The sequence below is a fragment of the Acinetobacter sp. AM genome (assembly GCF_003105055.1).
Classification (GTDB): Bacteria; Pseudomonadota; Gammaproteobacteria; order Pseudomonadales; family Moraxellaceae; genus Acinetobacter; species Acinetobacter tibetensis.
Genome location: NZ_QETG01000005.1, coordinates 57,672 through 115,342 on the forward strand (window position 1 = coordinate 57,672; position 57,671 = coordinate 115,342).

Consider the following 57,671-nt stretch of genomic DNA (forward strand, 5'->3'; position numbering starts at 1 on the left):
TTGCGACATTTAATATGGAGGTAGGCAACTGATCTGTATTAAATAATAACGATGAATAAATACCTGCCGATGTGGTACTTGTTGTCTCATTATTTCGAATAACGCTATTGAGAATTTTATAGGCAGGATGCTGGGTAAATAAAACTGCACCTTCATTCGCATAGTTCTTCTCCAACAAACTATTCTGAATGACAACTAAACTGTCCGTCGTATTCTCTATTGTTGAATTACCCACATTATAAATTGCCCCACCTTGAGCAGCATATCCCCCAGATAATACTGCATAACTTAATTGTAGATATTCATTGTTGTAAATCAGTCCACCTTGTTGAGCACATTGAACCTGACCACAACCTTGTAGACTGATTTCATACAGCACGACACTCAGTAGCTTCTCTTGTGAACCATCATCAATGCGCAAAATATTATCTTTCGCCTGCATTTGTAGCACAGCATTATTTTTACCTAAAACAGGCGTCTCATTAAAATCAGCCTCATAATTGGTTTTAATGGTTAATTCACGCTGAATGTTTAAGTGTGAATTGAGTTTATAAACTTTCTGCTTTTCTAATAAAATGACAGGACTTGCATCTTCCCCACCACAGCCAAAATATCCTTCTTTAGGCATATCTTGATTGATATAGTTCACCGCCTCTCGCAATGAACATTCTTTATCATCTTTAACAACATCTTCAGTGGTGGTGACACTAATATTTGCACTATAAGCATGCCCAGCTAGACATAACATTCCCACACCAATGCTCTGCTTGAGCATACATCTCTCCTTAATTTTTTAATTATCTTGTTTTTCTAGATTGCATCTTCTAAACAATTTCAATGCAATCTGATTGCAGTCCTTTTGCTGTACAGCCTAAAAGATGCCAATACAAATAAAATTGACTAAATTGCCAAATTCTTTGGGCATTAAAGCAACTACAGCACGATTGCACTGCATGTTTTCTGGGTTAAGATAAGATTTGAATGGTATTGGACACACTGAGGGTTCATGCTGATTTGCAGCATCCTGTTCTCCTTAACGTACATTTCTATTATTTTTCTATGCTCGCAAATCCCTGCGATGCAAATTTATCAGTACTTTGTCACAGCTTTTTAAATTACTCAAGTGCTTTTATCTGTTATTGATATTCATCGATTAAGGCATAAATTTGTCTTAAAGTGGCATGACTGAGTTTAGTTTTTTCGCCTTTAAGCAATTGAATTAACTGCTCTAAAGTTTGCAAAAGTATCGAAGCCTGCTGTGGACCATGTAACAGAAGATAATCAATAATTTGCTGATCAATATGAATGCCACGTCGGGCAAGCACAGAACTGACTAAAATTTGTCGATCTGCATATAAACTGCCAGTCGGAACTTTGACACTCACTGCTTGGGTTAATCGGGACTGCAAATCCGGTAATTCTAATTTCAATTCAATTGGTGCAAAGCGAGAGGAAAAAACCAGTTGTCCGCCAACTTCATTATTATAATTGATCAGGTGAAATACTGCTTTTTGCCAATGCGGGACACCACAAATCGCTTCGATATCATCAAGCGCAACCAAATCATAGCGCTCTAAAGAAGTAATCGCCTCCGTAGGCGCATCTAGTAGCTCTAATAACGAAACTTTAATCGCAGATTTACCCACATCCAAATAAGAATCACAAATCGCAGAGAGTAAATGGCTTTTGCCTGTTCCGGCACCACCATATACATAGAATCGATTCATTAAACCTGCATGTAGCTGACGAATTGCATCAATGACGTGACCCCAACCTGGACCAGAGAAATCACTGATTCGGGCATCAAGTTGGGGTTCAATATCTAATTGCAGTTGACGCATATTCGTGATTAAGCCTTATACGCTTTATGTTTTGGGTTCAATGTTACTCGATTTCTCAACAGTGTGCTGATCTTTCGAAGTTTGCTCTTTAATTTCAACATCAATATCCATTTGCGAAGTTTCTATACTAATAGAATTTGTTTCAGCAAAGGAAGTCACAACTGCTTGCGTACCATACAACTGACTCTGCTCATAACATTCTCGTGCGTGTTTAAGCAGCACAACAATCACCGCAGCCACAGGCAATGCAATTAACATTCCTAGGAATCCTGCCAATTGAGCACCTGCCAATACCGCAAAAACCACAGCGACGGGTGACAGACCAATCTTATCCCCCAACAAAAATGGTTGCAGAATGTAACCCTCTACGGCTTGACCAATCATAAATACTACACCAACCAAAGCCAACTGCATCCAATCAAGACCAAACTGGAAAAATGTCGCAATCACAGCCGCAATAATTCCAACGCCAAAGCCTAGATAAGGAATAATACTGGCCAAACCTGCCACCATACCAATAATCAGTCCAACTTCTAATCCAATTAATTGCAAACCAACTGCATAGACAATGCCGAGCAACAACATCACCAAAAACTGACCCTTCACAAATGCGCCCAGTACGCTATGACATTCACCCACAATTTTTAAAGTAGATTTTTCGTAAGGACGTGGAATAAGTCGACGCATACTATCGAGCATACGATCCCAATCTAAAAGGAAATAGAAAGCGATAATTGGAATAAGAACAACTGTACCCCCCACCTGAATAAAGCTCAGTCCAGACTGGGCAATTTTCAATACCATGGTTTGCAAGCTATCCGCACTATAATTGGTCTGAATATAATCCATGACGACCGTAGACAATTGATGTGTATCAATTTCCATCTGCACTAAATTAAAAGTATGCGACAACCAAGGTAAAAAGGTATCATTTAGCCAATGAATTCCTGCCGGAATACTACTTTTAGCATACATTAACTGCTGCCAAATCAAAGGCACCAAATAAGAAATTGCTAAAGTTAAAACAACACCAATTCCAATAAATACAATGCTAATAGACAACCAACGTGGCAATCCAATATGATGAAATTTTTCCACCAACGGATTAAACAAATAAGCGACTAAAAAGGCGACAATAAATGGGAGTACAACTGGCTTTAATAAATACAATACCCATAAAATAAGTACGATACCCGTAAGAATAAAAATGCGCCGTAAGGTTCGATCGACCATATTAGACCCGCCTTTTTCGATTTAATCGTTATAAAAAGTAAAATATTTAAGTAAAGATAGCATTTTAGAGCATAAATAACATAAGAGTTTCATTGATTCAGGTTATAATCCCCGCGCAAATGCGGAGACTTCACTATGAGCAACTCAACTTCTACCCCAAACACTGGTTTAAGCTATAAAGATGCAGGTGTCGATATTGAAGCGGGCGACGCACTTGTCGATCGAATCAAATCTGTCGCTAAGCGTACAACTCGCCCTGAAGTGATGGGCGGATTAGGTGGCTTTGGCGCACTATGTAAAATTCCTAAAGGCTATGAAGAGCCTGTTCTTGTATCTGGCACAGATGGTGTGGGTACAAAATTACGTTTAGCTTTGAACTTAAACCGTCATGACACAATTGGTCAAGACTTAGTTGCAATGTGCGTAAACGACCTTTTAGTGTGTGGTGCAGAACCATTATTCTTCCTCGACTACTATGCAACAGGTCACTTAAATGTTGATGTTGCTGCTGATGTCGTAACAGGTATTGGTAAAGGCTGTGAGCTTGCTGGCTGTGCATTGGTTGGTGGTGAAACTGCTGAAATGCCTGGCATGTATGAAGGCGAAGATTATGACCTTGCAGGTTTCTGTGTAGGTGTCGTTGAGCAAAGCAAAATCATTGATGGCTCTAAAGTAAAAGCTGGCGATATCTTAATTGGTGTTGCATCAAGCGGTGCTCATTCAAATGGCTACTCTCTGCTTCGCAAAATCTTAGACGTGAAAAACGTCGATCTTACTCAAATTGTAGATGGTCGCCCACTTGCTGATACAGCAATGGAACCCACTCGTATTTATGTAAAACCGCTTCTGGAACTTTGCAAACAAGTTGACGTACATGCTATGGCGCACATCACTGGTGGTGGTTTACCGGGTAATTTACCTCGCGTACTGCCAAATGGTGCTCAAGCGATTATTAATGAATCTTCTTGGGAATGGCCAGAATTGTTCAAACTTCTTCAAAAAGAAGGTGGTGTTGAACAGTTCGAGATGTACCGTACTTTCAACTGTGGCGTAGGTATGGTTATTGCTGTTGACGCAAATGATGCAGATAAAACCATTGCGCTTTTAACTGAACAAGGTGAAAAAGCTTGGGCTATGGGTCACATCGTAGACAACGCAGAATCTGTTGAAGGTGCTGACGAGAAAGTCCGCGTAATCTTTGCATAATGAAAATTGCTGTCCTTGTTTCAGGAAGTGGTAGTAACTTACAAGCCCTCATAGACGCCCGTCTATCAGGGCAAATTGTAGGTGTTATTTGCAACAAGCCTGAAGCGTACGCGCTAAAACGTGCTCAGCAAGCAGGCATTCAGACTGCTGTCATCCAACACAAACAATATCCAACTCGAGAAACATTTGATGATGTAATGCATCAACAGTTATTAGCTTGGAATGTTGATTTAGTGGTATTGGCAGGTTTCATGCGCATCCTAAGTGCTAAGTTTGTCCATGCATGGGAAGGGAAAATGCTCAACATTCACCCTTCTCTTTTGCCACACTATAAAGGTATGCATACCCACCAACGTGTATTAAATACTGGTGATGTGTATCATGGTTGTACCGTGCACTACGTCACCGCAGAGTTAGATGCTGGACAATCTTTGGCACAAGGTGTATTAAAAGTTGCTTGTCATGATGATGTCGAACAACTGGCGCAACGCGTGCATGAACTTGAGCACTTAATCTATCCTCAAGTAGTAGAATGGATCTGTACAGGTACGCTGCAATATCACAATGCCAATACCGTGATGTATCGCAATCAAGTTTTGAATAACCCTATTCAGTTTTGTAAACTGTAAAGAATAATATTCAAATAAAAAATGCATCCGAGGATGCATTTTTTATTTTCTGTTATTGCTGAATCAACTGCTTAATCAATTCTACCGTCGCTTCAGGGCGTTCCAGAGGGAACATATGCCCTCCTTCAACCACACTAAATGGGATACCCACTTTTTTCTTAGCAACTTGCGGAAAACCGTGTTTTAAAAACTCACTTTGATCCCCAACCACCAAATGCATCGGAACTTTAGGTTTCGACATAGGTAACCACCACCAAGATGGTGTATTACGAAATATTGCAACTTCAGCAGCTTTAGGAATGGTCAAGGTTACACCACCGCGCTCCGCATCTTCGGTTAAGGCATGATCTAAATAAGCCTGAAAGCACTCATCATCAAATTTTTGATATAGGCTTTTCGGTCGCAACATTTCACCTGCCTGTTCACGAGACTCCCAATGATCACGGCGGCGATTACTCAGACCTGCTGGTGTCATACGATCCACCAGTTTCGGTTGAAATAACTTCGCAGTGTGGAACAGTAAAGAGGCTTTACCCATAATCAGTGGTGGATCCAGCATAATCACTTGCTGAAATAATTCAGGACGCTTATATGCTGTCATCATGGTCAAAACAGAACCTAAAGAGTGCCCCAATCCAATGACTGGACGCCCATGGGCCTGACGTACAATACTGTCGGTCAACTGATCCACCAAGTGCGGCCAATGATTGGTCACAGGGTAACGTTGGTCAGTTCCGATAAGTGGAACATAGACAATATCGTAATCATCTCTAAGTAAATGAAAAAGCTTTTCATAAACTTTGGATGGCACACCATTGGCATGCGCAAAGTGGATCAGTGGTTTCATTGTAGTTTTGTCGTTTGCTCAGCTTGAACCTGTTGAGAAAGTGAAGTCGCAAAACCTTGCCCGATTGAGCTTCCCATACGCCCCAAAACAGAATCGAATGGATTATATTGAACGGTATAATCCACTGTTTTATCGATTTTCAAGTCACGTTTCAAGCTATTTAGACTACCTGTACGGTCAGCAATACCTAGCTTCACCGCTTGTTCGCCCGTCCAGAATAGTCCAGAGAAAATTACAGGATCTTGCGATTTCAATTTATTACCGCGACCTTTTTTGACCGCCTCAATAAAGTGATCATGTACATTGTCTAATACGGCTTGCACATGTGCCTTCTGTGCAGCATCAACAGGTTGCGTCATCGATAAAATTGCTTTGTTTTCACCTGAAGTCATCGTGCGGTCTTCCACACCCAACTTTTGCATCAACCCATTCACGCCATAATTTGGCATGATTACCCCAATAGAGCCGACTAAACTCGATGGATTAACAATAATTTCATCTGCCGCAGAGGCAATATAGTAAGCGCCTGATGCACCTGTATCACCAATAAGCGCATACAGTTTTTTATCTTTATGCTGTTGTTTTAAATATTGGATTTCTTGCCAAATTTCATCTGACTGGACTGGAGAGCCACCAGGTGAATTGATATTTAAGACAACGGCTTTACTATTGTTGTTCTCGAATGCTTTCTTCAAAGATTTGATGGTGTCTTCGCTATTCACACTTTGTTTATCAGCAGCAATTGTGCCAATAATATCAACCACTGCGATATGTGAACCTGTAGTCGAACTGACATCTGTAGGGGCAGTGCTACAGCTTTTACCTAAAATTACCAAGATAAAGAGAAGATAAGCAAAGGTCAGTAGCTTGAAGAATATGCTCCAACGACGTGCGCGGCGTTGCTCTTCAACTGAAGCCAATACGGCTTTCTCAAGAATTTGCCATTCTTTTCCTGACTGCTTTTCTAAATTTTGTTGTGTAGTATGACTTTCGTTTTGTGGTTTAGGTGGCCAATCGGACATTTAAGATGATCCAATAATGAATAAAATTACTCCCATTATATACATGCAGGCGCAATAAACTATTTAAACCCTGTATTTTCGCCTATAATAATTACTGTTTTATATTTCTTATCCCCATAATGTTTAGGCAATGACTGATAAAACTTCAAAAACAATGACAGATCGCGTACTCCAATTTGTAAGTCGACAGCCTATTCAAATTTCTCGAATGATTGCCCGTTCACTCGCAGGTTTAGTGAACGTATTAAAAATTTCTAAAACATCACAAACCATTCGTCTCAATCTTGAAATTGCCTTGCCTGAACTGACTGGCCAGCAACGTGAATTGATTATTAAACATGCCATTCGAAATGAACTCATATCCTATTTTGAGTTCTTTAGTATTTGGGGCTCAGAAAATCAGAAAAACATCTCGCGGATTCACTCAATTACTGGTGAACAGTATTTACACAATGCGCTGGCTGAGAAAAAAGGGGTGGTATTAATTGTCCCACATTTTGGAACTTGGGAAGTGATGAATGCTTGGGTCGCTCAATTTACCGAAATGACAATTCTCTATAAACCTGTAAAAAATCCAGCAGCCGATAATTTCGTACGAAGTGCGCGCAGCCGTGAACAAGCGAATCTGGTTCCGACTGATGAAACAGGTGTACGACAAATTTTTAAAGCATTAAAACAAGGTGGAACGACCGTTATTTTGCCCGACCACACTCCCAATGTTGGTGGGGAACTTATCCCTTTGTTTGGCTTACCCTTAGAGTCTAGTAACTTAAGTGCAAAACTGATTCAAAAAACCAAAGCTAAAGCATTGTTACTATATGCTATTCGTAATGATACGCATGGCTTTGACATGCATATAGAACCAATCTCTGATGAAATTTATCAGGGTACGGCAAATGATGGTACACGAATCATTCATCATGAAATTGAAAACCTGATTCAACGTTTTCCAGAACATTATCATTGGAGCTATAAGCGCTTTAAAGCCAATCCAGCGCTACGCAATCTCTATAACTTACCTCATGAACAAGCCATGCAGTTGGTTACCGACATTAGACAACAGCAGACTAACGACTCAGCCAACGCTGCTGATCACGATAAAAATGCAATTGCATTGTTTGATCCTGAGTCTGAATAAATTGAATACTGCCCTTATTGGCTGTGTTATAGAGTGGAATGTTGAGCTCCTTTAATCGCTGTTGTGTCAGTTGACTCGGATGCCCATAACGGTTATTAAATCCCGCAGAGGCAATCGCAACTTTGGGTTTAAATTGTTTTAAAAAATCATAAGCCGAACTGTTTTTACTGCCATGATGACCTAACACCAGAACATCTACTTTTAGATCTGGATAGTCCTTTAAAATCTGATACTCTGCTTCCCACCCTGCATCTCCCATAAGTAAAAAATTGGCATACGGTTGGGCATTTTGCACTTGAATATAGAGTACACAAGAAAGTTCATTTTGATTATTGGGTACTTCAGTTAATTGCTGTTGTTGTGGTGATAACACCTGAATCTTAACACCATCTAATTGCCATACTTGCCCTGAATGACAATAATTGAATTGAGACTCAGGCATTACTTGAACCTGCTCATTACTGTAAATCGTTTGAATAGGCAAAGTTGAACGTAAAGAAAAGTATGAGCCGCTATGATCTTGGTCTAAGTGAGTCAATACCAACTGATCTAAATTAGATATTCCCCTGCTATTTAAAAAAGGACGGATGAGTTGCTGTCCTACACTAAATTTCTGCTCATCATAATGACCACCCATATCAATCATCATCTGCTGATCGTGGTTTTGTAAGAAAACAGCTTGCCCTTGCCCAACGTCTAGAATTTGTAATTCAAAAGGATGTTGTGATTCATCCAGTATAAAAATTGGTAAAAAGCAGACAATACTCCAACTTTTGGGCACGACTCCTCGAGGTAGAAATAAAATAATCAACCCGAGAGCCAGACCAGACATCACTGTCCAGTTCATGGCAATATTTTGTACCGTTGAACCGAATATCTGATCGCCAGTATTTAAGATTGAAAGTAAAAAAGACAGACCAAGATCATTCAATTTAAATAACAGAATTCCTAAAGGAGGAATAACCCACAAACACAAGGTTGCAATAATGCTCAATGGAACAACAAGGAGACTCAACCACGGTAACGCCAGCAGATTGCTGAAAGGTGCAATCCAGACCACCTGTTGAAAAAAGATCAACATTAATGGCAAGAGCGCTAAAAATATTTTCCATTGCGATTCAAACAATATGCCGATGTATAATTTAAGCTGTGCATAGCGCGTTAGCGTTAATTGCTCAGGTTGCTGTTGTAGGGTCTGATAAATTCTTAACAATACTAAACAGGCGCAATAGGACAACCAAAAGGCAGCGGACAGAATACTAAATGGATCGAGAAATAGCAGAATTGCAGCGCTAAGAAGCAGTACTTGCAAGGCTTGTAATTTGAATTTCGATAAAATCAATACAGCAAGAATACAACTGGTTAACAGCGTTCGTAATGCAGGGATTTCAAACCCAACAAAAGCGCTATACAGCAATACCCCTATACAAAATGGAATGACCAATAAATAGGGTTTGGGATAACGCAAATACCAACTCGGTGCAAAACGGATAATCAACCGATGAATCGCCCAACATAACAATGCCGCAAAGATCAAAACATGGGGACCAGAAATTGCCAATAAATGACTCAGTCCCATACGTTTAAACAGCTCTTCAACTTCAGGACTCAACAGACTTTGGTCGCCCGTTAACAAAGCCAAAAGTAACCCTGAATGATGTAGTGATTGCTTTTGCAATGTATTTCGCAAAGTTAATCTTTGCTGCTCAATAGCCAATAATATTTTTGCAACCATACGCTGCTGCTGCCTTACATAGGACATCAACCCCATAGCATAAAGCTGTTGCTCGGTTAGCTTTTCTGCACTTTGCACCTGAAATGCAGACATGATGTTCTGCTGTAAAAACCATTTTTCCTGATCAAATGCACCTGTAATCGCATAACTATGTGCAGGTAACACTTTTCCTTGCAATCGGTAATATTGCCCCAATTCAAGCGAAGTGTCCGATGATGGACGGATATAAGCTAACCATTTTACAGGTTGCTTTCGATTATTCAGTACAACAATCTGTTGTTGAACATGATTGGATTGAAGCTGATTCAATGATTTTACGTGCACAACTACTTCGGCAGGTCTTGCAGTCAGTTCACGTAAAGATAGACGCTGTGTTAACGCACTGTCCGCATATAAATAAGCCAAATTAAAACTAAACAAGCACAACAAACTCCGCTGTATGAATCGAATCAATTGCAGATTGAGTTGTGGAAATTTAAAGAGAAGACCTTGAACAATCAGCCAAACGATTGCCAATAAAACACAAGTTTGACCTGTCAGCGCCCAAACTTTCCCCATTCCTGCTATACCCAGAATCCAAGCGATCAGTACGTAATACATCATTATTTTTCATATTGTTTTTATAAGTGCCGCACATCATAAAGCCCACCGAGGTGGGCTTCAAGTACAACAGAATAATTTAAATTTTATTGAGGGTCGGCCCAAAGCCCATCTTGCATATGCAAAATAGAATCTGCCGTTTGTGCCAATTGTTCATCATGGGTCACAATTAACATTGCCATATTAAATTCTTGCCGTAAATCGCTGAGTAATTCAAAAATTTTAACTGCAGTTTTCCGATCCAAATTACCTGTAGGCTCATCTGCCATCATTAAAGCTGGTTTTGCCACCAATGCACGTGCAAGCGCGACACGTTGGCGTTCTCCACCAGACAATTCGCCCGGCTTATGCGTTAAACGATGCGATAGCCCAACACGGTTTAATAAATATTCTGCCTGTGCTTTGACGTCTTTATAATTCGTCCCTTCACGCAACATTAAAGGCATCGCAACATTTTCTAAAGCAGAAAATTCAGGCAATAAATGATGGAACTGATACACAAAACCAAGATGCTGATTCCGTAAATAACCCCGTTCGGCTTCACCCATATGGTCAAAACGTTGACCATTGAGCCAGACTTGCCCTTCTGTAGGACGATCTAATCCACCCAACACATGCAGTAAGGTACTTTTACCCGAACCACTTGACCCCACAATTGAAATAAACTCACCTGCATGGACTGTTAAAGATAAGCCTTTAATCACTTCAACCGTTGATTTGCCATCCGTAAAATGTTTGACCACATTCTTGGCTTCTAATACCACGTTACTCATAACGTAAAGCCTCCGCAGGTTGAATTTTAGCAGCACGTAACGCTGGGTAAATCGTCGCTAAGAAACTCAAAATTAAAGAGAGGCTGACAATAACCACCACATCTTGCCATCTTAAATAGGATGGTAAGTAGTTAATGAAATAGGCATCAAATAAATGTAAACCGAGTGTAGTATTCACCCAATCAATAAAACCACTGATTCCTGTTGCCAAAATAATACCCAAAACTGCACCAGCTACAGTACCAATAACCCCAATAACGGTCCCCTGCACCATAAAAATCTTAGTAATGGTGGCAGGTGAAGCGCCGAGAGTTCGCAAAATTGCAATATCTGCCTTCTTGTCAGTCACCACCATCACCAGTGAAGAAACAATATTAAATGCTGCAACCAATACAATCAGGAACAACAATAGGCTGACCATTGCCTTTTCCATCTGAATCGCACTGAACAAATTACCATGCGTATACGTCCAATCAGAAGCATAATAGTTACCAGGCAATTCGCGTACAATATCATTACTCACTTGTGGGGCAGCAAAAATATCATCCAGCTTTAAGCGAATCCCTTGTGCACCATCGGGTAGGCGAAGAAGCGTTGAAGCATCATTTAGTGCGATGTAACCCATCATCGAGTCGACTTCCGCACCAATACTAAAAATACCGACAATTTTAAACCGCTTGAAGCGTGGCACCACACCTGCTGGTGAAGGTGTCGCTTCTGGCAAGACCAAGGTAACACTATCATTCAAACCCAAGCCCAACGCATCCGTTAACTGCTTGCCTAAAACGATACCGAACTCACCTTTTTTTAATTGATCGATATTACCTTCGACCATGTGGTCTTGAATAATAGAGACTTTTTTCTCGTATTTTGGCTCAATACCTGTCACCATAAGACCAGAAACCTGACCATGGGCAGTGATCATACCCTGCAACTGCGTAAAGGGTGCAACACCTTTAACATGCTCATGCTGTTCAACTTTTTTTGCAAGTTCGGGCCAATCTGTTAAAATTTGTGTTGATGAAACAGTGGCTTGAGGTATCATGCCTAGTACACGGTTTTTCAATTCTCGGTCAAACCCATTCATCACAGATAAAACTGTAATGAGGACAGCCACACCTAATGTGAGACCGATCATTGAAACCAGAGCAATAAAAGAAATAAAGTGGTTGCTACGCCGTGCGCGAGTATATCTTAGCCCGATGTACAGCGAGATTGGTTTAAACATACCATCTAGTCCGAGGTAATACATTATGGAAAATTTACAGCATCAAAGCGCCTCAGCGGAACGTCGCGTTATGTCACGTATCGATGCTGCCTTGCGAATTAATTATCAGATTATTTCTGATGACGTTGCTCTTAATGATCCTTACGATCCAAATTTTGTCTTGCCCCGCTATTTTCTACTACTCGCAGAATTAGATCAATTTGATCTGGCATTAAACTACGAATTAGAACAATTAACTGAAAAAGATCAACAAATTGCTCGAATATTATCCTTATTCAATCAAAAATTAAACCTGATTACAGGGTCTTTATACGATGCAATTGTACAGTCCATGTTACCTGTACCCGAACATGTCAATTTTTCAGAGAGCGGGTTTAGTTTCCATAGTGATCGTGAAATTCAGGAAGGTACTTATATCCATGTCACTTTAAGTCATCCAGAAAACTTCTTTCATATTGCTGCGACTGCGCAAGTGGTATATAGCCGTGATGAAGGGAAAGGAAAATACCGTACAGGCGCATATTTCATTACCCTACATCCGCAAGATCGGGTCAAACTGGCTGAATGTGTCAGCTTTGAACAATCTCCCGACTAGACTCATGGACTATCTGGATCGCTTTAATTTAAGAGCGAGTTCTTTGCTCGCTTTTAAATCTCGATAAAAATAGATAAATAAACCGAACAATAAAATGCCCGCCCCCACAAAAACCATGAATGACAACATTTCCTGATTCAGTATTGCCCCAATCAACATCGCCAAAATTGGCGTCATGACGGTGGTTAATGAAATTGTGGTCGGTTGTAAGTTTTGTACCAATTTAAAATAACAAAACATTGCAATCAGGGATGCCATGATCACGGTATACAACAATGCCAACACCGATTTCATTTGTGGCATATGGGTGGGTACATACTGCCAAATGAAAGGAATTAAACACGCTGCCGCAATAGTTGAAATCAGAATCGATCCTGCTGCTTGTGCAATTGGATTAATGGGTGCATTAACTTTTTTAACCCAGAACATCGATAAAGCATAAATAAATACGCTCATCAGCATCAATAGAATGCCAATCGGATGTACATGCTGCTGGCTGCCTGTAAAGCAAATAATCGCTAAACCTGACACCGAAATGGTCATGCCCATCCATTGCAGACGATGTAAATGCTGCTGAAAAGCAAAGCGACCTATCAGCCCTGCCATAATGGGAGCTAGGCCAAACATTAAGGCAATCATCCCCGATGATAAATATTGGGTCGCCATATAGGTAAAAATTTGCGAACCAATAAAACTCGCGGCACCTGCGAAATAGCTTTGTAAGCTCACGCGATCAAATGGCAGACGAACTTTAAGAACATAAACTAGTCCCAAAGCCAACGGCAATGCAATAAAAAAGCGCAACACCAAAGCCCACATTAAATGTAAATCAGAAACACTCCATACAATGGCTAAAGGCGTTGTGGCCCAAATGAATACCAATAATGCATAAGTAGACGCCAAATTGGCTTTGGATGGCATAGTCAATTCCACTTAAACGCTGGTTTTGCGCTTTTGCTTTTGAATAGTTTGATCAAGACTGCTCGAAAATTCGCGTTTATCACGTTCTGAAATTGGCGGTGGCCCACCAGTTTGTACGCCCGCCCCACGCAAGGTGTCCATAAAATCACGTAAATGTAAGCGTGCTTTGACATTGGCCGTCGTATAAATTTCACCCCGAGGATGAATCGCAATTCCCCCGTTCTCAATCACCTGAGCCGCCAAAGGAATATCTTGTGTCACCACAATGTCATTGGCTTGCATACGCGACACAATTTCTTGATCGGCTGCATCTGCACCACTCATCACTTGTATGGAGTTAATACGTACCGAAGGCGTAATCCCCACGTTTTGATTGGCGACAAAGGTCACTTCTAACTGATAGCGATCTGAAGCACGTAAAATGACTTCACGTAAAATTTTTGGTAATGCATCAGCATCAACCCAAAGTTTAAAAGGCAGCACAGGCATCTACGATATTAAAAAATTCCACTCAGTGTAGCAAAAAGACAAGCATTACTCTGCTGTTCATTTTAAATATACTTGAAAAGTATAATATTATTAAAAAAGTAAATGAAAACAACTCGTTTATTTAAAATCTGGATAGTCACAAATATACAACATGCTTTCCCTTCTCAGTCCAGATTCATCACTTAGTTTATATTTTTATCCTTATTTTCATTCAGATAGACTTGAAATCTTCAAATCACCCTCGATTAATAGATTAAAGCCACTGAACATTCAAAATTGTGCTTATGAAAAATCAAAACAGACCAGAAATGATCAGCATCGAAGATCAAAACTTCGGTAGCCATGTAGAGCATTGGAATCTGCTGACAGAAAATCCAACCACTGAAGTTCCCAAATGGTTAGGTCTGGCACTTGATGCACCCATTATGCCGATGGGACTTTGCCGTGAAGAATGTGATATGGATGCATCTGTATGGCTCATTCAAGGTCCGAGCAAAGAAAAAGTACAACTATGCCAAGTCATTGCGGTGGAAAACAACAAACCTAAAGCGGTTAAAACTGCTTTTCCAAGTTTTGAAAGCCCCTACAAAGTCAAAGCCTCAATTGAGCGTATTATTACTTGTGAATCCAATACTCAAGCCGTACTGCGTTTAAATTTAGGCGACAACAGCATTGTCTATGCCTTTGATAGCCTCTATAGCGTGAATCATGATCAATACCAAAAAGATCAAACCTACTTAGTCCAATTAAATGCATGGGCCTATGAATTAGAAGCCGTTTCTGAGCATGAGCAACTGGTTGTAGATGATCCAGCTTCAATTAAGCACCATCGTGCTTTGAACGATATTCTTGCAGCCAATGACGGCATTGCACCTGCTAACCTACAAGAACAAATCGATGCTTGGGAACCTAAGTGTGAGGATGACAAAGCACCTGTCACAGTAGATTTCTCCAAAATGGTTGCTTATTTGTATGGCGAAAAAATGGGGCAGGAAGATGAAGCTTGGTTCCAAGGTAATATTGTTGGCAAAACCAGCCTACAATTTATGGGACAAGAATATACACTCTACGATGTCACGCTCATTCATGATGAAAATCAAGAAGCCACGCTGATTCGTATTGCGACCAAAGATGATCAATATAAACATTTTAATATTGGTCAATACATTCGTGGCAATATTTGGGTTCAAGTGAGTATTCACTCAAAAAATTAGTTTTTTCATTAAGATAGCGTTAAAAGAACGGAATACAGATCATCATTACTTAATCATGATCTGTATTCCGTTCTTTCGTATTTATTCTCATCAAAAGCATAGTCTCATATTTCTACTTATATTTTATCCACATTTTTTATTTTAAGATTCTTTTTTAAATTCAAATAAAGTAAAGTTATCCACAGTTTTAAATTTATTTACCCATTCATTCAAATTAAAATAAAAAAATAAATTAAAACATAGAGTTATTATAATATTAATTAAATATACGATTTATCTAATATGGATGATTTATTTAAATTAAAAATAGAACTGATGTGCGAATTAACGCCAATTAGTACTTTATTTAGTCAAATTTTTGTGCTTATAATATGAACAAGCAATTGGATTTAACGATAATATAGATCGGAACGAAATATCTATGAAAATCGTACAAGAAGAAAATTTACAGCGCGTTGAAACACAACTTGAACAACGCTACCCACTTGATATGATGTCATGCATTTTTTTTATTTTTGGCATGATGTCATCGGCTTATATTCTGCACCAGTTTATTCTTTAATTTTACGCTTAAAATAAAAAACCCATCTTATTCAGATGGGTTTTTGCATATTGGGATTAACCATTACGTTTTACGAAGTCATCCATAAAGTTAACCAATGCTTGTACCCCTTCTAAAGGAACAGCATTATAAATACTTGCACGCATGCCTCCGACAGAGCGGTGACCTGCCAAATTCAACAAGTGGTTTTCTTCAGCTTCTTTCAGGAATAACTTTTCTAAGTCAGGATTTGCCAAAGTAAAGGGTACATTCATGATTGAACGGTTAGCTTCTACAATTGGGTTTGCATAGAAGTCGCTAGAATCAATATAGCCATAAAGTAATTGTGCTTTTTGTAGATTCACTTGATGCATGGCATCTACACCACCATTTTCAAGTAACCATTCAAACACTAAACCAGACAAATACCATGCATAAGTCGATGGGGTATTTACCATAGAATCGTTTTTAGCTTGAGCAGAATATTTCAACAAACTTGGAATTTCTGGTTTCGCCTGATCCAATAAATCTTCACGAATAATGACCAGTGTTAAACCTGCTGGACCAATATTTTTTTGTGCACCGGCATAAATCAAACCGAATTTAGACACATCTAACGGTGCAGATAATATGCTTGATGAAAAATCAGAGACCAATGGTTTATCTGTTTCTGGAATACCAGCAAATTGCAAACCGCCAATCGTTTCATTATCTGCATAATGCACATAAGCAGCATCGGCTGATAAATTCCATTGACTTTGTGGCGTAATTGCAAGTTTGCCGTCAATTTTTGTTCCAGCTTCTACAACATGAATATCGCCATAACGTTGTGCTTCTTGCAGTGCTTTTTCAGACCAAATACCCGTATGGATATAGTCAGCTTTATTATTTTTACCCAACAGGTTTAATGGAATGGCAGAAAACTGTAATGATGCCCCACCCTGTAAAAACAAAACTTTGTAATTTTCAGGAATGTTCATGAGCTTGCGTAAGTCTGCTTCTGCTTTTTCTGCAACCGCAACATAATCTTTACTACGGTGGCTCATTTCCATAATGGACAGCCCTTTGCCATGCCAATCCAACATCTCTTGTTGAGCTTTTTCTAAAACGGCAGTAGGTAATGCAGCAGGACCAGCACAGAAATTGTACGCGCGCATGATTTTTCCTTTCAGAGGTGAAACACAATAAAATGATGGCATTTAATCATATCTTGCTCAGGCTTGCAGTAAATTATCCTGAAAATATTTCAATGCTATCGGGTATTTAAAGTCAAAACTTCAATAAAGATGGATTATTTTTTAGGTGGAATGGCTTTGATAAATGATTCAACATTCACTAAGTAACTGACTATACGTACAATTAATACTGAAATCACCACCATTGCATGAATCAACATTGCAGTTATTAAATAACAGCCAAATTAAAAATAACGCTAAACATGAATTTTTTCTTTTTAGGCTCAGCAAGATGTTGTTCTTTTAAATCTTTCAATAATTTTTCATCATGTATATCAATCCAGTGAAGTGTAGATTGAGCATACAAATTTTGGCTAAACACCCCACGCTGAAATGCCAACCACATTTGTTTTGGTTTTAAGAAAAAACCCGTCAAAAGTGCTATTCAATTCTTGATGCCAAGTATGGGATGATTCAACATAGAACCCGTTCCCAACGCACAAGCACTGACCTCACCCTCACCAATTCTGCCAAGACGATAACCTGTTAAAATATGGTATAAGTCACGATATTTTAGACATTTAGGTCTTACTGCAATATTCAGAAGTGGTGCAAGCAACCATGATAAACATGAACCGTACAAAGCTCTCGTTCCGCTTGGATCGGAGCAAAACCATTATTTTGATAAAATAAATCTAATACTTGATAAATACTCATCTGGTCTAATTGTCTTGATGCTAGGCACTTGCAAATTGGGAACATATTCAGTTATTAGTATTTTTATCTATGTAATTTTTTAAAAGTTTAAATTTATCGTATTATCTATTTACTGGAAAATGAGTCTAGCATCTGCAACACTCAAAATGTAAACGCGCTCGTTTACACCGATAAAATAAAGATCTGTATAATTCATTACAACAACAATGCGAGTTTGATTAATGCCACAGCGTTTTCAATTAAAATCAAGAAAATTAACGCTTAGGATGAATCCTATTTTTCCTGGTTTTATTTGCTTATGCACGAGTGTGTTATTTCTTCACCCAAGTTATGCAAAATCCATCAGCTATATAGAAGCTGAACAAAGCATACTGACTCAATCCTATAGCACTCAAGCTGCTCAAGCCTTACAACAATCTGCTCAACTGCAAGCCGAAGCAGTGAAAGGACTCGGGCTCCCGCGTATAGATTTAAATGTACGTGCTTATGCCTTCCATAATGAAGTGGATGTACCGCTAAACTCCTTAAAAAACAATCTAGATAATACGCTTACTCAAGGCGTGAATAATCAAATTGATCAATGGCAAAATAATAGTGGGATACCCAGTGAATATACGGATGCTTTATCGACTCTAAAAGATGGTGTCGGCAACGTCATTGATCGTGGCGTTGGATTAATTCCCAATGAGACGACGATCAATTTGGATGACCAAGTTATACGCCCGACCGTTTCAGTATTTATGCCTTTATATACTGGCGGACTGACCACTAGCGCCAAACAAATGGCAAAAATTCAGTCCGAACGCAGTGTCATCAATAATAAACAGCAACAAGACCTTCAGCGTTTCGAAATTATTCAGGCTTATTTTAACTCGCAGCTACAAACACAATTATTAGCGGCAAGCCGTTTTAATACTCAAGCGATGCAAAGCCATTATCGAAATGCACTGAAATTAGAACAACAAGGCTTTATTAGCAAAGGACAACGGATGCAATTTGAAGTTGCTAAAAACAATGCTGAACGTTTAGCACAAAATGCCCAAGCCAACCTACAAGCCAGCTTGTTTCAGTTGAATAATCTCCTGCAAAGCAGTGAAATAACAGAATTAAGTACGCCTCTTTTTGTCAATACAACCCAAAATCATTCGATTAATCAATTATTAAAGAGTTACCCTGAACAATCCTCTCTGGTTCAAAAGCTGCAAAAGGACACCGAGCTTGCTGGGGTAAAAGTAAAAGCGGAATCGGCAGCCAAAAAACCGACTGTATTTGCCTTTGGTGAATACAGCTTAGATGAACATCAAAACTGGATTGTTGGTGTTGCCGCTCAGTACAATTTATTTTCAGGCATCGACAAACAAAAAAATATACAAGCTGCTGAATTACAAAGATACGCTTTACAGTTAACCACCCAGCGTACTAAACAAGAAATCGAAAATATGATTTATAAATCATATAGCGAGCTTGAAACCGCTCAACAAAGCCATGCTCTACTGCAACAGAACATGCAAGCTGCTCAAGAAAATTTACGCATTCAAACACTTTCCTTCAAAGAAGATATGGGCACAGCCACACAAGTAATTGATGCTCAAAATGCCATGACCGCTCTTAAATCTGAAATGGCACTAAATGCGTATAAATACGTCATGTCATTAGCCACTTTATTACAAAGCCACGGTTCTATCGCTGAGTTTCAAAGCTATGTAAATCAAAAAAATACGCAATATATTCGTTAACTTTAATGGGGAAACCACATGAATCAAGATCAATCAACACCTGATCAAGAACCTAATGCTTCCTCATTGGAGGAAAAAAATACAAGGAAAGCTGAAACTGATCTATCAGAGCAACTGACCGAAAATAACACTGGGACAGAAAATTCAGCAGAACACTTAAATGATGTCTCTGAAAAAGTGACTGATCCAACATCTAAAACTAAACTTCTGAAAAGCGTGGGTATTATCCTAGCCATCTTACTGCTTGGGTTAATTGCATTTGGTTTGTGGAAAAGCTACCAACCCAAGATGGTTGAAATACAAGGGAGAGTTGAAGCGGAAACCCTGCATATCAGTACCAAAATACCAAGCCGAATTGAAGAACTCTATGTACATGATGGTGAAAAAGTTCAAAAAAATCAGCCTCTCGTACGTTTGTATAGCCCAGAAATTGATGCTAAAAAGCAACAGACACTCGCTGCTTTGCAATCGGCTCTAGCACTGCAATCGACAGCTGATCGAGGCTCACAACAAGAGAATATTGATACCCTTTTTGCCAACTGGCAAGCAGTGAAAGCTCAACAAGACTTGGCACAAACAACCTACCAACGTGGAGCCAAACTCTTTCAGGAGGGTGTTATTTCGCGTCAGCGTCGTGATGAAATGCAGGCTGCTGCACAATCCGCTGCTCAGTTGACTGAAGCTGCCTACCAACAATATGCTCGGGCAAAACGCGGAAGTACAACCGAACAAAAATCCACAGCAGACGCACAGGTTGAAATCGCCAAAGCTGCTGTTGCGGAGGCGAATGCGCTAGATGCTGAAACAAAATTATTTTCACCCGTAAATGGTACAATTTCTAAAACCTACGGCAAAGTCTCTGAATTAGTCACGATAGGTGTGCCTGTCATGAGTATTATTTTAGATGATGAGCTGTGGGTGAGTTTAAATGTCCGTGAAGATCAGTATGCTCAGATCTATCAAGCCAAAACATTGGAAGGTTTTATTCCCGCTTTAAATAAAACTGCGCAATTTAAAATTGAGAATATTGATGCAGAGGGCGAGTTTGCGACTATAAAAACGACTCGACAAACGGGGGGTTACGACATACGTAGCTTTAAGCTCCACTTAACACCAAGCACACCCATTGCAGATCTTAAGGTTGGCATGAGTGTGATATTTAAAGTCAAAGAGCAATCCTGATGTGGGCTGGTCTCTGGCGTGAACTTCGCTATTTAGCCACACATAAATGGGACTTGTGTTTAGTTACACTCGCCCCGCTATGTGTGATTGTGCTATTTAGCTGCATGTTTGCGCAGGGAAAGCCTGAACATTTACCGATTGCGATTATTGATCAAGACCAGAGTAGTCTGAGTCGAAATATCAAAAAATATTTATCCAACAATCAAAGCTTGGCTATTTATACCGTAACGCCTGATTCCAATGAGGCTGAACGCCTACTGAATGAAACAAAAATTTGGGGCTATGTACTTATTCCAGAAGGTGCCGAACAACGGCTAGTTCAAGCGAAAGATGCAGAAATTGCACTCGCATTTAATCAAAGTTACTTCAGTATAGGAAATTCTATTTCTTCAGCCATGCTCAGCAGTACTGTGCAAGCCATGGCAAATTACATGGGACAAAATTATTTAGAAAATAATATTCCCTATTTAGACTTCCCTACCCCTAATGTGAAAATCTCGCCACTCTATAATCCGAGTCTCAGTTACGAATTTTATTTAGAACCTTTTGTCATTCCTGCTGTTCTACATTTATTGCTCTGTTGTTGTGTGGCTTTTTCCGTAGGTCAGGAATTTCAATTTAAGTCTGCAAAAAATTGGCTGAAATCTTCAACTATATGGACAGCATTACTCAGTAAAGTGCTTATTTATGTTCTTATTTTCAGTATTTGGACATGGTTGTGGATGTTCTGGCTCATAGAAATTCGAGGGTGGTTTGTGGCTGGTCAACTCTGGCTATTACTTCTAGCTCAGTTTTTATTTTATTTTGCCTATGCTTTAATTAGTGCAACTGTAGTATTAGCTACCCATAATTTGGCCAAAACTTTTGGCTTTATTGCGGTATATGGCGGTTCATCCTTAAGTTTTGCAGGTGTGACACTCCCCTTAAATAATGCCCCTGCATTTACCAAATTTTGGGCGAATATTATTCCATATACCCCTTATGCCAAGCTACAGACTGAACAATGGGTCATTGGTAGTCCTGTACAACTTTCATTCATCCCTTTAGCAATTCTGAGTTTTTATTGTCTCTTCTATTCGATAACTTCTTTCCTGTTATTAAAAAAGCGTAGTGTAGAGGTGCAGGAATGAAACAAAAATTGAAGTCATTTATTTTTTACTTTGTAAAAACATTCAAAGATATTGCAAAGAATAGCTCTATTCTCACGACGATGGTGCTTTCTATCTTCTTTTATAGTTTTTTCTACCCAACAGCCTACAAAGCACAACATGCTCAAGCTTTACCTATCATTATTGTGGACGAAGAACAAAGTACATTAACCGCCAGTATCATTAATGCAGCGAGTAACAGCCCAAATATTCAGGTTCGTGCTGTGACAGGAAATTTTGCTGAAGCGGAAACTTGGGTAAAGCAACAACGTGCCGATGGCATTTTACTATTACCTGATAATTTATCTAATAGTATTCATCGGGGTGAAGTTGGTGGGGTTGGATTATATTTAAGTGCTGCTTATTTTTTAAGAACTAAACAAATTGGTTTGGGATTGGCTACAGCCATTGAAAACACCTTAGCAGAACGCGCAGAAAAGTTTGGACAGATTTCACATTTTTCTCCCGTCCTTTCAATTCACCAAATTCCATTATTTAATACACTTTCAGGCTATGGCAGTTATATTTTTCCAGCGATTGCCCCATTAATTATTCATCAAACCATTGTATTGGGCTTATGTATGCTGGTTGCAGGTTATCGCAACTTAAATTGGCGGAGCAAAACAACTGAGTTTTGGGGATTATTTGCTGCTGCGCTAAGCATAGGTTGTTTGGGCTGCTTTTATTTATTTGGTTTTACCTTCTGGCTCTATGACTATCCACGTGGCGGAAATTTTTGGGGCATGCTGATTGCTGTCCCAATTTTTATAAGCAGTGTGATTGGGCTGAGTCTTGTCTTGGCTTCTTATCTTGATATTCCCGAACGTGCAGGCCATGTTATTGTCTTCACCTCTATCCCCCTATTTTTACTTTCGGGTACAGCATGGCCACATGCCGCTATGCCGCAATGGATGCAATACTTGGGTTCAGCCTTACCATCCACTCAAGCCATTCAAATGTTTATTCAATTGAATCAGATGGGTGTACCTACGCAAATGGTTATACCTAAGCTCATTTATCTGAGCGTTTTTGCGGGTGTCTGTTTAAGCTGGGCATATTATCGTTTATGTAACACACGCAACTAGTCACTTATTCATCATTTTTATTCTACAAACTAATGATGAATTTAAATACAATCGTATTATTAAATAAAACAGTCCAAACAATCACCAATCAACAATAATAAATTAAAAAAAGATCGCTCATTCTTCACAATAACTTCACAATAGCCACCTTCCATCTGCCAGCATTCTTCTTTTTTCATGCCACCGCATCTTGATGCAGCATAAGAGTTCTTGCAGATATTTTTTTGCCCCTAATTTTTTTTCTGAGCTAAGTATGAAAAAAATTAAGATAAGCCTTGCATGGCAAATTGTAATTGCACTCATTTTAGGTATACTTTTAGGCTCTTTTCTGCACTATTCTCCTGAATATCGTGATGCCTTTGTAACTAATTTATTGAGCCCACTCGGTTCAATATTTATTAGCCTCATCAAAATGATTGTAATCCCACTTGTGGTTTCAATGCTTATTCTAGGCATTGCAAATACAAGTCATGGGACCAATGTCGGTCGACTTGGTTTCAGAACTATTCTATATTTTGAAATCATTACAACCATTGCCATTATTGTTGGCTTGGTTGCTGCAAATGTATTCCAGCCAGGTGCTGGTATTGATATGTCGACGCTAACTCAAGTCGATATTTCTAAATATCAAGAAACCAGTCATGAAGTTAGCCAACATTCTCATGGTCTAGTACAAACCATTTTGTCGCTAATTCCACCGAACTTCTTTGCTGCATTAACTAGCGGTCAAATGCTACCGATTATTTTCTTCTCGGTATTGTTTGGTATTGGTTTAGGTTCTTTATCTAAAGAAACGAAACAACCGCTGATTCAGGTATTGCATGGTGTTTCTGAGACAATGTTCAAAGTTACACACATGATCATGAAGTTTGCGCCTTTAGGTGTATTCGGCTTAATCGCTGCGACCGTTGCAAACTTTGGTTTTAGCTCGTTACTTCCATTGGTAAAACTTGCAGTATTGGTTTATGCAGCTATTTTCTTCTTCACTTTTATTGTACTAGGGCTGGTTGCCAAAATTTGCGGATTCAGCATTTGGACCATCATCAAAATCTTAAAAGATGAATTGATTTTAGCTTACTCAACTGCCAGTTCAGAAACCGTACTTCCACGTATTATGGAAAAAATGGAAGCTTATGGCGCGCCAAAAACAATTACCAGTTTTGTTATTCCAATTGGCTATTCATTCAATTTGGATGGTTCAACACTGTATCAAAGTATTGCCGCGATTTTCATTGCTCAGCTCTATGGCATTGACTTAAGCTTGGGTCAGCAAATTATTTTAGTACTTACTTTAATGATTACCTCTAAAGGCATTGCAGGTGTACCTGGTGTTTCTTTCGTGGTGCTATTGGCGACTTTAGGCAGTGTTGGGATTCCACTTGAAGGTCTAGCATTTATTGCTGGTATTGACCGTATTTTAGATATGGCGCGTACTGCATTGAATGTCGTTGGTAACGCATTAGCTGTTCTTGTCATCAGTAAATGGGAAGGCCAATTCGATACGGAAAAGCAAAAGAACTACAATGTACAACTGAATGATACTTTGTAATTTAAATTGCATATAAAAAAGGACGCTGCGGCGTCCTTTTTTATTTAACATCGCTTTTGATTATTCAATTTTCTCGCCAAATACTGACACGCTAATGTCTCGAATTTTACTACTGCCATTGGGTTTATCAAAACTCACGTCATACTGTACTAAGTTTTTATCATAGGCATATTCATAGGTCACGGTATATTTACTTGGCTGATTGCTTTCATTCAGTAATTTTTTTGACACGATTTTCTTGGTTTTATAATTCTCTTGAGGCAAGCCACGTGCAAATTTTTGCATGTTTTTCTGATCACCTTGATAACGTGCTTGCAACTCAGATTCAAAATGCGTCATCAATTGGTCAAAATTCTGCGCACGTAAATCATCATAGGCCTCTTGTGCAACCTGTACTTGCTGTGGACTAGGATCTGGAATATTGGCCTGCTGTCCCAGTTTATCGCATCCACTGAACACCAATACCGATGCTAAAATCGCATATTTCATCTTCATCATCGTTCTTTTCCCATTATTTATGCAACAAATCATATAGAAAAAGGACGCCTAAGCGTCCTTTTTCTTTAGATCATGACTTATTCTTCTTCAGATTCATTCAAATCTGATTCATTTTCAGTTTCATCTACAATCATTTCTTCATCAACTAACTTTTCATTAGCCAATACTGATTCTATAGTTTCGATTTCATCTTCTTCTACAGCATCAATCGCTTCTACACCCACCAATGTTTCATCTTCACCTAAACGAATCAAACGAACACCTTGTGCATTACGGCCTGTTTGTGCAACTTCTGAAGCGCGAGTACGCACTAAGGTACCCCCATCTGAAATCAGCATCAATTCTTTGGTTTCATCAATAGAAACTGCACCGACCAATTCGCCATTACGCGCTGAGGTCTTAATGGCAATTACCCCTTTCCCACCGCGTTTTTTGGTTGGGAAATCACCGACTGGTGTACGTTTACCATAACCGTTAGCAGAAGCACACAGCACTTCACCTGTTTCAGGAACGACCACTAAAGATACGATACGGCTAATGAAGTTTGCATCTATTGCATCATCTTCATCCGATTCAACTTCTTCTGACTCCTCTGCTTGAGCCGAACCAATCGTGACACGCATACCGCGTACACCTTTGGCAGAACGACCCATCGCACGTACATCAGTTTCAGCAAAACGAATTGCTTTACCTTCATTTGAGAACAACATAATTTGCTGTTCGCCATCCGTAATCGCGACACCAATTAAGGTATCTTCTTCATTCAGTTCAATTGCACGTAAACCATTTGAACGTACATTACTGAATTGTTCCAGCTCTACACGTTTCACGGTGCCTGACGCAGTTGCCATAAATACAAAGAAGTTTTTACGTAACTTTTCAGTCAATTCTGCAAATTCAGCAACAATTTCATCATCCAGATCTGTTGCAGAAAGCTCGACACCCAACTCTTTTAAGTGTTTACGCAATGCATCTGATAATTCATCCGCATCTTCAGCCAATCCATCAAATGATGCTTTTAACGCGTCATAATGCGCTTCGATGATACTGTTTTCACGTAGTTTCACCACATGAGCACGAACGAAAGCTTTAAAGTCGGCTAAACGATCTTTAAATTTCTTCGGTGCATCAATTACAGGTAAAATTGCCGTAATCGTTTCATCTGCCTCTAACGGAAGTAAGTTCACCATTGGGCGACCTTTTGCACCGCGAGAAGCTTGTGGCACTTCAAACACTTTCAGACGATACACTTTGCCCACATTGGTAAAGCATAAAACCGTCGCATGGTTTGAGGTGACAATCAGATGTTGGATGTAGTCATCTTCTTTCATAGATGTTGCAGACTTACCACGTCCGCCACGGCGTTGCGCAGCATAATCAGACAATGGTTGAGTTTTCGCATAACCTGTTTTCGAAACAGTTAATACGACTTGTTCTTCTGGAATTAAATCTTCACGAGAGAAGTCAATACGCGATTCTACAATTGCCGTACGACGTGCATCGCCATATTGCTGAAGAATCAAAGCCAATTCTTCTTTAATCACAGCCATCAACAAATTAAAATCGTTCAAAATTGCTGTTAATTCAGCAATTTGCCCCAAAATCTCGGTGTATTCGGCATGAAGTTTATCTTGCTCTAAACCTGTTAAACGGTGCAAGCGTAGCTCTAAAATCGCACTGACTTGGGTCGGTGACAAACGATACATATCGCCATCTAAACCAAATGGACGGCTTGGATCTTCACCTTCAATTTCTGCTGGACGGACAGAAACTGAGCCTGCTTTCTCCAATAATGCAACTACACCACCCGCTGACCATTCGCCCGCTTGTAAACGCTCACGTGCTTCGGCAGGGTTAGCAGAAGTTTTAATGGTTTCGATAATGGCATCGATGTTCGCCAAGGCAACCGTTAAACCTTCTAAGATATGACCACGTTCACGTGCTTTACGTAATTCGAACATGGTACGGCGAGTTACCACTTCTTGACGGTGGCGAATAAATGCCGCAATGATATCTTTAAGATTCATTAATTTTGGCTGTCCGTTGTCCAGACACACCATGTTAATGCTGAAAGAATTTTCGAGTTGCGTATTCAAGAATAAGTTGTTCACCACAACTTCAGCATTCTCACCACGTTTTAAATCAATGGCGATACGCATCCCGTCTTTATCAGATTCGTCGCGTAGTTCTGAAATACCTTCGAGTTTCTTCTCTTTTACCAACTCAGCAATACGCTCGATAGTTCTCGCTTTATTGACTTGATATGGAATTTCAGTGAAGATAATGGTCGTACGACCTGTTTTTTGATCTTCCTCAAAGTGGTATTTACCACGGATATGCAAACGACCTTTACCTGTACGGTAAGCATCTACAATACCCGATTTACCATAAATAATGCCGCCAGTCGGGAAATCTGGACCCGAAATATGCTGCATTAAACCTTCGATACTGATATTTGGGTTTTCAGCATAAGCCAGACATGCATTCACGACTTCAGTCATGTTATGTGGCGCCATATTGGTCGCCATACCTACTGCAATACCTGTCGCACCGTTAATCAACAAATTCGGAATACGCGTTGGCATCACTTGTGGGATACGTTCTGAACCGTCGTAGTTGTCTTCCCAGTCTACGGTATCTTTTTCAAGATCCGCCAGAATTTCATGGGTAAGCTTTTGCATACGAACTTCGGTATAACGCATTGCTGCTGCACTATCACCATCGACAGAACCGAAGTTACCTTGACCATCCACAAGCATATAACGCAAACTAAAATCTTGCGCCATACGAACAATAGTTTCATAAACAGCAGAATCACCATGTGGGTGATATTTACCAATTACGTCACCGACAACACGGGCAGACTTTTTGTATGCTTTGTTGTAGTCATTACCCAATTCGTGCATTGCAAAAAGCACACGACGATGAACAGGTTTTAGACCATCTCGTACATCAGGTAAAGCGCGTGATACAATCACGCTCATTGCATAATCCAAATACGAGTGCTTGAGTTCATCCTCAATGGCAATCGGTCTAATTTCCGATACGCTCATGCATACTCCTTGTTATACAAGCAGGAATTCTGCCCGCATTTATATCTTAAATCTTGCAAAAATTTAACTCAGGGGATTGAGCTAAAAAACTAAAATACAGCCGTAAATTATAGCATAAAAGGCTCACTAACAGGGAGTTTAGTAATCTGAAAAATAGCATTTTTTTACAATAAAAAGTTTATTAGAATTAATAAGTTAAAAATCTAATTTTCTACTTTTTGACGAACAGAATAAACGCTTATTTTTTAATCTAAAATAACGTTATTTCTAATAAAAAAAGTCAGCGTAAATTAAAAACCATCATTTATAGAAATGGGCATTTTCTCTTTGGAAAAAAATTAAATCCAACTCTAACGATTTACCGGTCAGTTGAAAAACCATGCTATGCATCTGTCCTCGATGATGAGTTTGATGATTAAATAGATGCGCTAATATCTCGATTAACGGTTCAGTATAAGCCTGACCACGACGAATGTAGGTAATAAGCCTGTTAAATGCAGCTTCATCATATTCATTGAGAAAGCCAATTAAACGCTGATCATGCTCAAACCTCGCAGGGATCAACGCACTGATCTGAGGGTAAAGGATCTCATCTAAGGCGTAATTGGAGGCCACTCCCCCCTTAATACGTTCAAACCAAAGTAAATCACCTACCAGTAGATGATTTGCCGTTTGCATAAGCGATTTGAAATAGGCTGTGCAATCTTGATTTAACTGTTCTTCTGTTAGCGTAGTTAAAATAGAAAATAACTTCTGGTTTGCCCACTGATTATAATGAGCTAACATTAGAAAATAGGTTTTAAAGCTATAATTCATCTACAATCCTCTGTTTATTTGTTGTTATTTTTTAACACAAAAAAACGCTCCTTTCGGAGCGTTTTTTATTCAAACACAAGTTCAGAAATTAGATTTTAGATACTAATTCAGGAACAACAGTGTTCAAGTCACCCACTAACCAGTAGTCAGCAACGGCATTGATTGGCGCTTCTTCATCTTTGTTGATCGCAACGATCACTTTAGAGTCTTTCATACCCGCCAAGTGCTGAATCGCACCAGAAATACCTACAGCGATATATAAGTCAGGCGCAACGATTTTACCTGTTTGACCCACTTGCATGTCGTTTGGAACGAAGCCAGCATCAACCGCAGCACGTGAAGCACCTTGTGCAGCACCCAGCTTGTCAGCTAATGGGTCAAGTACTTTATGGTAGTTCTCACCAGAACCTACACCACGACCACCAGAAACAACAATACGAGCAGCCGTTAATTCTGGACGTTCAGATTTCACGATCTCTTCAGATACAAACTTAGAGATACCTGCATCTTTTGCTTCGCTTACAGCTTCAACCGCAGCAGCACCGCCTTCAGCAGCGACAGGATCAAACGCTGTACCACGAACTGTACCCACGATGATTGCTTCGTCAGATTGAACTGTTGCAATCGCATTACCTGCATAGATAGGACGCTTGAACGTATTTGCAGATTCAACCGCAATGATGTCAGAAATCATGCTCACGTCTAACAGTGCAGCCGCACGTGGAAGAACGTTTTTACCCGTCGTTGTAGACGTTGCAAGGATATGTGAATAACCTTTGCCTAACTCAGCAACTAAAGCAGCAACGTTTTCAGCCAATTGGTTTGCATAAGCAGCGTTGTCAGCAAGTAATACTTTGCTTACACCAGCAACTTTAGCCGCAGCGTCAGCAACTGCTTGCGCGCCAGAGCCTGCTACCAATACAGTGATATCACCACCGATTTTTTGTGCCGCAGCAACAACGTTTAAAGTTGCACCGTTAAGTGTCTTGTTGTCGTGCTCAGCGATAACTAAAATACTCATGATTTTATCCTTCTGTATTAGATCACTTTCGCTTCGTTTTTCAATTTTTCAACAAGCTCATCAACAGATTTCACTTGTACGCCCGCTTTACGGTCAGCAGGTGGTTCAACTTTAACTGTTTTAAGCTTAGTTGCTGTAGAAACACCAAAATCAGCCGGTGACTTAGTATCAAGCGGTTTTTTACGCGCTTTCATGATGTTTGGAAGAGCCGCATAACGTGGCTCGTTCAAACGTAAGTCAGTGGTAATGATTGCTGGAAGTGACAATTCAACAGTTTGTAAACCACCGTCAACTTCACGAGTCACTTGTACTTTGTCGCCATCAACTTTAACTTCAGATGCGAACGTACCTTGACCTGCACCTAAAAGTGCACCAAGCATTTGACCTACTTGGTTAGAGTCGTCATCAATTGCTTGTTTACCAAGAAGGATTAATTGTGGTTGTTCAGCTTCAACAACACCTTTAAGGATTTTAGCAACTTCCAAAGCACCAAGTTGGCTGTCATCAGCTTCAACCAAGATACCGCGGTCAGCGCCAAGTGCCATTGCAGAACGAATTTGTTCTTGAGCTTCTTTAGGACCAATAGAAACAACGATGATTTCTGAAACAGTTCCTTTTTCTTTTAAGCGAACCGCTTCTTCCACTGCGATTTCACAGAATGGGTTAATTGACATCTTAACGTTAGTAAGGTCTACCCCACTATTGTCCGGTTTAACGCGAACTTTAACGTTGGCATCAACCACACGTTTTACAGCAACAAGAGCCTTCATGTAATCCTCGGCTGTTTTAGCAAAAGTAAAAGTTGAGAAAAGTTAGATTAACTCTTCACATAAAATTTTTTAGGTGTCCTATCTTGCAATTGTATGGCATTTCGGTCAAGTCACAATTACTGAATCCACTGTAAAAATGCGTAAAAATGGCTGAACGTCGCGTTCAAATTTTTATTTGCATGAATTTTAATTCTAAAATAGCAGTTTTAGTGCTCTAATTTTAGACATTGATTTTTATTATTTTTTTACTTTATTTACTACATAATTATTTCTGATCAATGACTTAAATTTCTGCTTTATCTGTTTGAGCAAGTGACCAAGCATGGCTGCAAAATCAAACAAATGACTTGTCAGTTTTGACAGAACCATATTCCTGATTAAAATTTTATTCCCTAGCCACGTTAAAGCAGCCGTCCAATCAAATTTATTGCTCCGACATGATAAGAAATCTGCTGTTGTACATATAAAAAAGCATGCCAATCAAGAGCATGCTTTTTAGTTTCAATTAATTGGCGATCAACCAACTCGCAGCCAGCATGAGTAAACCACCCGAACCCGCATCAACCCATTTTTGTTTTTGAGCATCTAATTGTGCATTTGCAGTAATTTTAGCAATCACAATACTTAACCCACTATATACCACCAAGCATAAGCCTATAAAAATGGACGATAAAATGAGACCTTGTGTGACAGTATTTTCTGCATTGCGCATAAACTGTGGCAAAATTGCAAAATAAATCAGCATGCCTTTTGGATTTAACAATGAAGTTAAAAAGCCTTTAGCGATTGGACTACCCGCAGATGCTTTGGGCACATGCAAAGATTTGCTGTTAAAAACAGCACGAAATAAACTAAAAGCCAAATATAAAAGATAAGCGATCCCTAACCAGCGGATTGTTTCGAACAACATCGGGAAAGAAACCAATATTGCAGCGATGCCCAAGGCAACCAAGACCGAATGCACCATATAGCCCATACAAACCCCAAGAGTCGCCATAAAGCCCGCTTTTACACCTTTCGCCATCACTTGCGAAAAAATAAATAGCATGTCAGGCCCTGGAGTACACACCAGTGGTAGAACGGTCAACGCAAAGAGTAAATATACAGACATATCCTTTCCCCTTTCGAATATAGACTGAAAGTGAAAATTAGTATCTGCGAATTTATACAAAATAGGATTGCAAATATTCTATAATTAGCTCCATATTTCGAATTTAATTCTATTTTATGAAATCATCTTCCAAGAATATTTTAATCAAGCTAGATCGGATTGATAAAAGTATCATTCGAGCCTTACAACAAAATGGTCGAATCCAAAACAATGATTTGGCTAAAGAAGTTGGGCTATCTCCTTCTTCCTGTTTAAGACGGGTCAAACTGTTGGAAGAAGCTGGGGTAATCCAGAACTACACCACTGTAGTCGATCCTCAAAAGATTGGCTTCCAATTGATTTTATTTTCACGTATTTGGTTGGTCGGACAAGATGCTGAAACGATTGATCGTTTTATTGAAGCAATGAAAGAACTGCCTCAGGTCATGGAGTGTTATATTATTTTGGGTGAATGTGATGCCATGCTCAAGGTTGTCGTCCCTGATTTGGAAAGTTATCGAAAATTTCAGTCTACACATTTGACTAAAAAGAATGGCATTACCAGTGTCAAAACTGATTTGCCTAGCCAAATTATTAAGCAAAGTTTTCAACTTCCGCTTGAAGATTTATAAGAGTTGCTATGCAGAATTCTCTAGAAAGTACGCGCTTAATTTTACGTCCGTGGCAAGAGACTGATCGGTTGCCATTTTATCAACTCAATGCAGATCCTGCTGTGATGCGTTATTTTCCCAAATGCTTGACTCGGACTGAAAGTGATCTGCTTATCGATAAATGCCAAGCTTTAATTGAACAACAGGGCTGGGGCTTTTGGGCAGTCGAATTAAAATCTGAACAACGTTTGATTGGTATGACAGGATTGCATCATCAACCTGATCAATTTAGTTTTTCACCGTGTACCGAAATTGGCTGGCGTTTGCACAAAGACTATTGGGGTCAAGGCTATGCGACTGAAGCAGCTCAACTTGCATTGTGTTTTGCCTTTCAAACCCTCAATTTAAAGGAAGTCGTTGCGTTCACAGCATCCATTAATCATCCTTCACAAGCGGTTATGCAACGATTGGGCATGCAATATCAACAAGAATTTTTACACCCCGCCCTGACTGCCGAGAGTATTTTGCAAAAGCATGTGCTGTACGCCATTCATCAGCATGAATTTAGCTCAGACGTGCGCATTGCCTAAAAAGTCGCGATGTACATGACTCAGTTCGATCAATTCATAATGGGACAAATCGAAAATCTCCCAGACCAATTGAAAATCATCGGTTGTATCCATAATTGGAATAAAGTTTGCAGATACATTCCACGTTGTACCATCCCAAACATAACATTTACGAGTCTCCTGTTGCACCGCTTGCACCATGCCAGAGGTATTAATCCCTTCAATCACGGAATTTTCTGGCAATAGAGGCTGCACTTCAGGTAAGCAATATTCAATAAAATGTTTAATCTGACGCAAACCATATCCTGCAAAAATATCCTTTTGCACTGAATTTAATTGATCATATTTTTCTTGTATATTCGAAATCATGGCTTGCATTCCTCTTTCATTTAACACTCAAAATTCGCAATCGGTATATTTATGCTCTACCGCATGCCATGCGACACTTATACTTCACCTTTTGATTTTTTATTATTCTACAATAGTACAAATAGGCTCCTTTTCATTTTACTTATGTAATGGCTAAAGCAACTTCTGTACCAGAGTAAAATCATTCAGACATATATCTACATTGAAATTGTTACTGTTTTTTGAATTGAGCACGCGGATGTGCTTGATCGTAGACATTGGCCAGCCGATCAAAATCGACATGGGTATATATTTGGGTGGTACTTAAATTACTATGCCCCAACATTTCCTGTACTGCTCTTAAATCACCGCTATTTGAAAGCATATGACTTGCAAAACAATGTCTTAATAAATGCGGATGTAAATCGACACTCACCCCTGCACGTTGTGCCTGAAACTTAACCCGATTTTCAATTTGTCTGGCGCCTAGTGGATTGCCTTTACGACTAATGAAGACATGCGCATCAGGAACAAAATCACCATGCCACAATGGATACAACTTTAGCCAATCCATTAACGCATCTCTGGCTTTGGAACCAAAGGGAACTACACGGGTTTTGTTACCTTTACCCGTAATCCGCAATAAAAGCCGATTAAAATCAATGTCTTTAATTTTAAGGCTTTGTACTTCTGCTAAACGTAAGCCACTGGAATACAATAATTCTAAAATTGCCTTGTCACGCAGCCACAATTCTTGATCTGACTCTTTTTCAGGTTCAGTCTGATCTAAAATTTGCTGAATGGTTTCAATATCCACCATACCCGGCAAGGGTCGCGGTTGGCGCTTTAATTGGAAATCATCGGATGGATTAAACGTCAGATAATTCCCTTCTTTTGCCCACTTCATAAACTGACGAATCGCAGATAATAACCGCTGCAAACTACTTGAACTTAACTGGTGTTGCTCTACTTTGACAGCCAAATATTCGCGTAAATCTGACGTTTCGATATCTTGTAACAGCAGTTTTTTCTGATCACAAAACTGTAAAAAATCACCAACATCACGCTCATACGCCAGTAAAGTTAATTTAGACTGATTTTGTATTTCTCGTGCTTTCAGCCACATGGCGAGTAACTGTTGGGATTCTACAGACATCATACCCACCCTAAACCTGAAAATTAAAATGAATTAAATACTGCTGAATGTGTGCTGCAACTTCTTCTGCATAGTGTTCTGCAAAAGCATGATCACCTCCATGAATAATATGAAGTTCAGCTTGCGGGAATGTTTGCTGCAAAGCCTGTCCAACGGCGATTGGGCTAATCGGATCTTGATCTCCCCACAATAACAATATTGGTATCCTGATCTTTTCAAGGTGTTGAGATAAATCTATCTGCGTAGCCATAAACCAGTCTGGATAGTTAAGATACTGTTGTTGATAAGCGGTTCGCCAATCTTGTACCTGAAATGGAGTTAAATCAATTCCGCCCGAAGTTGCCAAAAGCACTAATCCTTTGACCAAATCTGGACGTGCTATTGCTGCTTGTACAGCAAAAATTCCGCCCATAGACTGTGCAATCAAAATCGATTCAGACTGAATTTGTTGCAAAACATAATTCGACAAACTGGCAAAATCATAGACGCTTTGGTGGCTTGGTTCATCACCAAAACTCGGATAAGCAATCACTTGTTTAGATTCTGCATGAGATAATTTATTGATTAAAGGATTCCAGAACGTGGTACTTCCCGATGCGCCCGCTAGAAAAATTAAATTTGGCATGTCTACACTTTATATCTATTTATCTTTGGGCTCAGCATAGCTGATTTTAATCCATAAAAAAGCACCATCATGAAGACAGTGCTTTTTTTAACATCAATGCAGATTTAGCCTTGGAAATAACGCAGGTCAATACGTCCTTCATAAACGTTGGCTGTCGGACCTGTCATCCAGACCACATCGCCATCACGCCATTCAATTTGTAATTTCCCACCCGCCAGTTCAATTTCAACCTGATTCGCCAATAAACCACGACGGATGCCTGAAACAGCAGCAGCACATGCGCCTGTGCCACAGGCCAAGGTTTCACCTACACCACGTTCGAATACACGTAAACGTGCATGTGTTTCATCAATAATCTGCATGAATCCTGCATTCACACGTGCAGGGAAACGAGCATGTGACTCGACTTGTGGTCCTATCGTTGCCACATCAGCCGTAATCACATCTGGAACAATGGTCACAGCATGTGGATTACCCATATTCACCACATCAATTTGAATCTGGTGTTGATTTGCCAACTCTAGATCATACAGACTTGCTGGTTCATCGGCCAAAAATGGAATTTCCTGTGGCAGGAACTTTGGATACCCCATATTGACGCGTACCCAACCATTTGAACCCAATTCAGGTTCAACAATGCCTGCTTTGGTTTGTACTTTAATTTTGGTTTTCGTCGTCAATTGTCGTTCATGGACAAAACGAGCAAAACAGCGCACGCCATTCCCGCATTGTTCAACTTCTGAACCATCGGCATTAAAAATACGATATTTAAAATCCGCTTCTGGCATATCAGGCGGTTCAACAATTAACAATTGGTCAAAACCAATGCCAAAATGGCGGTCTGCAAGACGTTGGATGGTCAGTGCATCTAAGTAAGCACGCTGACTAATTAAATCCACAACCATGAAGTCATTGCCTAGACCATGCATTTTAGTAAATTCTAAAAACATTTTTAGTGACTCCTTAAGGCAATAAACGCTCTTTTTCCCAAAGTGATTCGATAGTTTCACGCTCACGAATCAGATGTGAGTTCGCGCCATCGACCATGACTTCAGCCGCACGACCACGCGTATTGTAATTTGAGCTCATAACAAAACCGTATGCACCCGCTCCCAATACTGCAAGTGTATCGTTTTCACGGAGGGCTAAATCACGTTCTTTACCCAAGAAATCGCCTGTTTCACAAATCGCACCCACGACATCCCATTGCAAAGTTTCGACATCATCTCGTGGAGTAACAGGTTGGATATCCATCCATGCTTCATACAAAGCTGGACGAATCAAATCATTCATTGCTGCATCAATAATAGCAAAGTTACGATGATTGGTCGGTTTCAATAAATCTACTTTGGTCAGCAACACACCTGCATTGGCTGAAATACTGCGACCCGGCTCCATATACACTTTTAGCCCTAACTTTTCTAAAGCTGGTTTGAGTGCATTGGCATATTCTTCTACGGTTGGAGGAACTTCATCTTTATAAGTCACTCCCAAACCACCACCAATATCAATGTGCTTCAACTGAATGCCTAACGCTTTCAGTTGCTCAATCATGAGCATGACACGATCTAAAGCATCGACAAACGGTTTGGTTTCAGTCAACTGTGAACCAATATGACAGTCAATGCCGATAATTTCTAAATTCGGTAGACTGGCTGCATATTGATAGGTTTCAAATACAGTATCCGAAGGAATACCGAATTTGTTTTCTTTTAATCCTGTCGAAATATAAGGATGTGTTTTTGCATCAACATCTGGATTGACACGTAATGAAATTGGGGCTTTTTTGCCTAACGCGGCCGCCACTTTCTGAATACGATCTAATTCTGCATGAGACTCAACGTTAAAACATGCAATGCCGACTTCCAATGATTTTTGAATATCTGCTTCAGTTTTACCTAAACCTGAAAAGACAACTTTAGATGCATCACCACCTGCAGCCAACACACGAGCAAGCTCACCGCCAGTCACGATATCGAAGCCACAGCCTAATTTGGCCAACACGCTGAGTACCGCAATATTTGAGTTAGACTTTACCGCAAAACAAATTTGATGGTCGATAAAATCAAACGCACGATCCATATCTAAATAATGTTTTTCAAAAGTCGCTTTTGAATACACATACAGTGGCGTGCCATATTGCTGCGCAAGCTGTTCTAGGGAACACTGCTCTGCGTGCAATACCCCATTAATGCGGGTAAAACTCATGGAAGATGTCCTTTTAATGACAAGTTAAGGAGTAGAAGATTTTGATTCTGTAGTTGTCTGTTGTTCAACCGATTCAGTCGTTTGAACTTGCTCAGTTTTTTGCGCAGGCGCTACATTTGGATATAACAAATATTTTGAACGTTTGTCATAATTTGAATCGCTTGGTAATTGTAATGCACCCGATTGACCACAACCGACTAATGAAGAACCCAACACCAATACACTTATGCAGCAAATGACGTGACGCATCTGACCACCTATCTCAAATTTTAACGAAGTATAACCCGATCAACGCATTGACCAAAGCATTAAACACTAGAGATTATCGCCAGACATAAAAAAACGCCAGTTCTAAACTGACGTTTTTCTGTATAGACAACGATTATTTATGTTTTGGCTTATAGAAACAGAAATAACCAATCGCAAGAATAATAAGCCAAATTGGGCTGACCATTAATGCCTTCATGGTATCAGGCTCTAATGACAATACGTAAATCATGCCAATGAAGAACACAATCACCACCCAACACGTCAAAGGACCACCAGGCAATTTAAAGGTCGATTTCGCATGTAACTCTGGACGTGTTTTGTAGTAAACCAAATAGCTCCACAAAATAATCAACCACACCAAAATAAACAGAATCGTGGATAGAGTCGTTGCCAAAGTAAAAGCTTCAACCGTATTTGGAACGAAATACTGTAAGGCTGCTCCACCCAACAAACAAATTGCAGAGAAATATAAAGCATTTGCAGGAACTGCACGCTTATTCAAATGACCAAAAGCTTGTGGTCCTTGCTTCTCACGCGATAAACCGAACAGCATACGGCTGGTAGAGAATACTCCACTGTTCATAGATGACATTACAGAAGACAACACCACTAAATTCATAATAATCGCAGCGGCTGCAATACCTGCCTGACTGAACAAATTCACGAATGGGCTAACTTCTGGATTGATTCTGTTCCACGGTGTCACCGACATCACAATGACCAATGCCAACACGTAGAAAAAGATAATACGAATGGGAATAGAATTCACTGCTTTAGGCAAATTACGCTCAGGATCTTTAGTTTCCGCTGCTGTAGTCCCAACCAATTCCACCCCGACAAAGGCAAAAATCGCAATTTGGAAACCAGCCAAGAAACCACTCATCCCTGTCGGGAACATACCACCATTGGCCCACAAGTGCGTGAACGATGCCACTTCGCCTGTTGTTGAGGTAAAGCCTGTAAAAATCATCCACAAACCAACTGCAATCAATACCACAATCGCAATGATTTTGACCAAAGCAAACCAAAACTCAAGCTCACCGAACAGCTTCACCGTCATAAGGTTTAAACCCATAATGAAGACGATGGCAGCAACACTGATCATTGCACCTTCAACTGGGCTAAATGGTAGTCCATTGTTGAAGAATTGCAGATAATAAATAATCGCGGATAAGTCCGCGATACCAATGGTGATCCAACATAACCAATAAGTCCAACCGACAAAGTAACCCGCCCAAGGACCAATCAAGTCGGTCGAGAAGTCAATAAATGACTTATATTTCAGGTTAGATAATAGTAATTCTCCTAATGCGCGCATTACGAAAAACACCATTAAACCAATGATCATATAAATAAATAAAATTGATGGGCCTGCCAAACTAATGGTTTTGCCCGACCCCATGAACAAACCCGTACCAATTGCACCACCAATCGCAATTAGTTGTAGATGTCGATTCGACAAACTACGATGGAGTTCGCCTTGTGCAGCTGACTCATTCGTGTTTTGATTTAACATCGCTATAAAAACTCTCTATTAATCCTTTAAGATTTTTTAACCAAATTAATCCCAATTACACATTTGTACTATTTTTAAGCACGCCTTCGCCATGTAAGTTTTTGGGTCAATCTAAGCTAAACAACTCTATCTGTATCGTTCAGCATTCAATCCTTATACAATTGGGGCCGATAATACGCACTACATTAATGCAATACAATGCACCTTTTGGACACATCAGTTCATATAAATCTTATACCATTCAATAAAAAAAGCAGCCGATTCGGCTGCTTTTTTTTAAGTTTTACTAAATGTTCGTAAGCTAACTTTCTATTGGTTGTTATGTTTTTTCTTTAAACGCTCTTCCCAATAAGTTGCATTACGGATACCCAGTTTCACAGGATCGAAGGTATATTCTGTTACCCCAGCTTTTTGCTGCTGCTCGTAATCTTTCAACGCTTTCATGGTTGGTTTCCAGATAAAGTAGGTCACAATAATCCCGATAATGTTAATCCACGCCATTAAACCTACACCAATATCACCAATGCCCCAGATATAACCTGTCGCACTGATCACACCATAAGCAACCGAAATCATGATGAAACACTTGGTGATGAATAATAGTGAAGGTGTTTTGGTGATATAGCTCAAATAAGCAATGTTGGTTTCTGCAATATAGTAGTAGGCAACAATCGTGGTAAAAGCAAAGAAGAACACCGCTAAAGCCACAAAGATTTGACCAAAGCCACCGAATACCGTGCTTACTGCCATTTGGGTAAATGCTGGAGAACCAATTTCAACAGTGGCAGCCACGTTTTGAACAATAAATTGACCCGCTTCTAAAGTACCTTGTACGTTATACATACCAGTAATCAGAATCATGAATGCCGTTGCAGAACAAACAAATAAGGTATCGACATACACAGAAAATGCTTGTACAAAACCTTGTTGTGCAGGGTGTTGCACTTCTGCTGCCGCCGCTGCGTGCGGACCTGTACCCTGACCTGCTTCGTTGGAATAAACACCACGTTTAACACCCCAACCAATGGCAGCACCCAGTCCTGCCATTGGAGAGAACGCATCAGCAAAGATTAGTTTAATCACCCCCGGAAGTTCGTGAATATTCATTCCGACAATTACGAGTGCCATTAAAATGTAGCCTGCCGCCATGAATGGCACAACAAACTCAGCAAAACGCGCAATACGTTTAATACCACCAAAAATGATGATGGCCAATAAAGTCAGAATCACCACCAAAGCCAATAACTTATAAGCTCCTAAGTTACCAAAAATGATAGAACCTTCACCTGTAATTTGGGTGAAGGCATTCCCGACCGCATTGGCTTGAATACCAGGTAGAAATAAACCACAAGATATAATCGCTGCAATAGCGAATAAAATACCCAACCAGCGTTGCCCTAAACCTTTATCAAAATAAAAAGCAGGTCCACCACGGTACTGACCTTGGTATTCCACCTTATAAATTTGACCCAAAGTAGATTCTACGTAAGCTGTACTTGCCCCTAAGAAAGCCACGAGCCACATCCAAAACACGGCACCTGGACCACCAAAACCAATTGCTGCCGCTACCCCTGCAATATTACCAACACCCACACGCCCCGAAAGTGAAACGGCTAATGCTTGAAACGATGAAATCCCCTGCTCTGAAGAAGATCCTGAAAATAATAATCTTGCCATCTCTTTCATTTGGCGAACTTGAACAAAGCGCGTCAGAATAGAGAAGAATAAACCAGCCCCTAAACACAAATAGATGAGAGCTTTGCTCCAAATAATACTATTAACCCAATCAACAATTTCTGCTGCACTCATAGACATCAACCTTTTTATATAATTTGAAAATATTGCAATTGCTTTATTTTCATTTGTCTGAGCATGAGCAATATCTATGCCATCAAACCTCTATGTCATGACAAGAAATAATCAAATGCTCAAACTCCTTCCATGGAAAAAGTGAACTGAACGAAGCTCTTGACTCAAAAACACACTGTTTCTTACTTGTAAAAGTCTTAGATCATGTTATTTTTCTGAGCAATTCCCTTTAACCCGTAATTACGATAAACCGCTTCGCCTCTTATTCCTTAAGAATGGCATTCGCTATATTTAATAGTTTTCGTAACTATTACTTTTATCTAATTTACAGATTATTTTCAATTTTATTTATGGCAAAAATTAAAACTGTATATCGCTGCGAACAATGTGGCGCAGACCATTCTAAATGGGCTGGACAATGTATTGAATGTGGCGAATGGAACAGTCTGGTCGAAGTCCGTATTGAACCTGTGGTAACGCATCGTGCCCAACCTAAAATAGGCGGAGGTTATGCAGGACAGGCAGCCAGTATCACGACTTTAAATCAGGTCTCAGTTTCACACGAAACCCGTCTTGCAACAGGGATTGGCGAGTTTGACCGCGTACTCGGTGGCGGGTTGGTGACAGGTTCTGTGGTGTTGATTGGTGGTGATCCCGGCATTGGTAAATCAACCATTCTCTTACAGACAGCAACTTACATGGCAGCTGCTAAAAGTTCTGCGCTTTATGTTACAGGCGAAGAATCACTATCGCAGGTTGCACTGCGTGCACAACGTCTAGATTTGCCCACCGACCAATTAAAAGTCATGGCAGAAACCTGTGTAGAACGCATTTGTGAAGTTTTAGCACAAGAACGTCCTGCTGTTGCCATTCTCGATTCTATTCAAACCCTTTACACAGAAACCTTACAGTCTGCCCCGGGTGGCGTCTCGCAAATTCGAGAATCGGCGGCATTACTCACACGTTTTGCCAAAAATAGTGGCACCGCACTCTTTCTTGTCGGTCATGTTACTAAAGAAGGTGCCTTGGCAGGTCCACGTGTGCTTGAACATATGGTCGATTGTGTTCTGTACTTTGAAGGACAATCCGACTCACGTTATCGCATGATTCGTGCAGTTAAAAACCGTTTTGGTGCAGTCAATGAGCTGGGCGTGTTTGGTATGACCGATAAAGGTCTACGTGAGGTTGCCAACCCTTCGGCTATTTTCCTGAGTCGCTATGACGAGGCCATTCCAGGTTCAATTGTGATGATCAGTCGTGAAGGCACACGTCCGCTGTTGGTTGAAGTCCAAGCGTTGGTCGATGATGCACATGGACAACCGCGCCGTGTTGCCTTGGGTTTAGAGCAAAACCGCTTAAATATGTTGCTCGCAGTGATGCATCGTCATGGTGGTGTACAAACCTCTGGGCAAGATGTCTATGTCAATGTCGTGGGTGGTTTGAAAATTACCGAAACAGGCTCAGACTTAGCCGTTCTACTCGCTTGTGCTTCTAGTTTAAGAGGTAAAGCATTACCACAACAATTGGCTGTCTTTGGTGAAGTTGGATTATCTGGTGAAATTCGCCCCGTACCTAACGGTCAAGAACGTTTGAAAGAAGCCATTAAGCACGGCTTTAAATACATTATTGTGCCGCGCGCCAATGCACCACAAAAAACCATTGCAGGCGTACAGATTATTGCAGTGGCACGACTACATGAAGCATTAACCGAAGCGATGAATCTATCAGAATAGCCTAGCGCCGATGTTAAAATTTAACTGTGCAAAATTAAATAAAAAAATTTCTTTTTCTTATTGAAAAAATTGACAAATGCCTGCATAAATACAGGGCTATTTAACATTATTTTTATAGGAAAATTGAATGGAAGTTCGACAGCGTAGTTTAGTTGCAGGTATTTTAGCAGCGACGTTATTGGTAGCACCTTTGGCTGAGGCAAAACGTGCGGGTGGTGGTAAAAGTCATGGTATGAGCCGTTCTGCCACACCAACCCAGTCTTATCAACAACCTCGTCAAGCGACACCTGCACAACAACCTGTTGCCCCTGCAACTGCACCACAAAAGTCTGGTCCAGGTGTAGGTAGTATGGTCGCCGCGGGTGTTGCGGGTGCTGCTATTGGTGCTGTTGCTGCAAATGCACTTGCAGATGACAATACAGCAAGCCAAGCTACAGCCGCTGAAGAGGAAAAAGGTGGAATTCCGAGTTGGATCTGGATATTACTCGCCGCTGCTGGTGCCTTCTTCATTTTCCGCAAGATGGGCGCAAAAAAAAAATTAACATCCACTAACCCGTATGCACCAAATAATGGCGGTCAAGCTGCATCGCCATTTGGTCAAGCACCTGTGGCACCACGCGCATCTACTGACAATACCAACATTTTTGGTCAATCTGTAGCTGGCGGTGCTGCAACTCAAGCGCCAGTCAATACCGCACCCTTTGGTTCAGCCTACACCAACAGTGGTAGTCAACTCCCTGATGGTACAGAACCTGCTGCGTTCTTACGTATTGCACGTCAGCGCTTTAATCATATTCAGTCTATGAATACTGCAAGTAACATTGAAGAAATCCGTCGTTACCTCACGCCAGATTTATATCAATCAATGTATAACGACATTATGACCAACCGTGATCAAGATGTTGCTGAGTTCTCTAACTTAAATGCAATGGTTACAGATTCTGCAACTGAAAATGGTCAATATGTTGTAAGTGTTCGCTTTACAGGTACAGTCAGTGAAGACCTCAATAGTTTGCCGCAACCATTTGCCGAAATCTGGCATTTTGTTAAACCTGCGGGTTCAACCCAAGATTGGCTGGTTGCTGGTATTCAGCAGGCTTAATCATTGAAATATTTAAAAACAGCGACTTCGGTCGCTGTTTTTATTTGCCATTGAATCAAGCTAATATCGAATGAATAACATCTATTTCTAGCCAAGATCAAGCACCAAATAGAAGGATACCAATATGCAACCACTGCTTTGCTATAAAACACTTCCCATTTGGAAGCATGACACCATTCCACACGCATTTCAGCAAGCTCACAATACCAAACAAGGCACATGGGCAAAACTGAATATTTTAAAAGGCGAATTAGACTTCGCCATGCTGAATGAGCAAGGAGAAATCCTTTCTGAACTTCATTTCAGCCCAATCAAACAACCACCATTCATTGAACCACAAGCTTGGCATCGTATTGTGGCATTCAGCCCCGATATTGAATGCCAGCTCAGTTTCTATTGCCAAGCCAATCAATTATTCACTCAAAAATATCAACTTACGCCGACCCATTCCGAAATTTTAGCAGCCCTTCCACATCTTCAAGGTGGCAAAGCACTTGATGTCGGTTGCGGTTCAGGACGTAATGCCCTTTTTTTGGCTCAACATGACTTTGAAGTTGATGCATGGGATGTAAATGTACAAAGCATACAACGTTTGGAACAAATAATTACGGCTGAACAAATTACCAATATTCACACCCAACTGCGTGATTTAAATCTAAATCAGCAAATTGAAGGGCAATATGATTTCATCTACTGCACCGTGGTAATGATGTTTTTACAAGCACATACAATTCCTCCACTCATCGCACAAATGCAGCAAGCGACCAAGTCTGGCGGTTATAACTTGATTGTATGTGCGATGGACAGTGAAGATTATCCAGTGCAGTCCGACTTTCCTTTTAGCTTTAAGGCGGGTGAGCTGAAAGCATATTATGAAAGTTGGACTATCCTTAAATACAATGAAAATGTTGGTGAACTACATCGTACAGATGAACAAGGACAACGCATTAAACAACGCTTTGCCACGATTTTTGCACAAAAAATCTAATGTTAGAGCATAAAAAACCCGCCAGATGGCGGGTTTTTTATGCATTGGATCTTATAAACGAACCAATTTCACGATTTGTTCTGCAAGTTCTTCCGCTTGTTCAGCAGTAAAGCTCACATCAGTTGCATCAGCAAGGTCTGTAATTACAACCACACCCGTTTCACGCAATAAAGTAACTTGTTCTGAGGTTAAACCTGCTTTAGCAATGGCTACAACACCTTGTTGAATCAACAAGCTTTCTAAGATTTGGGCTTGCTCAAGTGCTTTTGCTGTTACAGTCACAACTGCTGGTTTTTGACCTAAACGTGCAGCACGGTCTTCCGCAGAAACAGGGTTTGCATGCGCAGACCACTCAACAGATTCTTCCACCATACCCGCACCAATCGTTACGTTATTCAAACGATCAATGAAGATAAACGAACCTGTATAACGGCTGTCTTGATAACGGTCAAACACCACTGGTGCATCAAATTCAACAGTCACATTGGCAATCGCATTTAGATCAAGATGATCCACTTGCATTTGCTCAAGTGTGTTCACGTTCGTACGGAAGTTAATGGCAGTCACTTTGGCAGGAACAGTTTGCGTACCCACTTTTAAGTTATACAACTTGCCAATCACCAGCGGTTGATCCGCCATCCATACCACAGTCGCTTTTATAGAACGAGAAATTGCAGGAACACCCTGATCCGCACGCACCAACATATTACCGCGTGATACATCAATTTCATCGTTTAGCGTTAATGTCACCGCTTGACCTGCAAATGCATGTTCAAGGTTGCCATCAAAAGTCACGATTTCTTTAACCGTTGAAGACTTACCTGATGGTAAAGCAACAACTTTATCGCCCACATTAATTTCACCAAGGGCAATCGTTCCCGCAAAACCACGGAAGTCGAGATTCGGACGGTTTACATATTGCACAGGGAAACGGAAATCACGCTTCGCGGTATCACGGTTAATTTGTACCGACTCCAGCGTACCCATTAGGGTTTCGCCTTTGTACCACGGTGTGTGTTCCGAAACATTCACCACGTTATCGCCATTCAATGCAGAAATAGGCGTAAAGATGATGTTGCTTGGCTTACGGTCACCCAATTGGCTGACGAAGTTGCCATATTCCGCTTGAATTTCATTGAAACGGGTTTCAGAGAATTCAACCAAGTCCATTTTGTTAATCGCAACAATAATGTTCTTAATACCCAACAAGCTTGCAATATACGTGTGACGACGTGTTTGTGTTTGTACGCCATAACGTGCATCAATCAAAATGATCGCAAGGTCACAAGTAGACGCACCTGTTGCCATGTTACGCGTATATTGCTCATGCCCTGGTGTATCGGCAATGATGAACTTACGTTTTTCAGTGGAGAAATAACGATAGGCTACATCAATGGTAATCCCCTGCTCACGTTCTGCTTGTAAACCATCTACAAGAAGTGCCAAGTCAGGTGCATCGCCTGTTGTACCCACTTTTTTAGAGTCACGAGTCACGGCTTGCAATTGATCTTCATAGATCAATTTTGAATCATAAAGTAAACGACCGATTAAAGTACTTTTACCATCATCGACATTACCGCAAGTCAAGAAACGTAATAAGTCTTTATTTTCGTGTTGTTTCAAATATGCCAAGATGTCTTGGCTAATCAGTTCAGATTGATGAGACATTGCTCAAACTCCACAAATTCGTTGAAATCGTTTTAATCCTGAATCTCCCTAAATCCCTCTTAATCAAAGAGGGACTTTTTCTCCTCTCTTTCTTACAGAGAGGACGGGAGAGATTAATTAGAAATAGCCTTCTTGCTTTTTCTTTTCCATCGAGCCTGCTTCATCATGGTCAATCATACGACCTTGACGTTCAGAGCTTGTGGCAAGCAGCATTTCTTGAATAATTTCCGGTAAGGTATTGGCAGTTGATTCAACCGCGCCCGTGAGTGGGTAACAGCCTAAAGTACGGAAACGTACCGATTTCATTTGTGGAACTTCGCCTTCTTTTAAAGGCATGCGCTCATCATCAACCATGATGAGTGTACCGCTACGTTCAACCACAGGACGTTCCGCAGCTAAATATAAAGGTACTAGTGGAATACTTTCCAAATAGATGTATTGCCAAATATCAAGCTCAGTCCAGTTTGACAATGGGAACACACGAATACTTTCGCCTTTGTTCACTTTACCGTTGTAAAGATTCCAAAGCTCAGGACGTTGGTTTTTAGGGTCCCAACGATGCTTGCTATCACGGAAAGAATACACACGTTCTTTCGCACGTGATTTTTCTTCATCACGACGTGCGCCACCAAAGGCAGCATCAAAACCATATTTATCCAGTGCTTGTTTTAAGCCCTGAGTTTTCATGATGTCGGTATATTTTGAACTGCCATGATCAAATGGATTGATCCCAGCGTCTTTACCTTCTTTATTTTGATGTACGATCAAATCGAAACCATGGGTTTTTGCCATGTTGTCACGGAATGTGATCATCTCTTTGAATTTCCAGCCTGTATCGACATGCAATAGTGGGAATGGAAGTTTTGCAGGATAGAACGCTTTCAAGGCAAGATGCAGCATGACAGCTGAGTCTTTACCAATAGAATACAACATCACCGGATTTTCAAATTCGGCAGCTACTTCACGAATAATGTGAATACTCTCAGCTTCAAGCTGTTTAAGATGAGTAAGTCTTTCCTCATTTATTGACATCGACAACACCGATTACTAATTCGTGCTTATTACACATTCAACAATTGATATTCATTATAGAGATTTACTAATCACAACTATTGCTTGTTTTATTATATTGATATGCAAAATTATCATATAGAGCATAACTAATAATAACTATAAGTTTTCAAGCTATAGTGAATCTCTACCCTTTCAAAATGTTTGCAAAGTCTTGGAAGATTTTAGCCTATTCACTCTTTGCCTGCGCGGCAGCTTCGCGCTGTTGCCTTAATTCAACACGCTTTTGAATTTCTGCACGCTCTAAATCATATTGCTTTTTATTCTCTGCATCGCTTTTTGCAGCTAAAAGTGCCATGCCAAGAATAAACACTGGAATGAACAGTCCAAATGCCATTAATTTCCAAGGTATGGGCTTTTTGTTCACTTCTGGTTGGCTCATAGGTGATTTAACTCAAATCTTGCATTCTTCATTACGCAACAATATAACAAAAAAGAGCCTCAATAATGAGACTCTTTTTCACAAAGATTAATCTAAAAATGACTTAAAAATTGCCCGTACATTGTGGGTTTTGACTTGCATCTTTCTGTGCGTCGGTCAACACAATACCTGTAGCAGCAGACATATTTGCTTGAATAAAATCGACAGCATCCTCATTTTTACATACGATTGCTTGTGTATGTGTTGCATTCGGTACGATCGTCAGTTTATATCCATCAGCATAATTATTTTGCGGGAAATAGTTTGTCGCCTTTGCTTGCATATTTGCATGCAAAGCTTGTGTAACTACAGGCAATACTGCCTGATCTTTCTCTCCCTGAATAATAAATACAGGTGTTTTAATCACTTTTGCTGCGGTTGCATTGGTGGCTGGTTGATTGTCTATCAGGAACTTTTGAACCACTGGATCTGTTTTTATTTTATTTAAATCAATGCCATATTGAGCAATTAAATGGGTAGGATCTTTCAAGAAATCAAGTACGCCAACTTTGAATAGTTCCTGCAAACCATTCGCACTATTTGGGTCTGCATAACCCAAACATGCGCCATCATCGCCCGTACGGCCATATGCTTTTTCTGCAATATCCGCAGCACCCGCTGTAAAGATATTTTTTAAATCATAATTAGGTTGATATGCTTTAATACCTGAACTGGTAAGTGCTGCATAAGCCAACAATTCAGCATAACCATCTGCAATTTGATCAATTGCCGCTTGTCCTTGTTCTGCTGTAATGATGTTGTTTGCAACTGCATATCGAACTTTTAGTAATTGCTCATCTAATCTATTCACACCCTTAGATTGATTATTTTCATCAAGATTCAACTGCGGATCGAGATAAATTTGAATAATTGTTCCTAAGCTTGACGCTGGTGCACCTGCAACTGCTCCTTTATAACTGCTGTCCGTATTGGCAAATTCAGCAGTGCCCAAGGAAGCATGTCCACCTTGTGACTGACCAATCGACATCCATGCGCCATTTAACTGCTTACCGTAATGATCTTTCGCGGCTTTTACCGCTGCAATTGCGGAATTAGCCTGACTAGATAAGTTCAAATAAGGATGTACACCTGCTGTACCCAACCCCTCATAATCTGGTGCAATGATGACATAACCCGCGGCCAATAAGGTATCTGCAAGAATTTTAAAGCGAGGGTTAAGTAGATTTTTACTTGGAGCACAGTCATCTCCACCTCCAACAGTCCCATGTTCCCAGACCACAACTCGGTAGCCATCTTTAGGTTGAATGGCTTTTGGAAACAAAACCATGGCAGTGGCTGTTGCGGTTTTCCCTTGAACATTGGTCATATTATAGGTCATGACTTTAATCGATGAACTATTCTCTACGGTATCTAAAGCATAATTTCCTTCAGATAAATAGGTTTTATTTGAATCGGCCACCGTGTTATCGTCATCATCATTACAAGCTGTTAAAAATAGACTTGAAAGTGTCAATGTAAGTGCCAAAGCTATTTTCGTGCGCTTCATAAAATATCCTTTTTTTAATCTTTATTTTTTGGGCATGAAACTACATGCAGAATGATTAAGGCATAAAAAAAGTGCCCTGTATAGGACACTCTTTAACCATATGGTCATTTTAAATCGTTAATTCTAAAAAAATTCCCATAAAAATTACCAATCCTACCCAACGATTGTGACGGAATGCCCAAAAACAAATCTGAGGATCACGATCTTTGGTTTTAGCAGCTTGATAAATAAAATCACCTGCAACGATCATTAAAGCAAGCAGGCCAAATGGCATGAATAACTGTTCTAAAAATAAAACCGTCCCTATTAAAATTACACTGAGCAACTGCAACATGCCAATAATTTGAATATCATAACGACCAAATAAAATCGCGGTTGATTTCACCCCAATCTTTAAATCATATTCACGATCAGTAATGGCATATTGCGTATCATAGGCAACTGTCCACGCCAAATTACCAAAATATAATAGCCAGCAGCTTAATCCCAAAGGTTCTCCCACTGAGGTATACGCCATCGGAATAGACCATGAAAATGCAGCCCCCAGAAATACCTGCGGTAAATGGGTATAGCGCTTCATAAAAGGATAGATAAAAGCCAGAAATAGCGCACCGAAAGAACAATAAAAAGTCTCTATCGGTAAAAAAAACAGCATACAGGCGCTGGCAAAAACCAAGATTAAAAAGACATAAATCGCTTCTTTTGCACTAATCACCCCTGTTGCCAAAGGCCTATTTTTGGTTCGCTCTACATGAGCATCGACTTTACGATCGGCGAAGTCATTAATGGCACAACCTGCAGCACGCATAAAAATAGTGCCCAAAATCATTGGAATTAAAATTCCTAAACTTGGCATGCCCTTATTTGCAATCCATAAAGCCCACATGGTTGGCCAAAAGACCAATTCGGTACCAATAGGTTTATCAAAACGACATAAATAATAATAAGCTTCTAAGCGTTCACGCCAAGTAATATGTTGCACCGTAGCCATGAAAATCCTTCAACAATTTCATAATTTGGTTTTGCGTAGATACTGCTCGAATGCAGGTAAGAACGTTTCTTGCACAATAAATTTACAACCATGCCAAGTATAACAACTTTGGCGTGTCCAACCATCTTCCAGCCAAATCACACGACGTTCACATGCTGGATTGGTACGCTGGAACAGAAACCAGCCAATAGGTTTTGTGCCAATATGTTTAAAAAGTCTTGCTCGACCTTGCAAACTCAGAATCGGAAAAATACTTTTCGCTTTAACCCAAGGCTGCGTATCATTGCCGTATAAAAAACTTTCTCTAACCCATGACGTATGCTGAAATGGCATTTCCATCCATTTTGCATCAATAAAATGTAGGCGTTGAAAATGCTCTTTCATAGGTTGTACCCTAAATTTTCCACCCGCCAAATCCGTGAGTTGCTGCGTCAATGAACCTGTAGCATACAACCATGTTTTCAGTTCAGTTGGAATCTGCTGCTGCATAACCTTACCTGTTTAATTGATCTGCTGTGCGCTTAAACGCTTTTTGCGTTATGAAGAATGTCGTTGATTCAATTCTAGGATCAATCTTTAACAATTATCTGTTTTTGCAATGACTTCAAACTTCCCTTGCGGGGTTTTCACCAATATGAACCCTTCGGCGCTCAAGTAAAAACTTTGGGGATAATCATAGTCGAGTGCCAACTCAGGGCTTTTCAGGGCAACAAACTCTGCCTGCTTATAACCTTCTGGAGTACGCCCAACTTCAATATAGGTCACCATTGAAAAATTCAGTTTAAAACCTTTGTCATGGTCTTTGGGATCAATCCACGGATAAAAACTGGTATGTTTCTTACGCTGTGCCATAAAGCTGATCTATTTTTTTAAATAAAACAGATAATACAAAAAAAACCCGCGACGAGCGCGGGTTTTTTACAGTGGAATTCAGTTCAGAATTACAAGCTGTAGTACATATCGAATTCAACTGGGTGAGTTGTCGTATTAAGACGACGAACTTCTTCAGTTTTAAGTTCGATGTACGCATCAAGCATTTCTTTAGTGAATACACCACCTTTCAATAAGAATTCGTTATCCGCTTGAAGTGCTTCAAGTGCCATATCTAGGCTATGAGCAACTGTAGGGATTTTAGCTTCTTCTTCTGGAGGAAGGTCATACAAGTTCTTGTCAGCAGCTTCACCTGGGTGAATCTTGTTTTGGATACCGTCGATACCCGCCATTAACAATGCTGCAAAACCTAAGTACGGGTTCATCATTGGATCTGGGAAACGAGCTTCAATACGTTTGCCTTTAGGGCTAGAAACGTAAGGAATACGGATAGAAGCAGAACGGTTACGTGCTGAGTAAGCCAACATAATCGGAGCTTCGAAGTGTGGAACTAAACGCTTGTACGAGTTTGTAGAAGGGTTTGTAATTGCGTTCAATGCACGAGCATGCTTGATCACACCACCGATGAAGTAAAGCGCCATTTCTGAAAGACCAGCGTATTCATCACCAGCAAACAAGTTCTTGCCATCTTTAGAGATTGACATGTGAACGTGCATACCAGAACCATTATCACCAACCATTGGTTTAGGCATGAAAGTTGCAGTTTTTGCATATTGGTGCGCAACATTCCAAACAGCATATTTGAACTGTTGTACTTCGTCTGCTTTACGAACCATTGTGTTGAAGCTCACGCCAATTTCTAACTGGCAAGATGCAACTTCGTGGTGATGTACTTCTACACGACCTGGACCCATGATGTCTTCAATTTTTGCACACATTTCTGCACGCATATCGTGTGAAGAGTCAACTGGAGGAACTGGGAAGTAACCACCTTTAACACGTGGACGGTGACCAGAGTTTCCGCCTTCGTAGTCTTTGTTTGTTGACCAAGCAGCTTCTTCAGCGATTAATGTATGGCGCGCGCCAGACATATCGATTTCCCACTTCACTTCGTCAAATACAAAAAATTCTGGTTCTGGACCAAAGAATGCAGTATCACCAATACCTGTAGATTTTAGGTATTCTTCTGCACGGCGAGCAATAGAACGTGGGTCACGGTCATAACCTTGACCAGTTGATGGCTCGATGACATCACAAGTAACAACTACTGTAGGCTCAGCGAAGAACGGGTCGATAAAACCAGTTTCAGCATCTGGGCGTAAAATCATGTCAGACGCTTCGATACCTTTCCAACCAGCAATTGAAGAACCGTCAAACATTTTACCGTCTTCAAAAGTATCTTCATCAATTGTATCTGCTGGGTAAGTTACGTGCTGTTCCTTACCTTTAGTATCAGTAAAGCGGAAATCGACCCATTTTGCGCCACTTTCTTGGATGAGTTGAAGGACCTTGTTCGCCATGCTCATTTTGCTCCGATGATTTTTTGTTGCACCTGTGGAGTGCGTGTTAGTAGTTGGCAGTTATAAAGCAATTCTCATACCAACTTTTAAAAAGCAAAGCTAAAACATTGAATTATTTATCAGAATACAAGATTTATAAACTTTGCTTCCACCCTATTATACTGTTTGAAAAATGAAATGCACCATATTCAATCATTTTCATTATTAAGCAATTAACCAAACCACAAAAGGAACCAAAATAGTGCATTTAAATACAAATGACATAATCCAGTGCATTTTTTAGCGCATTTTTTAACACTTATGTCTTTTTTATTTATAGACCACAGATTCGTTCATCAGAAATGCTTATAAAAAATATAAACCGCTATCAATGTAACAATAAAAACTCATGTTTTTGAGCTTATCGAGCAGTACACATCGTTCATCCAATCATTTAAAACTGCGCTTATGTCTCAAAAGATGCACCACTTTATTGCTACTCATGACTCACCTTGTGCATCAAAAATCCTCCAACAGCATGAGCAATAAATGAGAATACTCAATATCTAGTAAAAATCAGTCACGTTTATAGGCGATTTCTAATTTTTGACCAATAATATAATAAACCGTGATCAATTCAGATCTATATAAGTACAACACTGCAAGAATAAAGGTAGGACAACAACACTCTCCTATTGAATCTGGTCTAGGTAAAATTGAGGTATTGAACCTGCGATACTATTACCTACAGCTTCCAAAAAACTTTAGCTACAGATCAATGGAGATGATGGCATCTCCCCTTTTTATGATGCAGTACGAGTAGACCACCAACATAAAAACGAACCTAAAGTGACCAAAGCTGCACCTTGCCAAAATGACCATGACAGCTCTAAATCAAGCAACTGCATAGCAATTAATGAGGAAATAATCGGTGTGAAATAAGAGGCGGCTGTCAGTAATTGAATATTGCCATATAAGATTCCAATGTTCCAAGCCGCATAACCTAATCCAAATGCAGCCGCACTAACAGCCAAATAAATAAAACTTTGCACTTGAAGTGCAGGAATTTGAAAATCGCCTATCCAAAGATATTTAAGCCATAAGGCCACAGCAGTTAGACAAAAAAATAGGGCGATTGCATTCTGACCATTGCCAATTTTTTTCGTGAGTATGCAATACGCTGCCCAAATAAAAGCTCCCATTAATGCTAGAGCGTAGCTAATGGGGTTAAGCGCAATATTCTGTGTAATCTGGTTTAAACTAAACTCGCCACTTCCAGTTTGAACCTGAATAATGCCAAATAAAGTCAGTAATATCCCCACAATCACTAAAGGATGGAACTTTTGCTCTTTGGTTAAAATTAAAAGTAGAACGGTCAGGCTTGGCCACAAATAATTCAGAATACTCACTTCAACGGCTTGTTGATTGTTTTGAGCAAATGCTAAAGAAAGTGACAGGCATAACTCATAAGCAACAAACAAAATAGAGCCGAAAATCAGATAAGATTTAGGGAATAAATGTAATTTGGGTGGTTTAAATAAGATCAGTAAAATGACGGAACTTAAACTGTAAATTAAACAGATACCCAAAATTGGACCGAATCCATCCGTAACTTGTCTTAATAACCCGACAATAGAAGCCCAGAACAAAATGGCACACAATCCAATTATAGTGGCGAAACGATGTGACATAATCTCCTAATTAACCCGCGTAAAATTCATGTGAATGTAGCAATAGTCAGATGATGCGACAAGGTATTTATGACAAAGACGAATCAATATCATTTAATCAAAGCCCTATCCAAATCGGACAGATCATACTAGATACGCAGCTTAAAATTACATGTTTTGCATTGTCCTCTCTTCCCCCCAAAGAGATGTCATACCATCACTGTTTATTTGACAGGAAATAATCATGAACTATAAATATTTACTTCATTGTTTAATTCGCACCTTGCACCAAATTTTGCTTGGGTAATAACTTGCAACCACAAGATAAAGCATCATTGACCCGCGCAGCTGCCTTACCCATGACCAACATATGCATATCCCCCGATACAATAGTCGCGACCACTTTATGTAAAGGGCAAGTTGCTTTATCTCCAACACAAGCAACGGCAATTCCCTCGACTAAGAAACTAGAATTGCCAGAAATTACTTTTCCGCCACCTGTTGTTGGACATCCAACTGTTATATAAGGCGTCGCCATACCCCTATCCCCTTATTAGCAACTAAAGTACTTCAAACTCAATTCTACGATTTTTTTTACGTCCCTCTATTGAGGCATTATCCGCGACAGGTTTCTCTGAACCTAATCCAGCCGTACTTAAACGTCCTGCAACAATTTCTTTTTGAATCAGATACATTTTGACGGCTTCTGCGCGTGCCAAGCTCAATGCCACATTCTTTTTAGCATCACCAGAGCTATCAGTATGACCAATAATTTTGACGTTCTTGTCTCGTACTTTATTTAATGCTACTGCCATCTCATCCAGAATTTTTGTTCCTGTAGCCGTTAAAATTGCACTTCCAGATTCAAATTCTACAATTCGATCTTTCAAAGCATCATCTACGATTTTTTGTTCGGATTGGTTAATCGTAAAACTCGTATTTACCCGATAAGGTGGTTGCACAAGGGATTGAAACATAGATGTAACTGGTTGAATTTCTGTTGGATTCAGCAGTTTTCCTATTAATTCAACTTGCGTTCCTTTTACAGTTAACTTACCAGCCGTGATTTTTTTTAAATCCGTAGTAATCACCCGTGCCACAGTATCATCCCAAGCTTGGGGTGTCGCTACAGGTCGTATCTGGATTTTATCCACAACCTGATCCTGCCCATAAACAGCATACAATTTCTGTAAAATTGCCTGTTTACTGGTTTGATTAGCAACCACACCTTCAACAATAACAGGCTGTGCATAAAGTAATGCACTGGACAAAAACCCACATGCCAAGATGATATTTTTGCAAATCATTCTCTTTTTAAAATTCATTTTTATGTTAGCCACGAATAAATGTTTGTTTAAAAAATTTAATACCTTGATTGAGGCTTAATTGCCGTTCACACAAAGCTTGTTCTAATACAGCTAAACCTGCATTTTGTTCTAAATAGCTGTCTATCCATTCTGCCTGAATCAGAGAAACCCAGCGTTCAGTGGTAAAATTTTGCATAAAAATATCACTGAGTGCTGAAATATCAGCACCTTGAAAACCAAAGAGTAAAATAGGCTCTTCAGCATGAAGCAGTCCAATCAAGACCTCTGTATTTTGGCTGCCAATGAACAAATAAATTAAATTGACCCAGAATGCCGCGATTTCATAACGATAATGTGCATTATGAATTGGTAGAATCAAGACTTTATTTAAATTGGCAACACCGAAACTGAGAATAGGCTGCAATAATAATCCTAAGCCAATCATACTTTGAGCAAGCTGATAACTATTCATTTTCATTAAACTAGCAAATGAATACATGGTCTGATTGTCAAAGAAATCTAGGCTGACATTAAGATTACAGCTCAGCTTATCACGACCAAAATTTGATAATTGTTCTAATAATTGATCAGGTTCCTGAATCGCTTGCAGCTTTTTATTTGTTTGAAATAAATCAATTAACAAAGGTTTATACACAACTGGTGCATAAGACAAATTCTGTATTGGCTTAGGAACTTCAAGTAAATGACACAATACCATTGGAAACTTTCGCCCCGAAGCATCTTCACTAGCTTCTAAGTTGGCAAGTAACAGCGGTGATTCCATTGGATTAGCAATGAAAAAGTCTAAGCTCGGTAAAGTTTGATATGCCTTTTCGAAATCAGGTTTTTGCATCGCCAACTCCAATGCCTCCGTCATCCAGCGATCAATCATTTGAATAACGTTAGACTGCCCCTTACTTTTTAAGAAGTCGCCACGTGCTGGACTCTTGCCAAAATAAAATGATGCCGTTTTACTTATTTGCATTGAGTCTCTCCCTCACTCCTTCTCAATCGTCGTATCATTGTGGTTTTACTCCTGATAAAACTTGTGAAGTAGACGTCAAATTTTGAGGTTCTGCTTTTATATTGACTTGGGTCGGTGCAACTTGTGCAGCAACAACCCGCACAGCTTTGTCCATAACCACTTTATCAACCAGTTGTAATCCGGCATAACCTCGACCAGCACCAACATTACTGCCACTATTACCACTAATCAGGCGGAAGTTTAGCTTCACAAAAAGTGATGGATCTTTCGGGCTTGACCAAGTCATTTCAAAACTACCGTTTTGTTGTTTTCTTTGCGCAGAATCAATCAGTCGGTTAATGCCATATTCACCTGGCGCCTCAAAAATTGTATGGGTTTGCCCTGCTAAGTCGACGGCAGTAATTCTGACACCAGGAATTGCATTTTGATTTGGCCAAATAAAATTCACCCACTGCTGTATTCCATTTTCATACACCATTCTTTGACCATCAATATCGATGCTATAAGACAGCAATTTTGGATTTGGTAATGGATAGAATTGGAAATTCGATTGACTCGCTGCAGCAGAAGGTGTTGTTTGATTTAAATCACCTGTCGCTACGCCATTAGCAGGGGCAACATAACTTTGAAAATTCATCACAAACTGCGGGTTTAGACCTATACCTAAATCTTTCCATGTTTTAGATGACAACATATATCCACGACGGATCACCAAAGGATCCAGACTTTCTTTAACAAAACGGGCAATACTGCCTGTCTCACCAAAAATCTGTGCAATTTCCGCACTGGTCGCTTGTATCGTCGCGCCCTGATTAAATGGATATTTTTGCCCCAAAGTCATGCTAAATGGTTGATAAGCCTGCATCACCCATAATTTATTCAGTTCGTTTTGTGCAGGTGGCAATAACGCATTAAAAGCTTGGGTCAATGGGCT

General features: G+C 40.0%; 55 protein-coding genes (2 of these 55 cut by a window edge). 16 read left to right on the forward strand and 39 right to left on the reverse strand.

Going from position 1 to position 57,671, the window contains the following annotated elements; all coding sequences use genetic code 11:
• From rbtA to cxpE, 3 genes are all read right to left on the reverse strand, one after another.
• A protein-coding gene (rbtA, locus tag DCO44_RS04110) for a rhombotarget A (RefSeq protein WP_116759339.1) crosses the window boundary here: on the reverse strand, positions 1 to 775 show its 5' portion. 1,046 nt of this gene lie to the left of the window's left edge; the window shows 775 of its 1,821 coding nt (coding positions 1–775); its start codon is at positions 773 to 775; the stop codon falls past the left edge of the window.
• Between the two features lie 361 nt (positions 776 to 1,136).
• Positions 1,137 to 1,841, reverse strand: a complete 705-nt coding sequence (hda, locus tag DCO44_RS04115) for a DnaA regulatory inactivator Hda (protein ID WP_016165940.1) — start codon at positions 1,839 to 1,841, stop codon at positions 1,137 to 1,139.
• A gap of 24 nt (positions 1,842 to 1,865) precedes the next feature.
• Positions 1,866 to 3,074 (reverse strand): chloramphenicol efflux transporter CxpE, encoded by a 1,209-nt coding sequence (gene cxpE / locus DCO44_RS04120; RefSeq protein ID WP_116759341.1) that lies wholly within the window; start codon positions 3,072 to 3,074, stop codon positions 1,866 to 1,868.
• 135 nt (positions 3,075 to 3,209) lie between these two features.
• On the opposite strand from cxpE, the gene purM reads away from it, so the two are divergent.
• On the forward strand, positions 3,210 to 4,280 hold the full coding sequence (purM, locus tag DCO44_RS04125) for a phosphoribosylformylglycinamidine cyclo-ligase (protein WP_116759343.1): 1,071 nt from the start codon (positions 3,210 to 3,212) through the stop codon (positions 4,278 to 4,280).
• Positions 4,277 to 4,909 (forward strand): phosphoribosylglycinamide formyltransferase, encoded by a 633-nt coding sequence (gene purN / locus DCO44_RS04130; protein WP_116759345.1) that lies wholly within the window; start codon positions 4,277 to 4,279, stop codon positions 4,907 to 4,909. Before purM ends, purN begins: the two co-directional genes overlap by 4 nt.
• Positions 4,910 to 4,961: 52 nt before the next feature.
• Here purN and DCO44_RS04135 read toward each other — a convergent pair whose 3' ends face one another.
• Positions 4,962 to 5,756 (reverse strand): alpha/beta fold hydrolase, encoded by a 795-nt coding sequence (locus DCO44_RS04135; RefSeq protein ID WP_116759347.1) that lies wholly within the window; start codon positions 5,754 to 5,756, stop codon positions 4,962 to 4,964.
• The gene (sppA, locus tag DCO44_RS04140) at positions 5,753 to 6,778 is read right to left on the reverse strand and encodes a signal peptide peptidase SppA (RefSeq protein ID WP_116759349.1); all 1,026 of its coding nucleotides are present in this window, start codon (positions 6,776 to 6,778) and stop codon (positions 5,753 to 5,755) included. Before sppA ends, DCO44_RS04135 begins: the two co-directional genes overlap by 4 nt.
• Positions 6,779 to 6,908: 130 nt before the next feature.
• Between sppA and DCO44_RS04145 the strand changes: the two genes are divergently transcribed.
• Positions 6,909 to 7,916 (forward strand): lysophospholipid acyltransferase family protein, encoded by a 1,008-nt coding sequence (locus tag DCO44_RS04145; protein WP_116759351.1) that lies wholly within the window; start codon positions 6,909 to 6,911, stop codon positions 7,914 to 7,916.
• On the opposite strand, the gene DCO44_RS04150 is transcribed toward DCO44_RS04145, so the two are convergent.
• The 3 genes from DCO44_RS04150 to DCO44_RS04160 all read right to left on the reverse strand — a co-directional run bounded on the left by DCO44_RS04150 (position 7,846) and on the right by DCO44_RS04160 (position 12,252).
• Positions 7,846 to 10,254: a DNA internalization-related competence protein ComEC/Rec2 gene (locus DCO44_RS04150; RefSeq protein WP_116759353.1), complete on the reverse strand. Its 2,409-nt coding sequence runs from the start codon at positions 10,252 to 10,254 to the stop codon at positions 7,846 to 7,848. The two genes, DCO44_RS04145 and DCO44_RS04150, sit on opposite strands and share 71 nt — an antisense overlap.
• A gap of 83 nt (positions 10,255 to 10,337) precedes the next feature.
• Positions 10,338 to 11,024 (reverse strand): lipoprotein-releasing ABC transporter ATP-binding protein LolD, encoded by a 687-nt coding sequence (gene lolD, locus DCO44_RS04155; protein WP_116759355.1) that lies wholly within the window; start codon positions 11,022 to 11,024, stop codon positions 10,338 to 10,340.
• Complete coding sequence (locus tag DCO44_RS04160) at positions 11,017 to 12,252, reverse strand: lipoprotein-releasing ABC transporter permease subunit (RefSeq protein ID WP_116759462.1); 1,236 nt, start codon at positions 12,250 to 12,252, stop codon at positions 11,017 to 11,019. Before DCO44_RS04160 ends, lolD begins: the two co-directional genes overlap by 8 nt.
• A gap of 25 nt (positions 12,253 to 12,277) precedes the next feature.
• On the opposite strand from DCO44_RS04160, the gene DCO44_RS04165 reads away from it, so the two are divergent.
• Positions 12,278 to 12,847, forward strand: coding sequence for a PilZ domain-containing protein (locus DCO44_RS04165; RefSeq protein ID WP_116759358.1), 570 nt, complete (start codon positions 12,278 to 12,280; stop codon positions 12,845 to 12,847).
• 9 nt (positions 12,848 to 12,856) lie between these two features.
• Here DCO44_RS04165 and DCO44_RS04170 read toward each other — a convergent pair whose 3' ends face one another.
• Positions 12,857 to 13,768 carry a DMT family transporter gene (locus DCO44_RS04170; RefSeq protein WP_116759360.1) on the reverse strand — a complete coding sequence of 304 codons (912 nt, stop codon included), beginning with the start codon at positions 13,766 to 13,768 and terminating at the stop codon, positions 12,857 to 12,859.
• Between the two features lie 12 nt (positions 13,769 to 13,780).
• Positions 13,781 to 14,257, reverse strand: coding sequence for a YaiI/YqxD family protein (locus tag DCO44_RS04175; protein WP_171304933.1), 477 nt, complete (start codon positions 14,255 to 14,257; stop codon positions 13,781 to 13,783).
• 284 nt (positions 14,258 to 14,541) lie between these two features.
• On the opposite strand from DCO44_RS04175, the gene DCO44_RS04180 reads away from it, so the two are divergent.
• Complete coding sequence (locus DCO44_RS04180; protein WP_116759362.1) at positions 14,542 to 15,471, forward strand: hypothetical protein; 930 nt, start codon at positions 14,542 to 14,544, stop codon at positions 15,469 to 15,471.
• 421 nt (positions 15,472 to 15,892) lie between these two features.
• Positions 15,893 to 16,033, forward strand: coding sequence for a hypothetical protein (locus tag DCO44_RS16590; protein WP_165815681.1), 141 nt, complete (start codon positions 15,893 to 15,895; stop codon positions 16,031 to 16,033).
• Between the two features lie 56 nt (positions 16,034 to 16,089).
• Here the strand turns inward: DCO44_RS16590 and serC are convergent, their stop codons facing one another.
• Entirely contained in the window at positions 16,090 to 17,169 is a 1,080-nt protein-coding gene (gene serC / locus DCO44_RS04185) for a 3-phosphoserine/phosphohydroxythreonine transaminase (protein WP_116759364.1), read from the reverse strand.
• A gap of 247 nt (positions 17,170 to 17,416) precedes the next feature.
• The gene (locus tag DCO44_RS04190; RefSeq protein ID WP_116759366.1) at positions 17,417 to 17,623 is read right to left on the reverse strand and encodes a hypothetical protein; all 207 of its coding nucleotides are present in this window, start codon (positions 17,621 to 17,623) and stop codon (positions 17,417 to 17,419) included.
• A gap of 547 nt (positions 17,624 to 18,170) precedes the next feature.
• Here DCO44_RS04190 and DCO44_RS04195 point away from each other — a divergent pair.
• From DCO44_RS04195 to gltP, 5 genes are all read left to right on the forward strand, one after another.
• On the forward strand, positions 18,171 to 19,640 hold the full coding sequence (locus DCO44_RS04195; protein WP_228157503.1) for a TolC family protein: 1,470 nt from the start codon (positions 18,171 to 18,173) through the stop codon (positions 19,638 to 19,640).
• 18 nt (positions 19,641 to 19,658) lie between these two features.
• Positions 19,659 to 20,822, forward strand: coding sequence for an HlyD family secretion protein (locus tag DCO44_RS04200; RefSeq protein ID WP_116759370.1), 1,164 nt, complete (start codon positions 19,659 to 19,661; stop codon positions 20,820 to 20,822).
• The gene (locus DCO44_RS04205) at positions 20,822 to 21,952 is read left to right on the forward strand and encodes an ABC transporter permease (RefSeq protein WP_116759372.1); all 1,131 of its coding nucleotides are present in this window, start codon (positions 20,822 to 20,824) and stop codon (positions 21,950 to 21,952) included. Before DCO44_RS04200 ends, DCO44_RS04205 begins: the two co-directional genes overlap by 1 nt.
• Positions 21,949 to 23,055 carry an ABC transporter permease gene (locus DCO44_RS04210; RefSeq protein ID WP_171304934.1) on the forward strand — a complete coding sequence of 369 codons (1,107 nt, stop codon included), beginning with the start codon at positions 21,949 to 21,951 and terminating at the stop codon, positions 23,053 to 23,055. Before DCO44_RS04205 ends, DCO44_RS04210 begins: the two co-directional genes overlap by 4 nt.
• Before the next feature lie 253 nt (positions 23,056 to 23,308).
• The gene (gene gltP / locus DCO44_RS04215) at positions 23,309 to 24,604 is read left to right on the forward strand and encodes a glutamate/aspartate:proton symporter GltP (protein WP_116759374.1); all 1,296 of its coding nucleotides are present in this window, start codon (positions 23,309 to 23,311) and stop codon (positions 24,602 to 24,604) included.
• A gap of 60 nt (positions 24,605 to 24,664) precedes the next feature.
• Here the strand turns inward: gltP and DCO44_RS04220 are convergent, their stop codons facing one another.
• From DCO44_RS04220 to DCO44_RS04245, 6 genes are all read right to left on the reverse strand, one after another.
• Positions 24,665 to 25,102, reverse strand: a complete 438-nt coding sequence (locus DCO44_RS04220; RefSeq protein WP_228157504.1) for a DUF3887 domain-containing protein — start codon at positions 25,100 to 25,102, stop codon at positions 24,665 to 24,667.
• A gap of 77 nt (positions 25,103 to 25,179) precedes the next feature.
• Positions 25,180 to 28,155: a DNA gyrase subunit A gene (gene gyrA / locus DCO44_RS04225; RefSeq protein ID WP_116759376.1), complete on the reverse strand. Its 2,976-nt coding sequence runs from the start codon at positions 28,153 to 28,155 to the stop codon at positions 25,180 to 25,182.
• Positions 28,156 to 28,455: 300 nt separating this feature from the next.
• Positions 28,456 to 28,971, reverse strand: coding sequence for a DinB family protein (locus DCO44_RS04230; protein WP_116759378.1), 516 nt, complete (start codon positions 28,969 to 28,971; stop codon positions 28,456 to 28,458).
• A gap of 88 nt (positions 28,972 to 29,059) precedes the next feature.
• The gene (locus DCO44_RS04235; protein ID WP_116759380.1) at positions 29,060 to 29,992 is read right to left on the reverse strand and encodes an FAD-binding protein; all 933 of its coding nucleotides are present in this window, start codon (positions 29,990 to 29,992) and stop codon (positions 29,060 to 29,062) included.
• A gap of 17 nt (positions 29,993 to 30,009) precedes the next feature.
• Positions 30,010 to 30,762 carry an electron transfer flavoprotein subunit beta/FixA family protein gene (locus DCO44_RS04240; RefSeq protein ID WP_016165916.1) on the reverse strand — a complete coding sequence of 251 codons (753 nt, stop codon included), beginning with the start codon at positions 30,760 to 30,762 and terminating at the stop codon, positions 30,010 to 30,012.
• Between the two features lie 505 nt (positions 30,763 to 31,267).
• Complete coding sequence (locus DCO44_RS04245; RefSeq protein ID WP_116759382.1) at positions 31,268 to 31,873, reverse strand: LysE family translocator; 606 nt, start codon at positions 31,871 to 31,873, stop codon at positions 31,268 to 31,270.
• Between the two features lie 116 nt (positions 31,874 to 31,989).
• Here DCO44_RS04245 and DCO44_RS04250 point away from each other — a divergent pair, with 116 nt between their 5' ends.
• Both DCO44_RS04250 and DCO44_RS04255 read left to right on the forward strand, forming a co-directional pair.
• Entirely contained in the window at positions 31,990 to 32,484 is a 495-nt protein-coding gene (locus DCO44_RS04250; RefSeq protein ID WP_100240975.1) for an Lrp/AsnC family transcriptional regulator, read from the forward strand.
• A gap of 8 nt (positions 32,485 to 32,492) precedes the next feature.
• A complete protein-coding gene (locus DCO44_RS04255) occupies positions 32,493 to 33,053 on the forward strand; it encodes a GNAT family N-acetyltransferase (RefSeq protein WP_116759384.1) in 561 nt (186 codons plus the stop codon).
• Here the strand turns inward: DCO44_RS04255 and DCO44_RS04260 are convergent.
• From DCO44_RS04260 to DCO44_RS04295, 8 genes are all read right to left on the reverse strand, one after another.
• On the reverse strand, positions 33,033 to 33,401 hold the full coding sequence (locus DCO44_RS04260) for a hypothetical protein (protein WP_116759470.1): 369 nt from the start codon (positions 33,399 to 33,401) through the stop codon (positions 33,033 to 33,035). The genes DCO44_RS04255 and DCO44_RS04260 overlap by 21 nt on opposite strands.
• Before the next feature lie 211 nt (positions 33,402 to 33,612).
• On the reverse strand, positions 33,613 to 34,536 hold the full coding sequence (xerA, locus tag DCO44_RS04265; protein WP_116759386.1) for a site-specific tyrosine recombinase/integron integrase: 924 nt from the start codon (positions 34,534 to 34,536) through the stop codon (positions 33,613 to 33,615).
• 10 nt (positions 34,537 to 34,546) lie between these two features.
• A complete protein-coding gene (locus tag DCO44_RS04270; protein ID WP_116759388.1) occupies positions 34,547 to 35,161 on the reverse strand; it encodes an alpha/beta fold hydrolase in 615 nt (204 codons plus the stop codon).
• Between the two features lie 104 nt (positions 35,162 to 35,265).
• Positions 35,266 to 36,111, reverse strand: a complete 846-nt coding sequence (dapF, locus tag DCO44_RS04275; protein WP_116759390.1) for a diaminopimelate epimerase — start codon at positions 36,109 to 36,111, stop codon at positions 35,266 to 35,268.
• A 13-nt stretch (positions 36,112 to 36,124) separates the two neighbouring features.
• Positions 36,125 to 37,369 (reverse strand): diaminopimelate decarboxylase, encoded by a 1,245-nt coding sequence (gene lysA / locus DCO44_RS04280; RefSeq protein WP_116759392.1) that lies wholly within the window; start codon positions 37,367 to 37,369, stop codon positions 36,125 to 36,127.
• A gap of 24 nt (positions 37,370 to 37,393) precedes the next feature.
• On the reverse strand, positions 37,394 to 37,618 hold the full coding sequence (gene lptM, locus DCO44_RS04285; protein WP_116759394.1) for an LPS translocon maturation chaperone LptM: 225 nt from the start codon (positions 37,616 to 37,618) through the stop codon (positions 37,394 to 37,396).
• A 133-nt stretch (positions 37,619 to 37,751) separates the two neighbouring features.
• The gene (locus DCO44_RS04290; protein WP_116759396.1) at positions 37,752 to 39,155 is read right to left on the reverse strand and encodes an amino acid permease; all 1,404 of its coding nucleotides are present in this window, start codon (positions 39,153 to 39,155) and stop codon (positions 37,752 to 37,754) included.
• Positions 39,156 to 39,464: 309 nt separating this feature from the next.
• Positions 39,465 to 40,964: an alanine/glycine:cation symporter family protein gene (locus DCO44_RS04295; RefSeq protein WP_116759398.1), complete on the reverse strand. Its 1,500-nt coding sequence runs from the start codon at positions 40,962 to 40,964 to the stop codon at positions 39,465 to 39,467.
• A gap of 350 nt (positions 40,965 to 41,314) precedes the next feature.
• Between DCO44_RS04295 and radA the strand changes: the two genes are divergently transcribed.
• The 3 genes from radA to tehB all read left to right on the forward strand — a co-directional run bounded on the left by radA (position 41,315) and on the right by tehB (position 44,787).
• Positions 41,315 to 42,697, forward strand: coding sequence for a DNA repair protein RadA (gene radA / locus DCO44_RS04300; protein WP_116759400.1), 1,383 nt, complete (start codon positions 41,315 to 41,317; stop codon positions 42,695 to 42,697).
• Between the two features lie 127 nt (positions 42,698 to 42,824).
• Positions 42,825 to 43,799 carry a Tim44 domain-containing protein gene (locus DCO44_RS04305; RefSeq protein WP_116759402.1) on the forward strand — a complete coding sequence of 325 codons (975 nt, stop codon included), beginning with the start codon at positions 42,825 to 42,827 and terminating at the stop codon, positions 43,797 to 43,799.
• A gap of 124 nt (positions 43,800 to 43,923) precedes the next feature.
• A complete protein-coding gene (gene tehB / locus DCO44_RS04310) occupies positions 43,924 to 44,787 on the forward strand; it encodes an SAM-dependent methyltransferase TehB (RefSeq protein WP_116759404.1) in 864 nt (287 codons plus the stop codon).
• Between the two features lie 51 nt (positions 44,788 to 44,838).
• Here tehB and cysN read toward each other — a convergent pair whose 3' ends face one another.
• From cysN to tssM, 13 genes are all read right to left on the reverse strand, one after another.
• A complete protein-coding gene (gene cysN / locus DCO44_RS04315; protein WP_116759406.1) occupies positions 44,839 to 46,455 on the reverse strand; it encodes a sulfate adenylyltransferase subunit CysN in 1,617 nt (538 codons plus the stop codon).
• Positions 46,456 to 46,572: 117 nt separating this feature from the next.
• Positions 46,573 to 47,481 (reverse strand): sulfate adenylyltransferase subunit CysD, encoded by a 909-nt coding sequence (gene cysD, locus DCO44_RS04320; RefSeq protein ID WP_171065359.1) that lies wholly within the window; start codon positions 47,479 to 47,481, stop codon positions 46,573 to 46,575.
• Between the two features lie 214 nt (positions 47,482 to 47,695).
• Positions 47,696 to 47,908: a hypothetical protein gene (locus DCO44_RS04325; RefSeq protein WP_116759408.1), complete on the reverse strand. Its 213-nt coding sequence runs from the start codon at positions 47,906 to 47,908 to the stop codon at positions 47,696 to 47,698.
• 103 nt (positions 47,909 to 48,011) lie between these two features.
• A complete protein-coding gene (locus tag DCO44_RS04330; RefSeq protein WP_116759410.1) occupies positions 48,012 to 49,454 on the reverse strand; it encodes an alpha/beta hydrolase family protein in 1,443 nt (480 codons plus the stop codon).
• Between the two features lie 109 nt (positions 49,455 to 49,563).
• Positions 49,564 to 50,445 (reverse strand): 4-hydroxybenzoate octaprenyltransferase, encoded by an 882-nt coding sequence (gene ubiA, locus DCO44_RS04335; RefSeq protein WP_116759412.1) that lies wholly within the window; start codon positions 50,443 to 50,445, stop codon positions 49,564 to 49,566.
• 18 nt (positions 50,446 to 50,463) lie between these two features.
• Positions 50,464 to 50,934: a chorismate--pyruvate lyase family protein gene (locus DCO44_RS04340; RefSeq protein WP_116759414.1), complete on the reverse strand. Its 471-nt coding sequence runs from the start codon at positions 50,932 to 50,934 to the stop codon at positions 50,464 to 50,466.
• 87 nt (positions 50,935 to 51,021) lie between these two features.
• Positions 51,022 to 51,297 (reverse strand): hypothetical protein, encoded by a 276-nt coding sequence (locus tag DCO44_RS04345; protein WP_116759416.1) that lies wholly within the window; start codon positions 51,295 to 51,297, stop codon positions 51,022 to 51,024.
• Positions 51,298 to 51,386: 89 nt separating this feature from the next.
• Positions 51,387 to 52,802 carry a type I glutamate--ammonia ligase gene (gene glnA, locus DCO44_RS04350; protein ID WP_171304935.1) on the reverse strand — a complete coding sequence of 472 codons (1,416 nt, stop codon included), beginning with the start codon at positions 52,800 to 52,802 and terminating at the stop codon, positions 51,387 to 51,389.
• A gap of 776 nt (positions 52,803 to 53,578) precedes the next feature.
• On the reverse strand, positions 53,579 to 54,466 hold the full coding sequence (gene yddG / locus DCO44_RS04355; RefSeq protein WP_116759420.1) for an aromatic amino acid DMT transporter YddG: 888 nt from the start codon (positions 54,464 to 54,466) through the stop codon (positions 53,579 to 53,581).
• A gap of 250 nt (positions 54,467 to 54,716) precedes the next feature.
• Positions 54,717 to 54,983, reverse strand: a complete 267-nt coding sequence (locus DCO44_RS04360; protein WP_116759422.1) for a PAAR domain-containing protein — start codon at positions 54,981 to 54,983, stop codon at positions 54,717 to 54,719.
• A gap of 22 nt (positions 54,984 to 55,005) precedes the next feature.
• Complete coding sequence (locus DCO44_RS04365; protein ID WP_416224517.1) at positions 55,006 to 55,752, reverse strand: OmpA family protein; 747 nt, start codon at positions 55,750 to 55,752, stop codon at positions 55,006 to 55,008.
• Between the two features lie 25 nt (positions 55,753 to 55,777).
• Positions 55,778 to 56,737 (reverse strand): type VI secretion system-associated protein TagF, encoded by a 960-nt coding sequence (gene tagF, locus DCO44_RS04370; protein WP_116759426.1) that lies wholly within the window; start codon positions 56,735 to 56,737, stop codon positions 55,778 to 55,780.
• A gap of 34 nt (positions 56,738 to 56,771) precedes the next feature.
• A protein-coding gene (gene tssM, locus DCO44_RS04375) for a type VI secretion system membrane subunit TssM (protein WP_116759428.1) crosses the window boundary here: on the reverse strand, positions 56,772 to 57,671 show its final stretch. Its footprint extends 2,928 nt past the window's final position; the window shows 900 of its 3,828 coding nt (coding positions 2,929–3,828); its start codon lies beyond the right edge, outside the window; the stop codon is at positions 56,772 to 56,774.

Excerpts from the sequence above, each read along its gene's own strand:
- lptM (WP_116759394.1), bottom strand. The coding sequence starts at position 37,618 with ATGCGTCACGTCATTTGCTGCATAAGTGTATTGGTGTTGGGTTCTTCA.
- DCO44_RS04160 (WP_116759462.1), bottom strand. The coding sequence starts at position 12,252 with ATGTTTAAACCAATCTCGCTGTACATCGGGCTAAGATATACTCGCGCA.
- gltP (WP_116759374.1), top strand. The coding sequence starts at position 23,309 with ATGAAAAAAATTAAGATAAGCCTTGCATGGCAAATTGTAATTGCACTC.
- lolD (WP_116759355.1), bottom strand. The coding sequence starts at position 11,024 with ATGAGTAACGTGGTATTAGAAGCCAAGAATGTGGTCAAACATTTTACG.
- DCO44_RS04205 (WP_116759372.1), top strand. The coding sequence starts at position 20,822 with ATGTGGGCTGGTCTCTGGCGTGAACTTCGCTATTTAGCCACACATAAA.
- DCO44_RS04170 (WP_116759360.1), bottom strand. The coding sequence starts at position 13,768 with ATGCCATCCAAAGCCAATTTGGCGTCTACTTATGCATTATTGGTATTC.
- DCO44_RS04145 (WP_116759351.1), top strand. The coding sequence starts at position 6,909 with ATGACTGATAAAACTTCAAAAACAATGACAGATCGCGTACTCCAATTT.
- DCO44_RS04325 (WP_116759408.1), bottom strand. The coding sequence starts at position 47,908 with ATGAGCCAACCAGAAGTGAACAAAAAGCCCATACCTTGGAAATTAATG.
- hda (WP_016165940.1), bottom strand. The coding sequence starts at position 1,841 with ATGCGTCAACTGCAATTAGATATTGAACCCCAACTTGATGCCCGAATC.
- DCO44_RS04290 (WP_116759396.1), bottom strand. The coding sequence starts at position 39,155 with ATGTTAAATCAAAACACGAATGAGTCAGCTGCACAAGGCGAACTCCAT.
- DCO44_RS04270 (WP_116759388.1), bottom strand. The coding sequence starts at position 35,161 with ATGCCAAATTTAATTTTTCTAGCGGGCGCATCGGGAAGTACCACGTTC.
- tehB (WP_116759404.1), top strand. The coding sequence starts at position 43,924 with ATGCAACCACTGCTTTGCTATAAAACACTTCCCATTTGGAAGCATGAC.
- glnA (WP_171304935.1), bottom strand. The coding sequence starts at position 52,802 with ATGAGCATGGCGAACAAGGTCCTTCAACTCATCCAAGAAAGTGGCGCA.
- tagF (WP_116759426.1), bottom strand. The coding sequence starts at position 56,737 with ATGCAAATAAGTAAAACGGCATCATTTTATTTTGGCAAGAGTCCAGCA.
- gyrA (WP_116759376.1), bottom strand. The coding sequence starts at position 28,155 with ATGAGCGTATCGGAAATTAGACCGATTGCCATTGAGGATGAACTCAAG.
- serC (WP_116759364.1), bottom strand. The coding sequence starts at position 17,169 with ATGCGCGCGTACAATTTCTGTGCTGGTCCTGCTGCATTACCTACTGCC.
- DCO44_RS04135 (WP_116759347.1), bottom strand. The coding sequence starts at position 5,756 with ATGAAACCACTGATCCACTTTGCGCATGCCAATGGTGTGCCATCCAAA.
- DCO44_RS04305 (WP_116759402.1), top strand. The coding sequence starts at position 42,825 with ATGGAAGTTCGACAGCGTAGTTTAGTTGCAGGTATTTTAGCAGCGACG.
- DCO44_RS04235 (WP_116759380.1), bottom strand. The coding sequence starts at position 29,992 with ATGAGTATTTTAGTTATCGCTGAGCACGACAACAAGACACTTAACGGT.
- DCO44_RS04295 (WP_116759398.1), bottom strand. The coding sequence starts at position 40,964 with ATGAGTGCAGCAGAAATTGTTGATTGGGTTAATAGTATTATTTGGAGC.
- cysN (WP_116759406.1), bottom strand. The coding sequence starts at position 46,455 with ATGTCTCATCAATCTGAACTGATTAGCCAAGACATCTTGGCATATTTG.
- sppA (WP_116759349.1), bottom strand. The coding sequence starts at position 6,778 with ATGTCCGATTGGCCACCTAAACCACAAAACGAAAGTCATACTACACAA.
- DCO44_RS04360 (WP_116759422.1), bottom strand. The coding sequence starts at position 54,983 with ATGGCGACGCCTTATATAACAGTTGGATGTCCAACAACAGGTGGCGGA.
- radA (WP_116759400.1), top strand. The coding sequence starts at position 41,315 with ATGGCAAAAATTAAAACTGTATATCGCTGCGAACAATGTGGCGCAGAC.
- DCO44_RS04175 (WP_171304933.1), bottom strand. The coding sequence starts at position 14,257 with ATGCCTGTGCTGCCTTTTAAACTTTGGGTTGATGCTGATGCATTACCA.
- DCO44_RS04245 (WP_116759382.1), bottom strand. The coding sequence starts at position 31,873 with ATGTCTGTATATTTACTCTTTGCGTTGACCGTTCTACCACTGGTGTGT.
- DCO44_RS04330 (WP_116759410.1), bottom strand. The coding sequence starts at position 49,454 with ATGAAGCGCACGAAAATAGCTTTGGCACTTACATTGACACTTTCAAGT.
- lysA (WP_116759392.1), bottom strand. The coding sequence starts at position 37,369 with ATGAGTTTTACCCGCATTAATGGGGTATTGCACGCAGAGCAGTGTTCC.
- DCO44_RS04340 (WP_116759414.1), bottom strand. The coding sequence starts at position 50,934 with ATGCAGCAGCAGATTCCAACTGAACTGAAAACATGGTTGTATGCTACA.
- DCO44_RS04345 (WP_116759416.1), bottom strand. The coding sequence starts at position 51,297 with ATGGCACAGCGTAAGAAACATACCAGTTTTTATCCGTGGATTGATCCC.
- DCO44_RS04230 (WP_116759378.1), bottom strand. The coding sequence starts at position 28,971 with ATGAATTATAGCTTTAAAACCTATTTTCTAATGTTAGCTCATTATAAT.
- DCO44_RS16590 (WP_165815681.1), top strand. The coding sequence starts at position 15,893 with ATGAAAATCGTACAAGAAGAAAATTTACAGCGCGTTGAAACACAACTT.
- DCO44_RS04195 (WP_228157503.1), top strand. The coding sequence starts at position 18,171 with ATGAATCCTATTTTTCCTGGTTTTATTTGCTTATGCACGAGTGTGTTA.
- DCO44_RS04210 (WP_171304934.1), top strand. The coding sequence starts at position 21,949 with ATGAAACAAAAATTGAAGTCATTTATTTTTTACTTTGTAAAAACATTC.
- DCO44_RS04240 (WP_016165916.1), bottom strand. The coding sequence starts at position 30,762 with ATGAAGGCTCTTGTTGCTGTAAAACGTGTGGTTGATGCCAACGTTAAA.
- DCO44_RS04200 (WP_116759370.1), top strand. The coding sequence starts at position 19,659 with ATGAATCAAGATCAATCAACACCTGATCAAGAACCTAATGCTTCCTCA.
- DCO44_RS04165 (WP_116759358.1), top strand. The coding sequence starts at position 12,278 with ATGGAAAATTTACAGCATCAAAGCGCCTCAGCGGAACGTCGCGTTATG.
- DCO44_RS04250 (WP_100240975.1), top strand. The coding sequence starts at position 31,990 with ATGAAATCATCTTCCAAGAATATTTTAATCAAGCTAGATCGGATTGAT.
- yddG (WP_116759420.1), bottom strand. The coding sequence starts at position 54,466 with ATGTCACATCGTTTCGCCACTATAATTGGATTGTGTGCCATTTTGTTC.
- DCO44_RS04255 (WP_116759384.1), top strand. The coding sequence starts at position 32,493 with ATGCAGAATTCTCTAGAAAGTACGCGCTTAATTTTACGTCCGTGGCAA.
- ubiA (WP_116759412.1), bottom strand. The coding sequence starts at position 50,445 with ATGGCTACGGTGCAACATATTACTTGGCGTGAACGCTTAGAAGCTTAT.
- DCO44_RS04180 (WP_116759362.1), top strand. The coding sequence starts at position 14,542 with ATGAAAAATCAAAACAGACCAGAAATGATCAGCATCGAAGATCAAAAC.
- cxpE (WP_116759341.1), bottom strand. The coding sequence starts at position 3,074 with ATGGTCGATCGAACCTTACGGCGCATTTTTATTCTTACGGGTATCGTA.
- dapF (WP_116759390.1), bottom strand. The coding sequence starts at position 36,111 with ATGTTTTTAGAATTTACTAAAATGCATGGTCTAGGCAATGACTTCATG.
- DCO44_RS04220 (WP_228157504.1), bottom strand. The coding sequence starts at position 25,102 with ATGATGAAGATGAAATATGCGATTTTAGCATCGGTATTGGTGTTCAGT.
- DCO44_RS04150 (WP_116759353.1), bottom strand. The coding sequence starts at position 10,254 with ATGATGTATTACGTACTGATCGCTTGGATTCTGGGTATAGCAGGAATG.
- DCO44_RS04365 (WP_416224517.1), bottom strand. The coding sequence starts at position 55,752 with ATGATTTGCAAAAATATCATCTTGGCATGTGGGTTTTTGTCCAGTGCA.
- purM (WP_116759343.1), top strand. The coding sequence starts at position 3,210 with ATGAGCAACTCAACTTCTACCCCAAACACTGGTTTAAGCTATAAAGAT.
- DCO44_RS04260 (WP_116759470.1), bottom strand. The coding sequence starts at position 33,401 with ATGATTTCGAATATACAAGAAAAATATGATCAATTAAATTCAGTGCAA.
- xerA (WP_116759386.1), bottom strand. The coding sequence starts at position 34,536 with ATGTCTGTAGAATCCCAACAGTTACTCGCCATGTGGCTGAAAGCACGA.